This window comes from Thermoanaerobaculia bacterium, from assembly GCA_035593605.1.
GTDB lineage: Bacteria > Acidobacteriota > Thermoanaerobaculia > UBA2201 > DAOSWS01 > DAOSWS01.
The window spans coordinates 115343-167649 of record DAOSWS010000003.1; the positions used below are offsets into that span (position 1 = coordinate 115343).

Below are 52307 nucleotides of genomic sequence, written 5' to 3' on the forward strand. Positions count from 1 at the left end.
AGCCTGGGACACCATCCGAAAAGTACAGACGCTTCGACCCGATGAACTTGCCGTTGAGGAAAGGATCGAAAAGGTCCAGACCCACATCCTTTCCAGCCTGCAGGCAAAGGGAATTCGAACCAGTGCAATCCCCTTTCTGAAATTGCCTCTGGAAGAAATATCCAATCTCAACCTCACCCCGAAGGAAGGTTTCATTCTGACCCGGATCAACGGTCACTATGATATTCAGAACATTCTGGCTCTGGCCCCGATGCACGTGGTGGATGCCTATCTGGTCTTTGATTCTCTTATGAATCGGGATATCATAGGAATACAACATGGCGATCCTCAGAACTGAATTATTCCGCCTGGCAATTTCGTTCGCTTCCCTGACTCTCCTTGTGGGAACAACTTTCCTTTTCCCATTCACAATCCCATCACCCAACACCTTTGCCCTGGCCATCCTGCTCCTGGCTTTTCTGATGACAGTCATGGAATTCAAGGTATTCGAACTTCGCCACACTCTCCTGCATTTTATTGCCCTGCCCCTCGCCCTTCTCTTCCCAAACCCCACCTTTATCATGATCTTTGTGCTGTCCGTTCTGCTCTTGAAGGGTCTCGCACTTCGTCGAGACAAACCGCTCATTATTCTTCAGGACAGCCTGGGACAGGCATTTGTCTACGGCATTACGGCCGTTGCGGCGGCGGCATCTCTCAATCCGTCACTCCCTCTCCGTGCCCAGCCCACACAAACTCTTTTTTCCATCATGGTGTTTGCTCTTTTCAGACCCGCCCTCCAGCTCCTCACGAAGAGGGACCGGGAACCGGTTCTCAAGCTCGGGCTCGTGCGGATGTCCGAACTGCTCATTCTGATACCGATTCTACTCTTTGCTGATGTTCTTCAGGAAAACTATGGTCTCAATCAGACCCTTCTGGTCTTTATCCCTGTCGGTGTTCTTGGATTCCTGGTAAAAACAATCTCCGACATTGAAAAGAAGAAAATGGAAATCTTTCAGCATGGCCAGGAGCTAAAGGTAATCCAGGAAATATCCAACCTTTCCATGGTGGAAGCCATCGGCAGCGCTTTTTTTCAGAAGGTTTGCGACCTTCTCAAACTCATCATCCCCATTGACAGTGCGGCTGTCATTTTCTGGGAGAGTTTCGACCCCGACCATCCGATCCAGGTATACACGATTGGCGAGGTGCAGCGACGATCTGTAGAACTTCAAAATGTCGTGGAATCTCTGAAACTGTATGAGCGTGCTCCGGACATGGCGGAGATCACCAATCTTGTTGACCGATTCTGGCTTCACAAGGAACGCCGCAGCCGGGTTGTCATGCCTCTGAAGACCCAGGAACTCTATATGGGACTCCTGATCCTGGAAAGCAGGCTTAAGGTTCTTGACAGGTATCACAACCAGGAGATCATCGGCATCCTTGCCGATCATTTATCCATTTCGGTTCAGGACTACCTCCTCAGGCAGGAAATGCAGCTCATGAATCGACATCTCATGAACCAGACGGAAACGCTGGGGAAGCTCCTCGAGATCTCCCATGAAATCACAAAAGAACTGCAACTGGATAAAGTCCTGAACAAAGTCGCGAGGGCAGTGCGGGACACCCTGGGATTCAATACCGTTCTGGTCAGTCTTTACAACCCTGAAACCCGTTCCTTTGAACGACTGGCGCAGGCCGGCCTGGACGATGTGTGGGACAGGGTCCGGGCCGTCACCGTGCCAGAGGATGAAGTTATCCGCCACTGGATCGAAGACACGCGCATTTCCAAGTCTTTCTTCGTCGAACACTCCAAGTACATTTCCAGCGACTACGACATCCTGGTCAAGTCCGAAGCGGAAGAGTGGAAACCAGGAATGTGGCATCCCCTCAACATGCTCTTTATTCCCCTCAAGACCGGCCAGGAGCTTGTCGGGTATCTATCGATCGATGACCCTGTCGATGGCCGTGTTCCCACCTATGAGAAAATTCAGGCTCTGGAAATTTTCGCCAACCAGGCGGTTGCAGCCATTATTTCGGCACGCAACTTCGAAAAGATCCGCCAGCTTTCCATCCATGATCCGTTAACCAACACTTACAACCATCGGCACTTTCAGGAGGTTCTCCTGACCGAACTGAAGCGGCATCAGCGGATGAAGAAACCTCTTTGCCTCTCCATCATCGATATTGACAATTTCAAGGAAGTCAACGATTCTTTCGGCCACCTTGTAGGAGATGAAGTTCTCAAAGAGATGGTGAAAATCGTGAAAACCACCATTCGTGATCCCCTCGACATGGTGTTCCGTTACGGAGGCGAGGAATTCATGATCATCTTCACCGAGATGTCGATGGAACAGGCCGTCGTTGTGGCTGAACGAGTGCGCATCGGTGTTGAAAGACACATTTTTGAATGTATCGTGGATGGAGAGAAGCACCGTCTGAACATCACCATCAGCCTGGGGTTGTCCATGTTTCCGACCGATGCGAGGGAAAAGGACCGTCTTATCGATCGGGCAGACCAGGCACTGTACCGGGCAAAATCTCTTGGGAAAAACCGGGTTGTTACCTTTTCCTATTCCCCCGACGGGGAGGACGAGAAAGGTACGGGTTTCCAGGGATCGTGAAACGCAGCGGCCAGAGAGCCGCTTTCCCGGCGTAATCCACTCCGACTCTCGGACTTCGATCAATTTCAAAAGGTGTGCCTGCGGTTCGTCCCTCTATCCAGAGAGGTGAAGTATGGAGAGGATGGCCATTCAGTGTCCCGTCAATTGCCAGAGCCTGGCAGAGAACGGCAGGGCCTGAAGAAAGATTGACTCGGCCCATTCTTCTTTTTCGCATGGTCTCGATCCCCTTTACGGGGTGGAGAGCTCGAATCAGAACTGCCTCCGGCTCCCCTTCTCCCCGGGTCACAACATTCGCACAAAAATGCATTCCGTACACAAAATAAACATAGGCCACACCTCCAGCCCGAAACATGGGCTCCACTCTTGGGGTCCTGCCCCGAAAACTGTGACAGGCGGGATCCCGCTCTCCCAGATAAGCCTCTGTTTCAACGATCATTCCTGCAATGATTTCATCTCCCAGGGCCCTGAACAGGAAACAACCCAAAAGATCTTCCGCAACCTGTTCCGTGTCTCGACGGTAAAACTCCGGAGGAAGCGCCGATTGAACTTCCGGGTTGGTTGGCGTATCATGACGATTCATGAATACAGTTCTCCTTACGGGCGGCTGCGGTTTCATCGGTTCCCATCTGGCTGAGATGTACAGGGCCGAGGGATGGGCTGTTGTGGTGGTGGATAACCTGTCCACCGGAACAAGATCCAACCTCCCACAGGGCTGCACATTATACCAGAAAGATGTTGCCGATCCTGATCTGATCGATGTTTTCCGAAAACACCGGCCAACCATCGTAAATCATCATGCCGCCCAGGTGGACGTTCGAATCAGTGTCTCAGATCCTCTTTTGGATGCGCGGACCAACATCCTTGGACTATTGAACATCCTGCAGTGTTGTCGGGAATTCAGGCCCGAACATATCCTGTTTGCCTCTTCCGGCGGAGCGATTTACGGGGATGACGTCCCCATTCCGACACCCGAAGAGGCAGCACCTCAGCCTCTCTCGCCCTATGGGGTGGCAAAGTACGCGAGTGAGCTGTATCTGAACTGTTTTCAAAGAGAATATAAGGTCCCATTCACGGCACTTCGATACGGAAATGTATATGGTCCACGACAGAATCCTCATGGCGAAGCCGGTGTCGTAGCCATCTTTTTCCATAAGCTTCTGGCAGGTGAAACTCCCACCATTCATGGTGAAGGTCAACAGAGCCGGGACTATGTCTTTGTGAAGGACGTCGTAACCGCCAACAGGTTGGCGACTCAACAAAGGCTCGAAGGAGCTTACAACGTTGGAACGGGAGTCCCCACGACCGTCAACCAGCTTGGAACATTGATTCTTTCAGCTCTGGGTCATGAGGGGCGAGACCTCCCTCATGGACCGGCCAAGGCCGGTGAACAGATGAGAAGTCTCCTGGACTCGTCCAAAATTCGCGCATCCTTGGGGAAAACATTTTCCTGGACCCCCCTTCAGGAGGGCTTAATCCTGACTTGCAACGCCTTTCGAAAGTCGTTTTAGAATCAGAATAGTCCGGTCGTCCTGAATCTTTGCGCCTTCAAGAAAATCATCGACTTCACGAAAAACAGCCGTTGCTATCGTTTTAGCGGATCGATCCCGGTTTTTCTCCACAGTTTCGAGCAAACGGAATTCTTCAAACATTCTCCCGTCGGGAGCCGTTGCTTCGACAATTCCGTCGGTATACAGAACCAGAATATCACCTTCATCGAGATGAGCCAGCCCACGGTTGTATGTAGCTTCCGGAATCGGGCCAAGGATCAAACCGCGCTCTGAGAGGCAGGTCCAGCTACCCTGATGATGCAGGTAGGGTGTGTTATGTCCCGCGTTGACATAGATCATGAGACCGTTGGACTCAAGCTCGCCGAAAAAGAGGGAAACAAATCGTGAGGTCATTTTGCCCCGGGCGATAATTCGATTCAGTTTCTCCATGGTTTTGGTGATTTTGAACTCTCTCGCAATTCCCATACGTAGGCCGACATAGACGTCGCGAATCAGGAGAGCACTGGGGAGACCGTGCCCTGTGGCATCCCCGATGGAGAGGCCCAGTGTTGTGTCTCCGATGGAGATATAGTCAAAATAATCGCCTCCCACCGATTCCGCCGGCTGGGAGACACCAAAAATATCGAATCCGGGAAATCGGGGATGTTTCTTGGGGAGGATCGATTCCTGTATTTTCCGTGCCTCGTTTACCAGAGCATGATAGGCTTCTTCCTGGAGCTTGTGGTTGATGGCATGACGCACGATATTCAGCGTATAGTAGATGACTTCCCGATCCACCTTGCCTCTGAAGCTGAAGGAAATGAGGAACTGACCGTCCCCTACGGAGATGGAAGCGAACTGATGGACACCCAGCTGTTTTTCAATACTTGAATCTACGCCAGGTGTAGAGCGGTCCATAAGAACAATCCCGCTATCCAGAGCCTGCTCTATCGGAGGATAGGAGCTGGGAACGGAAAACCCTTCGGGTGCCTTATTTGCGCTCCCCTGGGTACTGACAATTCTAAAAACACCATTATCCCTGCGGTAGATTCTGAATCCGGAGAGATGAAGTTCTTCTTTGAAGTTGCGAAGCAGTTCGCGTGCCGCATGGATGACAAGTTCCTCCGCACTTCCTTCCACATCCATAGCCGATACGGTTTTTTCAACGTTTCTGAATAAGTGACGATATTCCATAATCATGCAGGACCTGAGGTCCCGGACCTCCAATCAGTTTAAATCGAATCATAACAACAATGCGATGCGTTCTATTCTCCCCTGAAGTATTTCCCATAAAGGATTTCCCGGTAGACTTCCAAATATCCAAGGACCGTATCTTTCAATGGAAAATTTCTGGGAGGGCGATTGTCCCATCTTCCTTCCATTGCGTCAACCATGGCGTTTTGCAGGATCTCAGGATCGGCGGGAGGAACCAGGATGGATTTCCCTCCCACAACTTCAGGCAGGGAAGCCACGTCACTGGCCAGTACCGGGATTCCCAGACTTGAGGCTTCGGCGGCAATCAGGCCGAACCCCTCACTGAGCGAAGGAACGACGACACAATCCGCGGCAAGAATCGTTTCGATCAGATGGCCCCTGGGCATCGAAGACTGAAAGAAAATAGTATCGTTTCGGTCTCCCCTTTCGGCAAGCGTCTGGCATAAGGTATATCCGGACATTGGTTTCCTTGAAAGAACAAGGATCAGAACCGCTTTACGATCGGGAGGCAGGAGGTGAAATCCTCGAATCAGGTACTCAACTCCCCTCCACACGCCGGGTCTGCCGAAATATAGAAAGGCAAAACGGTCTCCTATATTCAGTTTATTCCGGATTACCTCTCTCCGGGTATCATTCCAATCGGCCGGGGGTCTCACATCCACGGGATTGTAGACCTGTCGAATCTTATCATCCGAAACTCCCGCAAGACGAAGTGCCTGTCGGGTACTCCAGGATACGGTAACCCACCGGCTGACCCTGCGTTTCAGGAGAACCCTCTGTGCCAGTGGATAGATTTTTTTCATGAACCAGCTTACCCGTGGAGAAACCTCCGGGAGGTGCAGCCAGACTTCGTGGACGGTTCCCACCAGGGGTTTCCCTCTCAGGCGGGACACCAGCCAGGCCGGGAAGACACCGTTAAAGGTAGAGCAGTGAATCAGATCCGCCCAGGGTGCGTGACGGAAGAGAGCGGGAATGGCCAGAAGGTTGAAGGTCAGACGCATCGGTTTTGGACAACGGATACGGTAGACTTCCACTCCATCCATTGTCTCCTTCGCCCGGGTATCTTCCACACGAGATGTCACGATTCTGACCTCATGACCTTCCTGGACAAGGGCTCTCGTCAGATCGTACATCATCTGCTCCACCCCACCGATGTGGGGGGGGAAGTATTCGAGGCAGAAGAGGATACGCACGGGAAAACTATATCATGGAGTGCCGTGGTTATGAACTGGAATCGGGCTTATCTCTCTCCACTGTTACACCAGGTATGGAACCCGGGTGTGTCATCGTTGCCGGATCGAGTACTTCACGAAGAATATTTTCATCCAGTTCACCCTGTTCCAGGGCAATGTCAAAGACGCGCCGCCCCGTCGCAAGGGCCTCCTTTGCGATATCGGCCGCACGATCGTATCCGATATAGGGAACGAGGGCGGTTACGATTCCCAGGGATCCCTCCAGGAGATCTCTGCATCGTTTTTCATCCGCACGGATTCCATCCACACATCGTTCCCGAAGTACGTGCATCGATCTTTCCAGAACCTGGAATGAGAAAAAGAGATTGAACCCGATCAACGGCTCAAAGGCATTCAATTCCAGCTGGCCTGAAGCGGCCGCCATGGTGATCGTCACGTCATTTCCGATGACCTGGAAACATGCCTGATTGACCACCTCAGGAATCACGGGATTGACCTTTCCCGGCATAATGGTTGACCCGGGCTGGACCGCGGGAAGATGAATTTCTGCGATACCCGATCGGGGTCCGGAAGAGAGGAGGCGGAGATCGTTACAGGTTTTCGCCAGCTTTACGGCAATCCGTTTGAGAACACCCGAAAGCTGGACGAAGGCACCAGCATCCGATGTGGCCTCGATGAGGTGAGGGGCTGTGATCAGATGAACACCCGTAATGCGGGAAAGATTTTCTCTGACCCGTTCCGCGTAGCCCTCGACGGTATTCAATCCCGTTCCAATGGCGGTCGCCCCCATGTTGATCTCCAGAAGAAGGGTGGATGCTTCCCGTAGCCGATCCCGGTCTTCCCGGAGCGTCACGGCATAGGCTTCAAATTCCTGGCCCAGCGTCATGGGTACGGCATCCTGAAGCTGGGTTCTGCCCAGTTTAAGAATGTTCCGAAACTCATGTGCTTTTCTCTCAAGAGAACAGCAGAGCAACTCCATTGCGTCCAGCAGAGTTTCGACACGCCCCAACGCCGCCAGCTTGAGCGCTGTGGGGTAAACGTCATTGGTGGACTGGGACAGATTTACGTGGTTATTCGGATGGCATCGATCGTAACTGCCTGGCTTGAATCCCAGGATCTGTAACGTCCGGTTGGCAATCACTTCGTTGGCGTTCATATTCGTCGAAGTGCCTGCACCTCCCTGAATCGCATCCACAACAAAGGAGTCGAGGAATTGACCCTGGCGAATCTCCCGGCACGCCTGAAACATGGCCTCACCGAGGTCCCGATCCAGAAGCCCAAGTGCGACATTCGCTTCTGCAGCAGCTTCCTTGATGGAAGCAAGAGCACGGATTAGAAGGGGGAAATTCGAGAGAGGGATTCCCGTAATCGGGAAATTTTCCACGGCTCGAAGGGTCTGAAGACCGTAGAGCGCATCTGCGGGAACGGGGCGTTCCCCGAGGCTGTCACGTTCCATTCGTACTTCCATAGCATCACACTCCTGTTGTCGTTACCTGCCCGGGAAGATGGGAGGTGACCTATTGTATCTCACACATCCATCTGCGTGGCTTCCCCCGCTGTAAAGAACCATCTTCTGGTACGCTAGTACGACATGGATCAGAAAAGGCATTCACCTCATAAGCATAAAACCATCACCGGTATCCTCCTGGACTGGTTTCGAACGAGCGCCCGGGATCTTCCATGGCGCCGGGAACCACGAAATCCTTATCGTGTATGGATTTCCGAGATCATGCTTCAACAGACCCGGGTGGCCACAGTCATTCCCTATTATCAGCGATGGATGGAACAATTCCCCGACGTTCAGAGCCTGGCTGAAGCTTCTCTCGATCAGGTACTCAAGGCATGGGAAGGACTCGGTTACTACCGGCGAGCCCGGATGATTCATGAAGCGGCACGAGAGATCCGGTTGAAATTTGGAGGAATTCTCCCGCTTACCGCGGAGGAGTTAAAAACCCTTCCGGGGATTGGTTCCTATGCTGCGGCCGCCATCGCTTCAATCGTTGCAGATGAACGGGTTATCGCTGTAGACGGCAATGTAAAGAGGGTAGCCGCCCGACTCTTCGGAATCGAGGAAAAAATTACCTCCAGAATGGTGGAGAAACTTCTCATTCCCCACCTTCCCCCTAAAGGTTCCGGGGCCTTTAATGAAGCCCTGATGGAACTTGGAGCTATGATCTGCACGCCTCGCTCTCCCGCCTGCAAAAGTTGCCCAATAAGCCGGGAATGTATTGCCCGGACGAAGAACCTTGTCCATTCGATCCCTCTTCCCGCCCGGGCAAAACGCCCTCCCCTTGTAAGGGCTATTGGCCTGGTACAAATCCGTAAGAAAGAGATCCTGCTGATTCAGCGCCCGGAGGAAGAGATGTTGGGAGGCCTCTGGGGTTTTCCTCTTCTCTATGACAGAGATAACCTGCCGGAAGGTTCGCGGACCCTTCCGGAAATCCGCCATTCCTATACTCACTTCACACTGGCTGTAACACCTTGCGTTATCATTGAGGCGGAAACGGATGGTCTTTCGGATCGCCGTTCCACAGAGCGATTCGTCAGCCTGAATGAATCCGAGACCATGGCCCTGTCCAGACTGGACAGGAAGATACTGGAGCTGGTGAAAACGGAAGGAATCATCGGCGTGGATAAGCCGGTTCAGCGATAGATCATCGAGGTGTATCCTACCCAGTGCCTCAGATTGGCCGGGGCGGAAACCGTGAGGCCGGCCTCCGGAAGGTCGAGCTGGCCGGCCTCCACGCTGGTTGTATAGGATTCCAGACTTCCGACGGGAACAGACATCTCCATCGATTCGGTGAGACGAATTGAATAGAGCAGACCAAAGGGAATGGAAAACCGGCCGCACCAGGTAATCCTGTATTCAAGCCTTTCATCTTCCGTGACGAGGCTGTACAGAAGATTCTTCAGCCTGGAAGCATTAAGAGGACCAAGAAGATCGTTCTTAATCAGATCCAGATCTCTCTTTTTCGCCTCTTTCAGACCATGGATGCCCACACCAAAGGGTGCGAAGTTCTTCCCTCCCCACTGTCTATCCCCGTAGTGGACCGAATCATTGGAGATCACAATCTGGAAATCCCTTCCCCATGACCATTCCCGGGCTTTCAGAATGTTCTCCGTAGCCACGGCAAGCTTCTTTGCGAGAATCTCCATGCGATCCCAGGGCATGGGAGAAACCAGAATCGGCACGATGGAGAGTTCAGGATTCTGAGCCTGAAGAAAGGGAATGAGGGCTTCCAGGGAGTGCTCTTCCGAGTGGTGATCGCTGGAAACCACAAAGTCCACCTCCTCCAGAGAGGATTCCAGGGCGTCTCGAAAGTCCAGGTCAACAGGAATGGTGCCAAGAGGTCCCTTCCATCCGTCAAATGCATCAAAAATCAAACGATCCCGGATCCCCCATCGAGAAGCTCCGTGCGCCACGCCAATCATCAGAACCGTCCGCGCCCGTATACCTCTTGTCGATCGGAAGATAGACTCCCCGGAGTAAAGGTGATCATCGTGTGCGCTTATTACGACACGAGCCGGGTCTTCCCCCTGACTCACGACAGGAGGATGCTCCCGTTCACAGGCTTCGATCACTGCGTGGATCTTTTCAGGGGTGAACGCATACCCTGAAGGGTCCTGAATCTCGCGAAACTGCCCTGAAGATGCGAGAACCATGGAGATTATCAGTCCTGTCAGAACCATCGTTCCTCCTCGGAAGACAAAGAAAAGGTTGTTGCTACCATTGTAGCGAAGCCTGAAGAAGGGGACAACATCATCCTGTGAATTGCGGGTCAACCCTTTGATATACTATCCCCATGTCAAAGGATTATTACAAAATCCTGGGAGTATCGCGAAAGGCGTCGAGAAATGAAATCAAGAAGGCGTATCGCCGTCTTGCTCGCAAGTATCATCCCGATGTAAACCCCGGTGACAAAAAATCGGAGGAGATGTTCAAACAGATCTCGGAAGCCTATTCCGTCCTTTCCGATTCAGAAAAACGGAAGCGCTATGATGAGGCCGGTACAGAGGGATTTTCCCATGGAGCCCACCCGGGAGGCGGCGAAGGGCATGTCTGGAGGACGGTTTCACCCGAAGGCGGGGCTGACCCGGCTGACTTTGACTTCTTTTCGAGGTTTACAGGATTTGGTGACATGTTTTCCTCCATCTTTTCATCCGAAAGACAGAGTGGCGAAAGGGTCTCGACCAGGACTCAGCGAGGCGGCGACACCACGGAAGAAATCGAGATCGATTTCGGAACTGCAGTCCATGGCGGCGGTACGTTCGTTACTCTTCGCGTTCAGGAAGAATGCACCCTCTGTGGGGGCCTCGGAAATACCGGTGGAAGGTTGTGCCAGCAATGCCACGGGGCAGGAATTCTCGTTAAGAGCGAACGCATTCGGGTAAAGATTCCTGAGGGGATCTATGACGGTGCCATGATCCGAATCAAGGAGAAGGGACTGCCGGGTCGGGCCGGCGGATTGAGGGGAGATCTCTTTGTAAAGGTGAAAATCCGCTCCCATTCCTACTTTGAGAGACGAGGGGATGACATATATGCGAATCTGCCTGTAACGATGGCGGAAGCCTATGGAGGCGCCGAGGTAACCGCGGCTACGATTCACGGGAGGATCAAGCTCAAAGTGCCGTCCAGAACGCAGAATGGGAGCCTGATCCGTGTCCGCGGAAAAGGGGTGCGAAATATCAAGACCAACGCGTACGGAGACCATTACTGCAGGATCCAGGTGATGATTCCCGACCGGGAATCCGAGGTAGCCAAGGACCTCATGCGGCGGCTGAACGAATATTACATCATGGATATCCGGGCGGGCCTTCCCGATTCGGTCTGAGAATAATTCAGCAATCAGCGCAGCATTAACAGAACCTGGATCAAACCGGTTCCGTTTGCCAGCGATTCCATCGCCTTTCCCAGGATCGTGCCAGCCATGGGGTTATCCGACCTCATCGCATGTCCCGATGTAGGAGAGGTCACAAGAAGATCCCCTTTTTGAATGGCTCCATAGGAGGCATCTACCCTGACCTTCGCCACTCCTCCCACCAGCAGCGGGACCCTGCCCTCTGAATAAAAAGGGTCCAGCCCATTGACATCTTCGTTGGCTAAATCGCCTGCCACCCCTGCGATCAACCTGTCCTCCGGCAGGCAGGCAATCCGGTAGGCGCCGGATGAAGAATCCTGATTCATCACAAGTACATCCCCCTCATGGATCGGATCATCTACGGAAACTCGAATTACCATTTGCCCGGACTGTGAACCTGGATCATTAAGATATCTCTCTTCAGAATGTGAAGACTCATGCTCCAGTTTTCCATCACGGGCCAATTCCGACTCTTGTTTTCTTTGATGTTTCGCATTTTCTGACGGTACCTGCAGTCCTGATACCTGGCATACTCCTTTCTGAGAAGACCTCGACCCTGAGCCCTGACCCATTGGAATCCACATCAGTTGTTTTCCACAGCTTCCCCAATCAAGTGTGTAGTGAACAACCCACACTTCTCCCTTTCGCACGGGCATCGTAAATGTGGATCCTCCATACATGCTCCCAGCATACAAACGCCAACTCCCGTTGGCAGTACCCTGCACCCAGCACAGATCCCCTCCTGAGATTCCGTACGCATAAAGATATCCCTGAACCCACCCGTCGCTTTCTGCGAGGTATTCCGTATCAAAAGAGCGAACAGATGGATCACCGAGCAATTTTACCGAGCCGTGAACATCCAAATTCGCGTCCGGAGTAGCCGTACCCAAAGCGAGAGAATTCTTGATATAGGTGTCCCCTTCAAAGTACCCTGCCCAGTTTCCCGGATTAAGGGCTGCGTACCCGTGAACTCCGATGTTGGAAGTTCCGCCCCACGCCTGTCCTTTGATCCCGGTATTACTATTGGGACCGTAGCCTCCGAAGATTCCCCCGGTCATATTACTTCCCACGTTAAGTGCAACACTCTGGGTCGAAATATCAATAGAGAGCGGTCCGTGCTTTGTCTGGCTTGAAGCAGAGATATCCAGAAATTCAGAGGGATCCCTGCCTGCCAGACTTGAAGCATTTAACGCAAAGGGTGAGGAATGTAAACGCACGCGAGGCATCAACATCTCGCTTTGAACTTTCACCTGCAGCCAGATATCGGAAAAGTTCCTAATCATCTCCAAAAGGGATAGATATTCTCCGTCTCCGCTTCCGTCCAGGATGTTTCCGCTTCCCAGAGCGACGGTAAAGAAGCCCGCGGAAACTGTCACACCCCCCGTTCCTGCAACCTTATGCTCGTCGATCAGGATTTCATCTCCTCCCGTGTCGAGAGTGAAGAAGGAGAACACCATGTCATACGTGCCATCCAGGGGGTGTCCCTGGTCATCCCGCAGAACTCCCTGATAGGAAAGAGTATCGGGAGGCGTTGACGCAGCGGACAGGATCAAAGCCGAACAGAGGATAAGGAATGCGATTCTGACAATGGTCATTGTACCTCCGCACGTGAAGCAGCATAGAAATCGAATATCGTATGCCTTATATACTCCAGTTCATTTTGTCAGTCAATAGATTCTATCTGAATGTACGAATAGGATTAGATCTTTTTCAGTGCTTCGCAAAAGCAATGAATTCCTGCTGCTGCCGGGCGACCGTTCCCCCCATAACCCTGGCCACGGTACCGCCGAACAGCGAACCCATGAGTCCCGCGTTCATAGTCCCGATATAGGTATTTCCATCTGATTTTTCATAGACACTGATCGTACAGGGCATCATGACCGAGAGCGTAAGATTATCCTCTTCTTTCAGGATTTCAAAAGCATGCCCGGCATTGCAGAGATTTACGAGCCGGATCGGCTTGAGGTCCCCTCCCCCGTTCTTACGGATGGATTCATCCAGGGGCTGGATACTGGAGACAACCCAGCCTGCATTCTGAGCGTTCTGAGTAATGGCTTCCACGGTCTCATCGAATCCCATGGGGCTTTTGATTTCCCGGAGCATCATACCCGGCGCCAGCATCCGGATAGCCAGAAAAACCCCAGCAATTCCCGCAACCAGACCGATGATAAAAAGAAGAACAAGTTTCATAGGACACCCCTTTCATTTCAATAGGATGGGAAAGTTTACCTGGATCACCTGGTTTCCCCCTGACCAACATTACTCCTTACTTATATATGCTTACAGCAATACTTAAACAACCCTCATTGGGGTTTCATTCCAGTGTGACGTTTCATCTCATCCGCATGCAGGAAGCTGCAACGAATCGACAGCTCATCTCGCCCCTGAAGACATGGGATCAAGGGGATTTTCGGGTTATCCGAGTTTTTCGATGTGGATTCCTGGTAACAGAGATGAATGCTCGCAACCACCTGCGGCGATCGACGTTTCCCTTATGTGTCCTTTTGTTTATTTGTGTGCGTAGTGCTTCTATTTCCGTAAGATCAGGACTCTTCAATCTCCAGGGTCAATAGAATTTTGATCTTTCCGGCCTGGATGTCCTCCCTGGTCAGCTTCAGAGTAAGAGGCAGGGTACGGGGTTCCTGAGGCGGAGTTTGAAGATCCTGTTTTGGACTTTCCGTTACAAGATCGGCGGCAACCTCAATCTGCAGGTCTCCACCCACTGGAGGCTGAGGCGGTGAAAGCGGCTGCCCCATTGGAGTTTCCTGTTCCAGAACGTTTTCGCTTTCTTCCGGGAGAAAATGATCCTGAGGCTCGGCACCCGGTACCTGTTCTGTCTGTTGTGAATTCTTCATCTCGGACTCTTGAGATCCGAGATCCAGAACCGGTTCCTGCATGGACACATCCGATTCAGGCGCTGGAGATGGGCTGAGGGGCTCCTCCTCAAAATGGATGGGAGACGAATGGGTATCCTGGGGGACTTCCGTGGTCGGGAGCAGATCGGGAACATGGCTGATCACAGGGGCAGAGGCTTCGTTTTGAAGGTTCTCCGCTGGAGGAGGAATTTCATGGCCGGCAACTTCCGGATGGTCTTCCCCTACTTCTTCAAAGATGAATTCGTCGGAACTCTGATCTGTGAAGAGGCTTTTGCGATCATCCTGCTCCGCCTCGTCCTCCCATACAGAGTCCGGGGTTTCATCAAAATCCATCATCGTTGTCCTCCTCTGTTCCCGTTGCTTTTTCTGTCCAAATTCAATTTCATCGATCGACAGAGTATCGCCTGCCGTCAGGCCATGCTGCTGAATCACTTCATGCAGGACATTCCTTGTAATGGACTTCAGGGTTTCGAGAACATTGAATCCTGTTGTGGCAATGGCCTCATATTCTGTATGCCCGGTCTTATTCAATGCGGACTGGAGTTGTTCCAGGGGCAGCGCATTGGGCAGATCCCGTTTATTGTATTGAATGACAATAGGTACGGTATCCGGACGCACACCGTGCTCGTTTAAGTTGTCACTGAGGTTCTTCAGGGATTCGATATTGGCATCATAAGCAAAGTCCTGTGAATCTGCCACAAATACGACGCCATCTGCTCCTTTGAGCACCAGCTTTCTTGTCGAATTGTAGTACACCTGGCCGGGAACGGTATAGAGCTGAAGCCGAACCTTCATGCCTCGAATCGTTCCCAGATCGAGCGGAAGAAAGTCAAAGAAAAGGGTACGATCCTGGTTGGTTGCAAGGGAAATCATTTTACTTTTGGAGTTGGACGGAAGAGTATCGTAAATAAACTTCAGGTTGGTTGTCTTCCCACAAAGCCCCGGGCCGTAATAGACGATCTTGAGAGTGACTTCCCGCGAAGAGTAATTAAAGAGGACCATTTTCGGGCCTACCTCGACCAGCGCCCCGGAATCCAGTACCAGCCGGAATCGCACTTTTCCCATTTTCCCGGAATCCAGCGTGTTCCTGCTCTGGGGCGTTTCTTACAATGACCCGGTAACCATACATACTGCCCATTCTTCCAGGCCCAGGCACCAGGAACCCAGTCTTTTCCTTCCGCACAGGGGTGGGTCTTCTCCACTTTGATTTTCGGAGGCGGTACGGAAACATAGGTAATGGACGCACAGGAAAAAGTCATCAGGACCACCAGCCATGAAGCTGGCAGGATTGTTCCACGCAATATTCCTGTGCTCGGTCCACTCATCATCTTATTATACCGTGCTTACGCATTCCGGTAAAACACGATCTTTCCATGATCCCAATTCAGACAAGTTTAAGCAGATGACCGAGTTTCTCCTTTTTGGTTTCCAGGTACTTCCGATTATCACTGGTGGGTAATATCTCAATGGGTACCCGTTCAATGATCTCAAGACCATACCCATTGAGAGCAACATATTTCTGGGGATTGTTTGTCATCAACCGCATGCGCCGAACCCCAAGGTCCCTGAGAATCTGTGCACCAATGCCGTAATCTCTTTTATCGACCGGAAGACCAAGCCGGGTATTGGCTTCAACGGTATCGGCCCCTTCATTATCCTGGAGTTCGTATGCTTTCAGTTTATTCATCAATCCGATTCCTCGACCTTCCTGAGTCAGATAGAGGAGAACACCCCGTCCTGTGGCTGCGATCGAGAGGAGGGCGAGGTGAAGCTGGTCTCCGCAATCACAACGCAGGGAATGGAAGATATCGCCCGTAACGCACTGAGAATGAACACGAACCAGGACGGGCTCATCCATGGTCAGATCGCCCATTGTCAGGGCAAGGTGTTCTTCCCCGGAAATTTCAGAGATATAGGGGACAGCTGTAAAATCTCCGAATTTCGTGGGGAGTCGAACAGAAGCAATTCGCCGGATATTCCGCTCGGTTTTCATCCTGTGGCGGATAATATCGGCCACGGTGATCATTTTCAGCCGATGTTCCGTGGCAAAGGCTTCCAGATCGGGGAGCCTCGCCATGGTACCGTCATCCTTCATGATTTCACAGACCACGCCCGATGGATTCAACCCGGCAAGCCGTGCGAGATCCACGATAGCCTCTGTATGGCCGGCTCTGCGCAGTACTCCCCCTTCCTGAGCACGCAAAGGAAAGACATGCCCGGGACGAGTAAGGTCACCGGGGCCCCGGGACGGATCAATTGCGGTAAGCACAGTCACTGCACGGTCGTGCGCGGATATTCCGGTGGTCACGTTTTCACGGGCTTCAATGGATACCGTAAAGGCCGTCTTGTGCGTGTTTTTATCCTCGGGAACCATGTGGGTCAGGTTCAGGGCCTCACATCGTTCTCCCGTCAGGGCAAGGCAGATGAGGCCGCGCCCATGTTTGGCCATGAAATTGATAATCTCAGGCGTGACCTTCTCCGCTGCAACACAAAGGTCACCTTCATTCTCCCGATCCTCATCATCGACGATGACAATGATTCTTCCCGTCTGCAACTCTTCGATTGCAGTTTCGATCGTGGCAAAGGTCATAGGCGCGTCCTTGCTGATGGGTTACTCGACAACTGTAAAGTCGCGGGCTTTTTCCCACTCCTTTCCGGAGAGCTTGTCCTTTACAGTCATCTTGTAGGTATAGGCTCCCGGTTCCAGCTTGAGATCCATACCGATATTGTACGCCTGCCCAAAGGCGTACCGGCCCTCAGCCAGCATGGTGGGCTGCACTTCCATTTCCGCGGTTTTTCGGACTCTTTTACCATCCGTATAAAATTCGATTTTAAATGTCAGCTTGGGTATGCCCGCTTCATCGAGCTTGGGGAAAAAGACGTTGCCAAATCCCCACAAGTCCTGCGAAACCTTAAAAATGTTGTCGGATTTGGGGACGACCTTGATCCCTCCAAAGGCATAGGCATCGGTGACAAACTGGGCCTGTGAAAGGGGTTTGACATCACAGGAGAGGGTAAACCAGAGGCCTTCCGACGTATCCTGTGTGTAGTCGGGAATGGTCACCTCTTCCAGCTTTGAAAAATCAATCGATCCGTCTGTCTTCCCCAAGGAGACGCCAAGCTTGTACGCTCCGGGAAGAAGGATAATGGAACGGTCAACATAAAATCCGCCGGGTGTCGATATCAGAGCCACGTCCTCTTCCGCTTTGACGATGGGAAGGCCGGAAGCATCTTCCACGTAGTAGGCCACGTGTTGCTCAGGAGCCGCGCCGGACCATTTCGCTTCGGGGAGGAAGATGTGAACGGCAAGGAAGGGGGTATCCCGATCGGCGAAAAAGGGCGCGATTTCCAGAAATCCCTTTTCAGTATTGGCGGAAGCTTCGCCTTTCACGAGATTCATGGTGTGCGTGAGAAGCGCAGAGGGACCTAACACTACGGCTTTTGCGATCACGGGCGCTTCTTTGAGATCGGCATGAAGGATCGTGCACTCCTTGGCCAGCTCAATGGACTGCAAAACCTGGGCAACTGTGCGATCCATGGTGAAGTCCTTGGCTTTCTCTTCCTTCAGAAACTTGAACATGACCTCGTGCTGCTGGACACAGTTAGGCAGGCGATCTTTCCGGTATATCCAGATTTCTATCTGTCCGGTGACGAAGGCTTTACCATACTTTCCTCCGCCTGACCCTTCAGAGGTCACCCCGATTTCATCGGTGCTCCCCGAAGCCCCCTGGTAATCCGACACTTTTCGTGCCGTGGGGGGGCCGAAGACGATAAAAATCTTTCCGCGGTCAGTCATGGATCCCTTTTGGAATTCAGTACCGAAATCCCTGTCTGCCACGGCAACTCGAACGTCAAAGAGGTCCTTGTATTCGTTCGTGGCGGTTTCCGGAGTCGGATCCCGGCGGGCCCAGAAAAGGGCAATATATTCTTCAGCGTCAGCATCGGTTTTTATCTTCTTAAAGTCTTTAACTTCATCCTTGGTCATCAGGTGAGAAGCAGGACCTTCAGCGAAATCGGCGTACTTGCCTTTGTACTTCGCCCAGATGCTCGGAGAGACGAGGGTGAGGAAAATGAACAGTGTAATGAGTCTTTTCACAATAACCTCCTTAATCGGAAAGCTTAATTATACCAACTTTTGAAAGACAAACCTGCAGGATGGGTGGCCCAGAGCGACGCATGCCTCCTCTTTGCAATGGTACGCACCGGATCCGGCTTCGGAGACCGAGAGAAGATCCAGCCAACCTCGATAAAAAATATAGATATTGGCCAGGCAGTCATTTCGACCTGCTTCAGGAGGATCCAGGGCTTCCATAATCCACTTATCCTTTGATTCACGCACCTGATACAGACGGTAATTATAATAGGATTCCACCATCTGTGCCTGTTTCTTAAAGAAATCACCGCTGCTGCTGCTCTTGAAGTAATGGGTAAAGGTGCCTCGTACCTTTTGTCGGATATAACTGAAATGACCCGCACGGCAGAAAAAGGGCAGGTTATCCCCGTACATTTTCTGGCTGTCGAAGAGATGGGCGTCATCGGCAATCACCTGTTTGGATGCCAGAGTCATGAATGCCTGGAGAAGGGAATAATCCACAAGCGTTATAAAATGCAGCGGAGCCCGTTCCTTTTGATCGTGGGTAATCCGCTTCATCAACTCGTGGAAATGGTCCTTCTCCTCCGGGTTTGTCACCTGCTTTTCAATTAACTGGTTAAATGAATTCCGCCAGATCTCCTTGATCTTCACACCACTCAATCCCATCTGGCTGGCCAATCCCATGGCAAATTCCCTTCTACTCGTGAGCGTATAAAGGCTCATGTTGAGTCGAGGAAGATGCCTGAAAACGTATCTGGGTTGAATCACATTCTTAATCGTAAGCCGGGTAAGTCTCAGTCACAGACCGGCATCAGCCTAGTCGTAGACCGGCGTCAGCCAACCCCAGAGATCTTCAGCCTCACCATTGATCACGGCGAAAAAGGCGTCCTGAAGTTTCTTCGTGACCGGTCCGCACTTCCCTTCACCGATAACAATTCTGTCCACACTTCGTATCGGGGTCACTTCGGCTGCCGATCCCGTAAAGAAGAGCTCATCGGCAATATAAAGCATCTCTCTGGGAATCTTCATTTCATGGACTTCGTACCCCAGGTGGCGACCCAGTGTGATAATTGAATCCCTTGTAATCCCCGGAAGAACCGAGGTGGACAGGGGCGGTGTATAGATTTTTCCCTTGTGAACGGCAAAGAGGTTCTCTCCGCTGCCTTCGGAAACCATACCAAAGATATCAAGGGCGATCCCTTCCACGTATCCGTCGGCGATGGCTTCCATCTTGATCAGCTGAGAATTCATATAGTTCGCAGAGGCTTTGGCAAGATACGGGAAGGTGTTGGGCGCCATGCGGTTCCAGGAAGATACCCGGACATCCACGCCCTTTTCCAGGGCTTCCGGTCCAAGATATTTACCCCATTCCCACACCGCAATCATGACATTCACCGGGCATGGAGTCGGATCTACTCCCAGCGCGGCAAAGCCTCGATATACAAGGGGGCGGATGTAGCAGTCCTTCAGATTATTTTCACGGATGGTATCGATACAGGCCTGATTGACCTGCTCTTTTGTAAAGGGCACTACCATCCGGTAGATCTTGCATGAATTAAATAGACGGTCGGTATGGTCCTTCAGCCTGAAAATCCTCGGACCCTTGGGAGTGTTGTAACAGCGGTCTCCCTCAAAGAGACCAGAACCGTAATGAACCACGTGGGAAAGTACATGAATTTTCGCCTCATCAAAGGGCACAAATTTCCCATCCATCCAGATTTTGTTACATCCTCCGAATCGCGCCATAGGTCCTTCCTCCTCTGTCTAAATTTAATCCGCCTCGGGATTGCTGGTCAAACGGTTCACAAGATCCGGTGCGGCGGCAACCGGCCTCTTGCTCATCATATCAACAAAGACATGTTTTGTATAGGCCTCCGAGCACAGTTCTCCGTCCTTGTGAATCTCGTAACAAAAGGTCATTGTACGGCGTCCGGTTTCGCTCACCCACACCGAGATTATGATCTCGTCATCGTACTGCACAGGCCTTCGGTAGCGGACCCAGACCTCTGCCACTACGAGACCCGTACCTTCCCTTTCAATTTCACGATAATCGACACCCCGCTCCCTGCAATATTCCGTTCGGGCAATTTCCAGCCAGGTAGGATAGGTGCCATAGTAGGCGACGCCCATCTGGTCAGTTTCCGCATAACGGACCCTTGTACGTACCGCGGATTTCGAATGGATCAAGGCCTGACTCCCGAACCGATCAGGTATTTGAAATCTTCGTCGCTCCAGGACATTCCTCCGCCGAAGAAGATCGAATCCCTGTTATCCGAGAGCATGTCATCCCACCCGGCAAGCACATAGAGGTTGGGGTGGAAATAGTATCGGCTCAGGAGCCTCAGGTGGAAACTGGTATCATCTTCCCTGGAAAAATCGAAGGCTTCCATCGTCAGGGTGAGCTTATCGGTAATCGGCATATAATCGACACCCACGCCTCCCGTGCTCTGAATGATCCCTCCCCGCAGTTGAAATCTGTCAAGGGACCAGCCGAGCATCGCGGTCCAGGTATAGGTATCATCGTACTTGACCTTCCGGGTCGTTTCCGTAAGGATCGTACCATCGTCCAGTGTGGTTGTTACCGTTTCATCCTTGATGCTTCGTTTTCCGTCTGGATCATCCACGACCTCAAGCATGTAGAAGCGGTTCGATCCGGGAGAGAGCTTCAGGCCAAAGGCCGTTCTCGATTCCTCGATGTCACTCAGGTACTCTCCCCGGAAACCCAGATCCAGTTTCCATTTTTTGATTCGGCCCAGGGAATCCTGAAGGGAGTCCGCCCCTCCCTTCACCGAGTTCAGGGCAGACACTAACGTATCGTGGGTCGTGTCCTCCTTCAGGAGCTTTCCTACCGTCCCCTCTCCTCTTTCAAGCCCTTCAAGTATGTTGCTCAGGCTTCCCAGCGATGCGTTCAGCCGTGTACTGGCTTCCTTTACCTGAACCATGGTGCCGTCCACGTTGGAACGATTGTCTGCAATCAGGGTATTCAGCTGACCGACAAGCTCCTGAACCCCTTCTAAAATAGCGGGAATCTGGCGGCGTATATCGGCCGTCGTAGCTTCGATGTTCCCCGTTGATGCCGAAACAGCGGATCGGTTTTCGGCGATAAGTGTCTTGATTTCGTGTGTAAAATCTTCGACATTCTGCACAATGCGGTCAAGGCGGTCCGCACCGGCAGCCCCTCCAAAGGTCGAACTCAAGGAAGCGGAAAGCTGTTTCACGTCTTCGCCGATCGAAGTGATCAATTCCAGAATGCGGTCATAGCTCACCGGACTGTGCCCCTTGAGAACCTCTTCATCGGGGAGAAGGCCATGACTTGAATCTCCCGGAAAGAGCTCCACGTACTTATCGCCAAGCAGACCCATATTTCTAACAGCGGCACTCGCTCCCTGGCTGAGAGCCAGCTGACCGTCAATCAGCAGGACAACTTCGGCATGATCTCCCAGGAGCCGGATGGAATCCACCTTCCCGACCCTTACACCGGCGATGCGAACTGCAGACTTTTCATCCAGTCCGGCGACATCTGGAAAAACGACCGTGATTCGCTTGAACCCCTTGCGGCTTATGGGCATGTCCTCGATCTTAATGATGAAGACACCGGCGATAACGAGCACGACAAACATAAAGACACCGACCTTGATCGCGTTATTCATATGCGCTCCTCCGTTAGCGGCCCCTCGAGGCTTGCGGTCACAAACTGTTGTACAACAGGATCCTGACTCTTCATGAATTCTTCCGGTGAAGTCGAGAGGATAATTTTCCCGTCATATAACATGGACACTGTATCTCCAATCACCCGGGCCGCTTCCAGGTCATGAGTAATGGTAATGGACGTAATATTGCTCTTGAGCGTCAGTCGCCGGATCGTATGGGAAATAACGGCGGTCATGACGGGGTCGAGACCGGTTGTCGGTTCGTCAAAGAGCAAGATCTCCGGCTCAAGGCTGATGGCGCGCGCAAACCCGACACGCCTTCGCATACCTCCGGAAAGTTCCGCCGGATACCGGTCATCAATTCCGTGCAAATTGACGATATTCAGACATTCGTCGACGCGTTCCGCAATCTCCGCTTGAGGCATATGGGTGTGTCGACGCAAAGGAAAGGCCACGTTTTCAAAGACCGTCATCGAATCAAAGAGGGCTCCCTCCTGGAAGCTCATTCCGAACTTTCGGCGTACCCGATTCAATTCATTATCGGAAAGGCCTGTGATCGATTCTCCATCGACGATCACGTCCCCGTCATCCGGCGCCATCAGGCCGATCACATGTTTGATGAGAACACTCTTCCCTACTCCGCTTCCACCCATGATGACCATGGAAGTTCCCTCGGGTATATCCAGGTTCACTCCGGCAAGAACCCTCTTTTCACCGAAGGATTTCCACAGATCAAGTATTCGGATTTTCGGTTCCATAGTCAAAAGAGCAGCTTGGTAAGGAAGAAATCCGACAGCAGAATGACGAGACTGGCCATGACAACCGACTGGGTCGTGGCGCGTCCTACGCCCTCGGCTCCTCCGGTGGTGTAATACCCCTTCATACACCCGGTGACGGCGAGAATGATACCGAATACTGCAGCCTTGATGACCCCGGAAAAGAGGTCATCCAGATCCAGAAACTGAAAGGTGGAATCCATATAGATCACGGGATTGGCTCCCATCAGATTAACGGAAACGAGATAGCCTCCCATGATTCCAACACCATCCCCCATCACGACAAGAAACGGGAGCATGACGGCCGTAGCAATAACACGGGGCACAACAAGATAGTGAATCGGGTCCGTAGCAAGGGCCTGGAGGGCGTCCAGCTGTTCGGTCACCCTCATCGTACCGATCTCCGCCGCCATGGCAGATCCGACTCTGCCGGCCACCATAAGTGCAGCCAGAACGGGAGACAATTCTCTCAGCATTGCGAGAGATACTACCGAGCCCACATAATTTTCAGCATGGAATCGTTGAAAGCCTTCAAAGGTCTGAAGGGCCAGCACCATTCCGGTGAAAAGTGCAGTAAGGAAGACGACGGGTATGGAATCCACACCGACCCGGGTCATCTGCCGGAACCATTCCCATATATCGTAGGGAGGCCTTAGACCCCAGGTTACGGTTTTGTAAAGCACGATAAAAAATCGGCCGATATTCTCGTACGTCGCATCGACAAACGCCAGAAACCGTTTCAGGGACCGTCTCAAAATACGTCTCCCGCAGGCTCTTCCTTCCAGTTCATGAACTTTGTATAGTCCTGTAAAAAAACAAGATGGGCAGTTCCGGTGGGGCCATTTCTCTGTTTTGCAATGATTACTTCCGCGAGACCCTTTTTATCCTCGGGAGTGTCTTCCTTTTTGTAATACTCTTCCCGATAGAGAAAGATGACGAGGTCGGCATCCTGCTCCAGGGCTCCCGATTCCCTGAGGTCAGCCAATTGCGGACGAGAATCCTTCCCCCGACGTTCCGGCTGACGGGAGAGCTGGGAGAGGGCTACGACAGGGATACGAAGTTCCTTGGAAAGTGCCTTGAGATTCCTGGAGATGTCAGCCAGTTCGAGGTTCCTGTTTTCAAACTTGGCATGGGAGCGCATTAACTGCAGGTAATCGATCATAATGGCATCCAGACCGTGCTCCTTCTGAAGACGGCGGGCCTTGGAACGGACTTCGATAATATCCACACCGGCTGTATCATCTATGAATATTCGGGCACGGGAGAGTTTATCCGTCGCGGCCGCTAGATGCCGGTAATCTTCCTTGGACAAAAACCCCGCTCTCATCTTCTGCAGATCGACTTCGGCCTCGGCACACATAAGGCGGTATCCCAGCTGCTCCTTTGACATCTCGAGGGAGAAGAACCCGACACTATACCCGTAGGTAATGGCCATATTCTGAGCAACATTCAGGCAGAACGACGTCTTTCCCATTCCGGGACGCCCTGCCACGATAACCAGGTCCCCGGGCTGAAATCCGCTCGTATAGTCATCCAGCTTGATGAAGCCTGTGGGCAATCCTGTGACATGCCCCTTTCCCCGTTCCATGTCCTCAAGCATTTTCAGGTTATCGGCCACAACGTCCCGGAGGCTGACAAACCCCCGATTCAAAGAACCTTCCGCAATATCGAAGACGCTCTTTTCCGCCGAATCCAGGATAGACCGAGCATTCTGACGACCCGTCAGACACATGCGGATAATTTCACCGGAAGAGTGGATCAGACTTCGGAGCGTGGCTTTTTCTTTGACAATATCTGCATAGGTGAGGATGTTTCCCACATCGGGAACCATATCCACCAGTCCGGAGATATAGGCGACACCCCCCGCTTTTTCCAGAACACCCTTTCGACTCAGCTCATCCTTGAGCGTAACAAGATCGATCGGCTTATTTTCCTGGGAAAGTTCGAGCATGATCCCGAAGATATGCTGATGTTCCTGGAGATAGAAATCCTCGGGCCGTAAAAAGGAAGCGACCTGATTGAGCGTCTGCTCATCCAGCAAAACCACAGCCAGAAGCGATTTTTCTGCTTCAACGTGGCGGGGTACTTCAGAGACGCTCATCGGGGAAGAGGAATCCATGGAGGGACATTATCCCAGAAAATGCAGTAGACATCTACTGCGGCTTGAAACCCCCACCATCTAAGGATCTACCCGTTCGCTCCCCACCGTATGGACGATACTGACTCGTCATTCCCTCAGAGTGGGCCCTGTCCGGTACGGTTACCAGCCCCTAGTTACAACCCCTTTTGCATTATCGGGTTTACACACATCCCGGACTGCCCGGATTGAGAATGAAGTGCTTTCCCGCAGAATTGTGAGTGGAATCGGCTCAGGGCCTGTAAGCGCGATATTTTCGAACAAATCCTGATGGATTATAAGATAGTTTTGTCTTTCGAAGCCCTTCAATTCCCAGATCCTGTTCCCGGTTGATCAGCTCGTACTTATCGGGAAGGATGGAGGCGAAACTCTGATTGACGAACTGATAGAGTCCCTTGTATTCCGCAATGGCCTTCTCGAAATGAACGGCAAACATCGTACCCCTTGCCATCTCCTCACCCAGGAGGTAAGCTGCCGGGCTTCCATCCACATAGTAGATCAAACCGCAGAGCTGCAGAATCTCCATCCGCTCCAGCGCTTCCTGTGCCGCCTTGAAGTCTCCGGGTTCGTCTCTCTGGGAACGCCAGTCTCGTAAAATTTCCATAGCATCCGCCGTGTAATCTTCCAGAAGAGGCCGGGCCTCATAGGTGTAACGATGGACGAAGCCCCGGATCAGGTTTTTCTTTTTGTGAAACTTGCGGCCGGGCAGTTCGGCCAGATCATTCCTGGAGTACAGATAATCATAGTTATCCCGGTCATCGATAATCGAAAATCCCAGTTCTTTCAGATCTTCTGCCTGGGACTCGTTCACACACTTAATCATCCGATACCGGGAGAGAAGCTCATGGATCTTCTTTTCTGAGGGCAGGGCCAGAGGAAGCATACAGAAGGGGCCTGAAGAATCGATCCCCGTGAAGAGCAGGACTCCATCTTCACTCATGGACCATTGATATCCGTATTTTTCTCGAAAGAGATAGATATTTGCAAAGGAGAATTCAGAAATTCCCTCCGGGAGACTTCGCAATACCGGGTGGAGGAATTCCCTGTCCTCAAAGGTGATCGGAGACAACGCTTCTCGGTACACAGCCATGGGGCGACATTATACATGATCCTGCAACTTCCCATTTCGATCAGGATTCGAAGTGGATCTTGCCGATATACATCCTTCCAGACTTCCGTTTCCACAGGATGTCCATTACAATCTCCATGTGAAAGGATCCTCGTACCGCCTTAAGCTCTGGGAGCGCTTCGGTCTCAAGATTGTGGACTGGATCTCCATAGGAATCTACAAGTCCTGCCGAATTCAGATTGAAGGATTTCACCACCCCCAATCGGTTCACCGTGAATCCAGGCCTGTGGTCTATGGGATCTGGCACGGACATCAATTTCCCCTTCTTCCCTTCATGAGGTGCCAGGGGATTGGTGCGATCATATCTCAATCCCGTGATGGTGAGCTCATCGCCCATCTGGTTTCGGGCTGGGGGTACAAAACCTATCGCGGATCCTCCAGCCGCGGGGCGGTTGCGGGACTGGTCGGATTGATCCAGCATGTTCGACATGGCGGAGACGGTGCGGTCACGGTGGATGGTCCCAGGGGGCCAATTCATGAGCCGAAACCGGGAATCTTCACCGTGTGCAGGAAGACGGGGGCCGCCCTGATCCCCATGGCGGCACGGGGAAGTGGACTGATCCGTCTGAAATCCTGGGACCGCTTCGCTGTCCTGAAGCCCTTTTCCTCCTACACGATTGTCTTTGGTCCCCCTCTGAACCTGGAAATGGATGACGGAATCAACGCCGAAAATTTAAAAAATGCTCTTCTCTCCCTGGCTCCAGAGGGATGATCACACTCCCCCACCCCACAATTCTTGCTCCACTGGCGGGATATACGCACATTGATTTCCGTCTTCTGGTCCGCCGGATCGGTGGTGCGGGACTGGTCGTGGGTGAATTCATCTCCAGTGAAGCCCTCAGCCGGGGGATTGACCGGTCTCTAGCCAGACTCATCGTCCATCCGAAGGAGCACCCCGTTTCCCTGCAGATCTTTGGATTTGATCCGGTTCGCATGGCTGAATCGGCACGGATGGCCGTTGCGGCCGGGGCGGATATCATCGATATCAATGCCGGGTGTCCCTCCAGAAGGATCCTGAGATCCAGGGCCGGAGCAGCCCTCCTGCAGGACCTGTCAAGGCTGGAGGAAATTCTCCATGCGGTTATCGAGGCGGTCAATGTTCCCGTCACGGTCAAAACCCGCTCAGGATTTTCAGAGGAGCGTGAAACCTATCTCGAGGTGGCCAGAATTTCAGAGAAAGCAGGGGTTCAGGCCATCGCACTCCATCCCAGAACCGCCCTGCAGGGGTACCGGGGCCGAGCCAACTGGGAGCATATTCGCATTCTGAAAGAATCGACCTCCTTACCGGTATGGGGAAACGGGGACATCTCCGGAGCGGGTGACGCCCTGCGCATGGTGGAAGAAACTGGATGTGATGCCGTCATGGTGGGAAGAGGTGCCCTTAGAAACCCCTGGGTATTCGAGGAAATCTCTGCAGCATTAGAGGGTCGACCCGGTCACGCTCCGTCACCCGGGGAGAGACTGGCCCTGATGGCGCAATGGCTGGAAGAGGCGAAGTGCCCTCGATACCGGGCGATTCCCCTCCTTATTCAGGCTTCCTATGGATTCGACGGAGCCCGAATAGTTCGAACGCACCTGGCCAGTCGATTGCGGCAAAGTGAACCCGATCCGTATGTCAATCTGCTGAAGTGGGCACGTTCACAATAACAATCGATCTCCAGGTGCTCACAATGTGAGCACAACCTCCTGGCATTTTGAAAAATGTTACATATTGATACATGGCAATTTTTCTTTTCAATCCATCCACCCTGGGGGAATACAATATACACCCAAATTATAAGGACTTTTTCCATTCGCCTGTAAATATTTCCCCATCTGGCATAATGTTTGCATATGTTTTTTTGGTATTTTCTCGGGGGGCTCCAGGAACGAAACTGTGAAGGAGGTCGTATATGTACGATCGAGGGTGTGTCGTTTCTGGTTCATCACGATTCTTATTCCTGTTGAATGATTGCGAAGTATTATCTCTGCATTCCCGGGCCGCACGATCCGGGCTTTCTATCGTGTGCCTGTGCGTTTCCTTTCTCTTCCTCCTTCTCCTTTCACCCCATCCTCTCATGGCCCAGTGCTCCCCTGTGGCTGACACAGACTTGCAAGCCACAAAGAATGCAGGAGAAGTGGTTTTGACCTTCACCACGAATTTCTGGGACGTGCAATCACACTCGGTATTTCGCGAGACCTCGGCTCCCGACATTACGCTTACCCAACCCTGGCGGACGATCGACATGCCCGATCATGCAACGTCAGAACTTATCCCCGATGACCCGATCGTCTTTTACAGAGTCCTTCCCAATTTCGGCAATTTCTTTACTGTAGACTGGATCGGCGTCGGACCCGACCTGACTGATGACGGTTTCAAGCCGGCTCCGCTTCTCCCCTACGCAGACGGAATTGAAGACCTCGGCCTGAGCGCCGACCCTGCGGAATTCTGGGTCGAAGTAAACAGCCTGATGAACTGCATCCCCGACCATGTTGAGCTCTTCCTGGACCGGAATGATGACGGGGATTATGAAGATGCCGGAGAGGTGATTCCTCTCACGGAGGATGATCCTTCCGATGTGACCACCTTCAATGGAAAGCGGTACCGGGTTTTCCTTCCCGATGGATCGATCAGTCAGCCGGCCTACGAAGCGCCTGGAACACCTCCGGGGCCGACGTCCCCCCTCTATGCGAGGGATGAGTTCGGAAATATCCGCTGGGCAAAGGTGGACGGAACGGGCACAATGCTCTATCGATTCCGTGCGGGAGATTCGACGGCGGAGGCGGGAGGCCCGGCAACGGCAGATACACCCTTCACATTACTTAATACGGCATCGGAACTGATCCAGAATCTTGGCATCCCCCTGGTTCAACAGGGTGACTGCAGCTACGATACCGACTGGCAGACCGCACTTGCCTACTTCGAGGAGGCGGAAGCTCTTCTGAAACCACCCAGTCCATACAACCTGGCCCCCGTACCGGCCCGGCATCCTGACTACCTGAGCGCCATGATGGCCTCCGTCATTTCGGAAACCGCCTATACAATGCGAAACTACGACACTCTTTTCCAGAGTGACCCGGGCAAGCTCTACCGGGATGTCATGTCGGACTGGATCGACTTCGCGAATGAGCAGAGCGCACGTCTCGATGCCATAGCCCTTAACGCCCCCAGCGCACCGGATCCGGCTGCCTGGAAGCTGAACTTCCCGAAATTCTGCATCTACACCGAAGACGGCGCGGCTCCTCTGGCTGCCGCCCGTTCGATTGTTTTATCACGATATTCCTCCGCCCTTTCTGATCTGGATACGGCCATAACCACAAGTCTCTTCCCGATCTCAAAAAAGCTTTCCACCCCGGCCGCATCCGGACCGTTACGAGATTCTGAACCTGTCTATATCTTTGGAGACAACGTGGACTCCATGGCGGAGTGGGATCGATCCGATGCTTATCTCCTCAAAACTCTTGCCCTCTCCATCCATGCCGCAGCCGCGGGCTATCGCATCTACGAAGACCCCTCCGGCACTGCCGTGACTGTGGCTGACCTCGACTGGATCGAAACCGCCCTTCAACCGGAGGATGATGCACGGGATCATGCGGAGTGCGATCCGGAACCGTGCCCGCCCCTCAACGGAGTGGACGATGACGGGGACGGGCTGGTGGATGACCTCGGCTTTGCGGCCCGTGTCGTTGAGATGTTTCCGGGCCTGGGAATCTATACACCGGATGGTGCGCTTACTCTCGAGACGGTGGCGAATGATTCAAGTTCGATCATCCACTCTCTCAGGGAAGGCATGCGGCTTGTCCTGAAAGAATCCGACAACCAGACGGGAACGGGCAACGTGAACGACTACGCCGATGCCACTCTGATTTATGCTCATAACTACGGACGTCCTCCCACCTTTGAGGACACCTGGAGCTATACAGACGGTTCCGGTGTCTCCGACGGCCTTCCCGATCTGCAGTACGGCGTGGACGACATTCTCCCGATTGCCTGGTGCCCGGAAGACGGGATTCAGCATGCCCCTCCGATGGACATTCAGGGGGGTCTGGGTGAGGACATCGAGTGGTGGACCGATCAGATCATCGATTTTTACAACGAATACTCTGGTGAACTTCCCCTCGATCCTGACTGCTATCCCCAGGCATGGGCCTATACCGTGCTTGTCTGCGACTGGGGCTGGCAGTGGCAGAGATCGGTCCTCCCTGCAGGGGATCCGGATCACATCTGCTTTAATTTCCGCGACGATGTCGAAGATCTGCTCGCGGAATATGATGTCGACCCGGCCGATCTTGGTCCCGATTTCCAGGCAGTCCTGGAGTATCTGGAATGCATCGATGTGAGGCAATTTGTCGATGACCCGGAAGACATCAGGGACTACCTGCCCTACACGTGCACGGACGCAGGAATCCTTCCCGCCGGTGAAACAGCTGATGCATGCGATTCCGCTGGCACTTATGCCTTCAATGGATTTTTCGGGGACTGGGATGAACCCATGGATCCCATCGTTCCGGATAAATTCTGGACGATCGAACCTTTTTCCGTCCTCACCCAGGATGACCACGGACTGAACAATGAACCGTCATGCGATATGGGAGATATTGGTTTCGACACGGACTGTATCGTCGCAAGCTGGGATGACAAGAACGGAAACGGACAGTTCGATCTCTTCGAACCGCTCCTGATGGCGGACAGCGAAACACCGCTGCACTGGATCGACCTGAACAATGACGGCCAGTGGAACGGATGGACCGATGAGTCCCATCTCAAGGTGGACCCCGCCTACTACCAGGGCCTGGGACTTCCGGAACCCGCCGACCCCGGAACCGGCCTCTACAACGGACTTTACATCTATTTCAAAGACCCCACCTTCGGCGGCAGGTTCCCCGACATGACGAATGAAGACCTCAACAACTTTATCGGCACGGCGGCAGGATGGTCCGCAGGTCCGCTGGAGTTCCCCTTCGACAACCACCGTCCATCGATGGGCGGTCCGGCAATCGTGGCCTGCACCGCTCCGGGAGCCAACTACTGCTTTCAGGCCAATGCCACGGATGCCGATGGCGATCCGATCCGCTATAAGCTGGTCGTTCCCTCCCTCTGGACGGATTCCGCCTGGCCCTACCAGGGCCATGAAGTCCTCGTGGACGGCCGGGTTACGGGCAGGTATGAGCTCCAGGTCCCGATTGGAGATACGTGGGGTCTCATCCTGCTGGCCTACGACAACGTGAACAACCTCAATGACATCACCGGCGTCTACCTGGAAGTGACCCGGTAAGGGTTCGAGCGACAGAGGAGGTTGATGATGAAAGTTAAACGACTTCACATTTTATATCTTGCTGGATTATTAATTTTCCTTCCCTTCATTCTGACAGCCTCGGTGCTGGAGACCAAGACCCTGGATCGGACCGAGGAAGCAGTGGTTCTAAAGGGGAATCAGCTGCCTGACTATTACGGCCTGATGGTTAACAACAGCGATCCGACCCTCTCCCCCAACCAGATCTTCGTGTGGGCATACGACGAGGGATCGGGCTGGAGGCAGGTTGTCTTCCAGATCGATGAAATCAATAATGCCAGACCGACTACACCACCTCCAACCTGCGAAGGCGGATATAACGTGGGGCAGGGCCCGAACTACATGGAGGGGGATGACGGCCTCTGGGATTCTAACGATGATCTTGTCTTCATGAGCGGGGAAACGGGGGATCGAGTATCTCTGGATGAGTGGGCACCGGATGCCGTGATTACGGCCCCGCGTTACGAGATCACGATCACAGATTCCTCCATTAATCCCGTGAAAAAAGGATGGGTCTACATTTTCCGTTATGACAGTGTTCCCGTATGGACTCAGGAAGATTATGTTTCGTGGAACGAAACCTCCAATACGGTCTCTGCAGATTTCTACGGAGTGGACTATCCCGATTCCCACACCAGCGCCCTCTACTTCACCAACCTCAATGTCACTCCCGCCGCAGGGGGTACCGGAACCAACCTGGTTCAAAAATCCCTCTGGTACTGGTGGGGAGGTTTCGGCCAGGAGTGCAGTTCAAACGAGACAGAGATCCGCACCGAAATTACCGTGACGGGCGGCGACTGTGGAACGATGGTCTTTCCCTGGTACGCCAAGGATGGACGGGTCCGCATACTGCGATACTTTATCTGGATGCCATACCGGCCCTGGTCATTTTCATGCTATGTGCTTTCTAACGGAGTCGGGATGTGGCCCTGTGTTCATCACTTCTATTACCGATCGTACTGGAAGGAAGATCACAACGACAAATGGCACGGTGGCAGCAGCCATACAGATTATTGGTACTCAACGATTAACCATGCAAGTTCGACAACGATGACTTTTTACGACAGCAATGGCGAGACTGCGACGATCGATGGAGTCGCAGAGACACTGGCTGCAACACCACTCTGGACCTGGTACCAGGTTTCATCTCCCTATGGAAGCTATATCAAAGTATTGCGGGATACGGCAAAGGTCGTGAGCCCGGACAACAGGAAAAACCTCTATACAGATAGCGGGACCGGGGCAAGGGGTAATGCCGGCTACCACATTGAAGATCCCACTGAATCAACTGAAAACGCATGGGATCATTTCTATTATTTCTTTCTCCCCGCCAATGCTTCCAACCAGGGGGAGCTTTACAATACAATTGTGGATTTGCCTCTTGTGTCATCTTCCACGGATCAATCCTTCGCGGTCCCTCCCGAAAACTTCGATGGGATTCAAAGTGCTACGGATGTCAACGGAGCCTGCGAAGACGAAGGGGTGGAAATCACCTGGGACAACGTAGTGGACTGGAACGACAGCTGCAGCGCCGACTGCACCAACCGAAAGTTCGTCATTACCCGTTCGGGAACCCTGGTTCACGAGGAGTTCAACCTTACCCTCTCCTCCTGGACAGACACGTTGGGAGCCAATCGAACAACCTACGATTACGGCGTCGAAGCCTGCAATCAGAACAACAACTGCACCGATCTTGGAACAACCCTCGAGGGGGTGGACTACGTTTCCACGGCTCCTGTCCTGGGAACCTCCACCACGACGGCGGAAGATCACGATGAGTGCACCGGGGACGGCGTGGACATCACCTGGAACGACCCCTCCGACTGGCGCGATAACGGGGAAGGCTCCCGGCAGTTCGACCTCTACTGGGAGTCAGACGGCTACACCACTCCCATACAGACCGACGTGACTTCCCCACTCCTTTACGATGCGGTTGATGGAGAGAGTCATCAGTACCGGATCCGGGCCGTCAACGGCTGCGAACTCTTTGTCAACTACACCGCGAGTGCCGAAACGACGGATAACGTAGGCGACAATCCGACCCTGCCGGCAGACCCGCAGGTTGCTGTTGTCGATCTCGACGACTGTTCCCCGACGGGCCTTCAGATCTCCTGGAACCCTGTGAATCCCTGGGGAGATAATGGAGCTGGCACAAGCAAATACGACCTCTACTGGTCCAGGGACGGATATACCACTCCTATCGTGGCCAATGCCACCTCCCCGGTCACCTACGTTCCGCCCGACTCCACGCCCAGCACCTATCGGGTGATCGCGACCAACGGCTGTTCCCTGACCGCAACCTACACCGATGGGATTGGCGCCGACACTGAAACGGCTCCCAACTTTGCCGGGGTCCAGAGTGTCATCGATTCCGACGGTTGTGCCCAATCCACGCTGACGATTTCATGGCTGGACGTCGAGGGAGACGGTCCCGAGGGGTGGAATGACGGCGGTTCCGGTGCAGGACCGAGGGTGTATCACATCTACCGGGATATGGAGGAAATTCCCGGGTCCCCTGTTCCGGACGGGATCACTTCAATCACGGACCAGCCGCCTGCTCCCGGTACGCCATATACCTACACCGTCCATGCTGTCAACATGGATGGATGTTACCGGGCAGGCTTAAGCCTCCCGGGAAGCGACCTCGTCGCAGGGCCGCCCGTTGCCGCATTGGCAGAGACACAGGCTTCCGACGAGTGTGGTCGGGATGAAGATCCAGCCCAGGGTGTCCTCATTTCCTGGGATCCCGTGACAGACTGGGGAGACAACGGCACCAACACACCAAACCGCAGGTATTACCTTTACTTCAGTGGGAATAACTTTGCCGCTCCCATCGCGATTGCACTGGAGGGTACGACATCCCTGACCTTCAACCCTGTGGATAATGTCCCCTACACCTACGGAATCACAGCCCGGAACGGCTGCAGCCAGATCCTTACCTATGATCCCAGTACTCCCGTTTTTGACAAGACTTCCTGCTCCCCATCCTGCACGGTGATCCTGGATGACGATTTTGACACGGTAAACAGCTTCACGGAAGATTGCCAGACCCGAAACTTATGGAACCAGACGGCAGGAGTGGGAAATGGAGGCTCAGCAGCATGGCAGGCCGACCTTCAGGGAAATCAGGAAAGAAACGAGGTCGCCTGCCTTCGAATGAGCAGCAATTTACAGATCATGTGGACCACGGACGTAAAACTTCGATTCTGGTCCTCCGTGAACCTTCCGGCCAGTGATGCGGGTGTTGTGGAGATCTGGACAGACGATTCGAACCTCTGGCGAAAAATTACGACGATCCCGTATCCTGCCCCCAGTGCCACAGTCTCGGATTACCTGGACGATGGGACCGGATCGTGCGCGACGGACGTCGTCATCCAGAACCAGCCGGCCTTTCAGGGAAGCGTCCCGGGCTTTGTTTACGAAGCCCGGCTGGACGGCTACCTCTCCTCTTCCACGACTCAGATTAACATCGGGTTCCGCGTGGCTTCCGATGGCGACAGCAATGCCTCCACCTGGACGATCGACGACGTGATGATCGGGTACGGCATTGCCGACAGTGTCTGGTGGTGGTCCCTCTCCGGTGATCTCTCTTCCGGGGTGGTGAAATCGGGCACAGAGGAAGCAAACTTCAGCTGGGAGGATGCCGGGATATTTCAGAACGACGAATTCCGCATCTACCGTAGCGACAACCCGGCAGACATAAGGAATGATCCATCCTCCGTCCTCAAATGGACGGAACCGGATACCGATGCCGATGTCTACACATGGACTTCCGACGACGGTAAGCCCACCGAAGGCCAATGCTGGTATTATAAGGTCTATGGCTACAAAGTCCCGTGTGGCGAGAGCAACCCGGGGGAAAACTGATACTGCGGGTATGACCTACAAGTATCCGCAAAAGAAACATGGGGTCTCACCCAAGAGAAAGGACTTTTACCAGCGAAGGCAAAAGGAGCGCCGTAAAAATCGCTGGAAAGCTCTGGCCATTTTCCTGGGCTTGATCGTCATTCTCTGCTTCATCCTCTTTTATCGATAGAATTCACTTCTGTTTGATGACTGCAAGTTGCGTTTCCATCCTGAACCCCTTACACTAAGGGTTCACCATGGATTCCACAGGCGAATACAACAGCAAACGATCCCCCTTTTCTCCTTATGACCGGAATATTCCATAATCTGAGAAATTTTTTCTTCCCCGTAGAAAAGGGACAGAAACTGGGTACCTTTTTGGGTGTCTTCACACCCTCCATTCTGACCATTCTGGGGGTTATCCTCTATCTTCGTATTGGATGGGTGGTCGGTTCGACGGGCCTCATGCCCGCTCTGCTTATTGTCGTCATTGCCAATTCAATCACCCTCGCAACGGCGCTCTCCGTTTCCGCCATTGCAACCAATATGTTTGTGGGTGCGGGCGGGGCTTACTACATCATTTCCAGGAGCCTGGGTCTTCAGATCGGAGGTGCCATCGGATTCCCCCTCTTTCTGGCCCAGACTTTTTCGGTGACCCTGTATGCCTTCGGTTTCGCAGAAAGCCTTCGGATCCTCTGGCCGGAAATCCCCCTGCAGCCCGTCGCTGCCCTGACCGTCCTGCTTGTCTCCTTTATCTCCGGACGTGGTGCGGGACTGGCCCTTAAGCTCCAGATTCCGATCATGATCCTTGTTGTCCTCTCTCTCCTCTCTCTGGCAGGCGGACTGACGGGTCCCGTTGAACTTAAAACCGGTTTTTTTCAGGGAGTGCCTGGATCCCCATCCTTCTGGTACGTCTTTGCCGTGTTCTTCCCGGCCGTTACCGGCATTATGGCGGGGGTCAGCCTCTCGGGCGACCTGAAAAACCCGACCCGGAGCATTCCCCGCGGAGCCCTGGCGGCTGTTCTTACGGGATTCATCGTCTACCTGATTGTGCCGATCATCCTGGCTGTTTCTGCGGATTCCACATCCCTCGTAAAAGACCCTCTGATCTGGATGAAAGTTTCGGCGGTCCCGTTCCTGATCCTTCCCGGACTCTGGGGAGCTATCCTTTCTTCGGCCATCGGCAGCATTCTGGGAGCTCCTCGAACGCTTGAAGCTCTCGCGGATGACGGTGTACTTCCCCACATTATTGGAAAAAATTCTCGATTCGGGGGCATCGGAATGGCCCATATCGTATCGAGTGTGGCAGCCTTGATCGGAGTCGCCATGGGAGACCTGAATGCGGTGGCTCCAGTCTTGACCATGTTTTTCCTCACAACCTACGGGATGGTGAATCTGGTCGCAGGCCTGGAACAGCTCAGCGGCGCACCCTCGTACCGGCCAACGGTACGGATCCCGTGGATTATATCCCTGGCCGGCGCAGCCGGGTGCTTCTGGGTGATGTTTTTGATTTCCAGTACCGCATGCCTGATTGCGATTCTTTCAGAAGTCGGAATCTATTTTATTCTTCGAAAAAGAGCCCTTACCGCATCCTGGGGAGATCTTCGCCATGGAGCCATGATCTCCCTCGCACGATCGACTCTCCTTCAGCTTCGACGTCTTCCTTCGGCGCCACGCAACTGGAGACCCCACATTCTCGTCTTCGCAGGCGATATCAATCGGAGAATCGACCTTGTACGTTTTGCCGCATGGCTCAACCAGGGTCGCGGTATTCTCACCGTGAGCCGCTTGATCGTGGGCGAGCTGGAAGAGCTGGCCTCTTCCATTCCGGATGAAATGGAACGGACACAACAAAGGCTGGAAGAGGCAGGATTAACAGCCTTTCCCGAAGTGGAAGTCGTCTCCTCTTTTGAGGAGGGTGTCATATCCACGATTCAGGCTCATGGAATCGCGGGGATTTCATCCAATACGATCATGTTCGGCTGGAGTGAAAAGCGGGAACGGCTGATCAGCCATCTGCGCATTCTCAGAAAAGCCAGTCTGCTGGGTAAATCAACGGTAATTTGCAGGATTCGTCCCAAGGAGTGGTCCCCCAGGGCCCGCAGGATCGACGTCTGGTGGGGTGGCCTGCAGAATAACGGGGATATGCTCCTCCTTTTCGCCTACCTTCTTACCGTGAACGCGGAATGGCGAAGTGCCAGAATACATGTCCGAAGCCTGGCATCTACAGCCATGATGAAAGAACAGACAGAGCGCACTCTCAAACGAATGCTGAAAGCGAGCCGAATTGAAGCGACCGTGGAGGTCACGCAAATCAGGGAAGGCGACTCAGTACAAGCAATGATCCACCGTCACTCCAGGGATGCCGATGTCGTCTTCATGGGACTTAGAGAACCCGGACACGACGAAGTTGCCAACTATGCAGATCGGTTAATTAATCTGGTGGGAGATCTGCCCACTGTTTTGCTTGTGCGGAACGCCAGCCCCTTTGCGGGTCACCTCCTTGGTGAACCAAACACACAGGAAAGTTGAAGATCTCGGAATGGAGTTACCCGTATTCATTCCATAAAGGACGGAAGCTATGCAATCTATTGAATGGATCTTCTCGCGAAGAAGCATTCGCCATTTTAAACCAGAAGTTATTGACGACAAGATTCTGACCTTACTCGTGAAGTGTGCCATGTACGCACCCTCCGCAGGGAATCAAAGACCCTGGTGCTATCTTGTCATTACCGATCGTGCCCTTCTCGACCAGATACCATTGGTTCACCCCTATGCCGCCATGTTGAAGGAGGCTTCCGCGGCAATTCTAGTTTGTGGCGATCCGGAAAGACAAAAGCATAGCGGGTACTGGGTCCAGGACTGTTCAGCGGCAACACAAAATATTTTATTGGGCGCACATTCGCTCGGTCTTGGTTCTGTCTGGCTCGGTGTCCACCCCAGAACAGAACGGGAGGAAGCCCTGCGTAAGCTTTTTTCGATTCCCGAACCCATCATTCCCTTTTCCCTGGTTGCCCTGGGATACCCGGCCACCTCGCCTGAAAACCCTGATCGATATGAAGGGGACAGGATTCGACATAACCAATGGAAATCACTATGGCAACTTGCTCCGGATTAGTATAAAACCAGGGGCAGACGCCGCTTTACAAGCGGCAGATATTATAAAAAACAGCAAGGTCCCGGTTTCCCGGGACCAGCCCCCAATTTCCTTTCATTCCGACAAATATCTTGTGAAGAGTATCACAGGCCTTACACCCTGTCAACCCGGGGTTCTGTTTCTTTTATTTCTTAAATATACAAGGCTTCTTATTATTCATATGTACATGCGGACATTTACATTCCGCCTTCTTGCATTTGTTTTCACGATAAGTTTTCGCCTGCACAATGTCCGTATCCCTATTGCAGGATGGCCAGTAGACGCGATATACTGAGGGACTGAAACAAGGAGGGGGACTCATGACCGATCAAAAAAAGAGCGAGAGCGACAAGCGGGCAATCTTCGACCACATTGATTCGATTTTCAGGGCCTTTGCCGACAAAGACAAGGAAGCCCTGATCCAGACACACATGGAGAACTGGCAGGGATTTACCGTACGCTCCAGGACGGTTGTCCGGGACCGGGTCCAGTACCTCGAAGAAATCGGAAATTTCCTGGAGCATCAGCACTGGCTTTCGTATGAAATTCTTGAAGAACAGACTACATTTCATGGTGACACGGCCATCGTCACCTACATTGCCGCCATTACAGGGGAAGATTCTCACCATGCCCCCTTTGAAAGCAAACTCCGGATTATGGATATATACGTTAAAACATCGGGTAAATGGAACCTGGCCGCATCCAGCGTCAGTCTTCACCCCGATGCCATTGACCGCCATCTGACGGCCGCCATCCGGGCCCGTCAAAATAATTAATGTAATATGTGACTTTTTACACATGTTCAAACTTGACATCCAGTATTTATGGTATAAAATCCATTGATTTATATTTAGAAATTATTCACAATAAAGATCAGGACCACGTCATGAGTAAACCTAAAACTCCATCGAAGCTCCAGTCGTACCGCGAACAACGCGCAATCGTGGAAGCCGGGGGAGGCAAAAAGAAGATCGACTCCCAGCATACACGCGGGAAAATGACGGCACGAGAGCGATTACAATCCCTCTATGATCCGGATTGTTTCGTGGAGAATAAGACTTTCATCCGTCATCGATGCCACCAGTTCGGCATGGATAAGGTTGAAATTCCTGCGGATGGCGTGGTCACCGGCGGCGGCCTTGTCAATGGTCGCCTGGTATATGCCTTCAGTCAGGATTTCACATGCAGCGGCGGAGCCGTGGGCGAAATGCACGCTCAGAAGATTGTCACCATCATGATGGATGCTCTTAAATGCGGCGCTCCCGTCGTTGGGTTCAATGACAGCGGTGGAGCAAGAATCCAGGAGGGAGTTGACTCTCTGAGCGGGTATGGAAAGATCTTCTATGCCAACACACTGCTCAGCGGCGTCGTTCCACAGATATCCATCATTGCAGGGCCCTGTGCCGGCGGTGCAGCATATAGTCCCGCCCTGACCGATTTTATTATCATGGTCAAAGGAATCAGTCAGATGTTTATTGCCGGGCCCAGCGTCATCAAGGCGGCTACCGGAGAGACCGTTTCACCGGAGGAGCTGGGTGGAGCCATGACTCACGCCACAACAAGCGGAAACATCCATTTTGTCGCAGAGAACGATCTGGATGCAATCCAGATCGCAAAACGCCTTCTTTCCTTCCTGCCTTCCAATAACCTCCAGGACCCACCCTCGATCCCGATCGAGGACCTTGTGGTTGAACCGGATGATGCCATGAATGACCTCGTACCGGATGATCCCAGGGCCCCGTACGATATGCATACCGTCATCTCTCACCTGGTGGATCGGGGGGACTTCCTGGAAATCCAGCGCGAGTTTGCTCCGAATTTAATTATTGGACTGGCCCGGATGGGAGGGCTCACGGTCGGCCTGATCGCCAATCAACCCATGCATCTTGCGGGAGTCCTGGACATCAACGCCAGCGACAAGGGAGCCCGTTTCATTCGATTTTGCAATGCCTTTAACATTCCCATCATTAACCTTGTCGACGTTCCGGGTTTTCTTCCCGGTGTGGATCAGGAATACGGCGGAATTATTCGCCACGGGGCCAAACTTCTTTTCAGCTACTCCCATGCAACCATACCCAAACTCACCATTATCCTGAGAAAGGCCTATGGTGGTGCCTATCTGGCCATGTGCAGCAAAGATCTGGGTGCCGATAGAGTCTACGCATGGCCGACAGCGGAAATAGCCGTTATGGGAGCGGAAGGAGCGGCAGCCGTGGTATTCCGCCATGAAATCGAAGCTTCGAGCGATCCGGACACCTGCCTGAAGGATAAGATCGAGGAGTATAGAAGAGAGTTTGCAAACCCCTATGCCGCTGCCGGAAGGGGCTGTCTGGACAACATTATTGAACCTGCGGAGACCCGTCGGCTGATTATCATGGCCCTGACCGCTTTAAAGGCCAAGAGGGAAAGTCGACCTCCCAAAAAACATGGCAATATCCCACTGTAAGAAATGACTCACCCAATCTTCTATGCCCTTACTCTTCTTGTTATAGGAATGGGAGTCGTGGCGGCCTCCCTTTCTTTGATTCTTGTTACCGTCTGGCTGATCGGAAAGATGGACTCTCTTTTTGCAGCAACCAAAGTGAAAAAAAAGGCGGACGAAGCCGTAAAAGAGATCCCGGAGCATATACATGCCGTGCTGGTGGCTGCCGTTGCCACAGCCCTCGACAGGCCCCACATCATCCACCACATTCGAATGAGACCGGCCGGCGTTCAGGAATCGTGGTCTCAGATGGGCCGACTCGACATTATGCGGAGCCATAATCCCGCTTCTACAAAACCGTGAGTGTGAAGGACAGGAGGAAATCGTGAAACGTCTCAGGATTACCCTTGATAATAAAGTCTATGAGGTTACCGTTGAGATCCTGGAGGATGATGAGACTCACTATCCTGGATCCCCGGCCGCTGCACAGGGCTGGGTCCCTCCCACCCCTGCTCCATCTGCGCCCCCCCCTGCTCCGGCACCCCACCGTCGCCCCGTTCCTCCCTCATCTTCAGGGGATGTCCTGGCTCCCATCGTAGGGACTGTGAGAAAGATTCTCGTGGAAACGGGGAGTGAGGTACGGGAAAATCAGCCACTCATGGTGCTGGATGCCATGAAAATGGACACGTACATCAACGCTCCCCACGCCGGGACCATCGATCAAATCCTCTGCAAGATTGGAGACAGCGTTCAGGCCGGCCAGAAGGTCATGAGCTTTCAATAGTCCATGATTGACCACCTCATCCGGTACCTGGAAGCGACGGGGTTTTCAAACCTCACTCTTGATCATGTCATCATGATCGGTGTCGCATGTCTATTGATCTACCTCGCGATTGCGAAGAAATTTGAACCTCTCCTCCTGATTCCCATCGGGTTTGGAGCCCTGCTGATCAACCTCCCCGCCAACGGCCTCATGGCCCCTCCCCACGGAGAAGAAATTGGAGGCCTTTTCTGGTACATCTACCACGGCATTAAACTTGAAATATTCCCTCCTCTCATCTTCCTTGGAATCGGAGCCATGACCGATTTTGGCCCACTGATTGCGAACCCCCGCATGCTTCTTCTGGGAGCAGCAGCACAATTTGGCATCTTCGCAACTCTGCTGGGCGCAGTTGCCATGGGCTTTACCCCTACTGAAGCGGCTTCCATCGGCATCATCGGAGGTGCGGACGGACCCACATCTATCTTTGTATCTGCGAAACTGGCACCCCATCTCCTTGGGCCGATTGCTGTTGCGGCATATTCTTATATGGCCCTGGTTCCCCTGATTCAGCCCCCGATCATGAAATTATTAACGACAAAGCGGGAACGAAGGATCGTCATGGTGAATCTTCGAAATGTCAGCAGGATCGAAAAAATCCTCTTCCCAATTGCTGTAACTATCCTCTGCATTCTTCTTGTCCCCGCTTCTTCTGCCCTCATTGGTCTTTTGATGTTTGGAAATCTGCTCAGGGAATCCGGAATCGTAGAACGTCTTTCCAGGACCGCTCAGAACGAGATGATCAATATCATCACCATACTCCTTGGATTGAGCGTGGGAATGACCATGACTACCGATTTTCTGAGCTGGGGTACGATCAAGATTCTCATTCTCGGCGTGCTCGCCTTTTCCTTCGCAACAGCAGCGGGTATCCTCATTGCAAAGTTCATGAACCTGTTGACGAAAAACCCCATCAATCCCCTGATTGGAGCTGCGGGGGTATCGGCCGTTCCCATGGCTGCAAGGGTCGCTCACACTGTCGGGCAGAAGGAAAATCCACAAAATTACCTTCTCATGCACGCCATGGGTCCAAACGTGGCAGGTGTTATCGGAACCGCCGTGGCCGCCGGTGTCCTGATCGCCATTCTCAGCTGAAGATTCTGGATTTCGTTCGCTGCATCCCTTGGCATGATTCGTCAATTTCCCCCGCAGGGTAAATTCATTCAATCACCTATATTCAGGAGTTCAGGATGAAAAAACGAATAACCATATACAGGAACATTCGAGATTACTCGGGTATCGTTCTTGGCTCGGCTCTTATGGGAATGGGGATCGGTGTCTTTCTGGTGGATGCCAGAGTGGTCCCCGGAGGCGTCTCGGGTCTGTCCATGGCTGTCCATTATCTTTCACAGGGGCAGATTCCGGTCGGAGTTCTGATGTGGCTCTTTAATCTTCCACTCTTTCTGTGGGGAATCCGTGAACTGGGAAAGCGTTTTGGCGTTCGAACCTTTGTCGGATTTTCACTCTCCGCCGCGTGGGTCGACATCTTTCGAGGTGACTTTCCACTTTTTCATACTCCGGCGCTTCAGAAGACCCAGGCCGTTCAGGATCTCTTGAAGCACGACTTCTTTTTCATGATTCTCCTTGGTTCTGTTCTGCTGGGACTTGGACTGGGATTGATCTTTCGTTTCAAGGGAACCACGGGAGGATCCGATATCATCGCCGCAATATTCCAGAAGCGGTGGGGAATGAAACCTGGTCAGGTCATCATGTTTGTTGATTTCTTTGTGATCAGCTTCGCGGGCGTCATCCTGGCGACCCAAGATATTGCCGTAGAGCGTCCGGTAATGGTACTCACCCTCTTTGCCTTTTTTCTTCTCTTCGTCTCGTCCTATCTGATCGACGTCATTCTGGACGGGTTTAATTATGCTCGTGCCGCAGTCATTATTTCCGACAAATCCCAGGAAATCGCAGAAGCCATCATGGATGAACTTTCCAGGGGCGCCACGGCTCTGAAAGGTCGCGGCATTTACCGGAATATCGACCGAGAGGTCCTCTTTACCATCGTTACCCGGAAAGAGATCGGTTTGTTAAAGGAAATCGTCGAAGATATCGATCCATACGCCTTTGTAATTATCAACGATGTGCACGAGGTACTGGGAGAGGGTTTTCGAAGAAGGGTCGGATAGCGTCTTCTATCTGCCGACTTTTGCATAAACTTTTTACCGATCGCCGGTCTCTGGTTCTTCTTCCGAATTGACGGTTATGCTGTCCACCATAATTCCCAGGGGCCGATAATCGAGCCCGCCATCCAGCAGCGCCGGCTGGAAAGAATGCGTCTTTACCTCGACCAGCACGGGGCCGTTTCCCTTTGGAAGATGACAGGGCGGACTCTCCTGCCAGCTTCCAGTTACAAAGAAATCTCCAATCAGGACACCTTCACACCAGACACGAACCGGTAACGGGTTTTCCGGATTGCCTCCCGGACTCCAAAGAAATGTAAGAGAAGATCCACGCTTTAGAAGAAACGAGCTCTGACTCTCTGTCCATCGAAAAGTACGATCCCCATCTTTTTCCGGAAGGTGGCATCCGGCAACACGGAGGAAATCATCGGATCCCACATCCAGGCTCAAAGATGGTTGAACCTGGTTTTCGCTAATAACGGCGTATTCCAGTTTCACCGGAGTTGACAGGCCTTTCTTAAGGGGCGGTGTCCTCGCGGGAGGAATCCGATCGATAGAACCCTCAATCACCATTCCCGTCCCAAGTGGAGAAGAAAGAAGAAAACCCAAGGATTTCCGAATCGCCATAACTTTCTGGGCTTTCATCATCGCTTCCCCGTGGTGAAGATCAAGGCAAAAGATCGGGTAGTCCCTTAACTGTAAGGGAGAGACATATGGCCAGGACTGCTCGGTAGCAAGAGTCACAGAGCTTGCCGGAAGGAGATTGGAGAGTTGGTTCAGCATATTCAGATAGCCCTGACCCTGTCGGGTCAGGAGGGCCTCATGTTGAACATACCAGGGAGGCGTGAGAGCAAGAAAAAAGCACACAGACAGAAAGACGGGGCCAATCCGTCGAAATCTCGAAAGAAAAAAAGTAAAGAAGAATACACTCAGTGGAATCGTCAGGGGTAAGAATCTCCTGGCGGCAAATGGATAGAGAGGATTGTCGCCACTTCCCCACATAACATACAGAGTTACCAGTACATAGAGAAACGGAGCAAAAAGCTGCCAAGCTTTTCGAAACCTCCCTAACGTCCAGAGCAGTCCCAGGAATACAAGGATGAACCATGTCCGCCCCGCAAGTCTGGCCAGCTCCACAATATTATTACTCCCTCCCACCTCGATCGGCATCGGCCGTATCAGGGCCAGATAGATCGCACCTATCGAGAGAAGGATGATGACTATCCATGGAACGACCTCTTTCAACCGGTTCCAGATCAGCCGTAAAATCAGCAAAAGGAAAGCAATCCCAAGCAAAATAGAAAAGCTGCCCAGTGATAAAACCTGGGCAAGGTGGTTCTGAACATGAGCTCGCGCCAGAAAGGTATCAAGAAAAACAAAGGGTAATGGAAGGAAGACAACCGGCCAGGCTCGCTTTCGATGATCGCCCGAAACAAAGAGCAGAAAAAGAACCATTGAGGCCAGGCAGGACCATGCAAAAAATTTAACTCCCAGTGCGAGACCGAGTAGCACACCCGGAAGGATTGTTCCACAAAGGGTGGGTTTGCGTAGAAAGAAGATCATCCAGAGGATCCAGCCGCTCAACAGACCCGCCAGAAATACTTCGGCGCTCGGATATGCCAGAAAGAGAACGAACACCGGGTTTATTAACAGAGCCACCAGGGTGAGAAACGGGAAAACTCCCCTCATAAAGAGACGTGCAAGATTGTATATGGACAGGATCAGCAGGAAGGAACCAAGCAGATTGGCAGCGAGTGTTCCGTATAGTCCAAAAACCGTACTAAAGATAGCTCCCCATAAAGGGTAGACAGGAAAAAACTGAGGCATGACCCTGTTTCCCTGCACAACCCAGCCCGGGGCAATTTCCTCCCATGGATAGGCGTAGTGTGTTTTACGGATGAGGAGGTCGGAAGGAATATCACCTGGAATCATGCCTGTAAGCGAGAGATCCCAGGAGCCCGTTTGGGCCAGATGAAGAGCGGAGAAGGAGTAGACTCCTGCGTCTCCGGACGCATCGAAGGGTTCTCCCAGCGTGACAATAAAAATAACCAGGGCAAGAAGAAACAAGTTGCCCGGGATTCCGGCTCCCCGAAAGCTGACCGGGGAAACTTTCCGTACGGTGATCAAGATCAGGAAACCGGCCAAAAGTTCTATCGAAGCGATGAGAGCGACGGAAAAGCATCCCGCAATAAGAAGCAGAATTCCCAGAAGGGAAGTAACTCCCACGCTGGCAAAGAGAATAAAGGGAATTTGAAGCCGTCGCGGATATTGTTGAGGCAGAAGGGCCCAACCCGGGAAGAGGAGAAGGATCGGCAGAAGTAGAACCATCTGAAAGATGGTAGCATAGAGGCGTGAAGGTTGCCTATATCATCCCCTGCGCCCTCGGGCATACGCAGGTGGGATTTACTCTGGATCATGTGATGTCGCAATCACAAACGCCTGCTGAGGTCGTCGTTGTTGCCAACGGCTGGGATGGTCGACGTCTCCCCTCTCAATCCGGTGTTCGTGTCTTATCGATTCCCAGAAATGTTGGATACGATGCCGCCTGTAATCTTGGGATTTTATCCACTTCTTCCCCCTACGTTGCACTGATAAATGATGATGCTCTCCTTCCCGAAAGATGGGGGGAGCAATTAACGGGAATCATGGATAGAGAACGGACTCTCGCTGCCCTGACAGGCGTCAGTGATCCAGGAAACGGACAGCCTGTCTGCGCAGGCTCCCGCTGGAACAAGCGATTTCAGGCTGTTGAAACCGATGACCCCGGCGAAGTTGAGTTCCTTAATTTCACCGCTGTGCTTTTGCGCCGGGAGGCTCTGCTGCGGGCCGGTTTCTTTCCTGAAAGATACTTTGCCTATTATGAGGATGTCGATGCGACCCTGCGATTCACAACTCATGGATATCGCGTCCGCTCCATACCTGAAATTCGAGTGGCACATGCACCTTCCACTTCTGCCCCCATCCTTGGCAGCCGAAGGTGGGCCCTCCTGCTTCGAAACCGCTATTGGACTTTGTGCCGGCACTACGGATTTGGATTTCTGTTACGGCATTTCCCGCACCTTTTCCATGGAGATCTGATTCTATGGAAGAAACTTATCCTTCGGCCGGATCTTTTGATTTCCGCGTACGCCTCCATTCCAGCCTTCCCCCGGTGGTCTCATGGCTGAAGTTTCCCTGATCGTCGTTAACTACTACACAGCAGATCACCTGCGTGCCCTGGTCGAATCTGCCCGGGCTCATTCACCCTTTGCCCGTTATGAGTGGATCGTTGTGGACAATTCTCCCGGGGGAGAATCTCTCCCTTCAATTCCGGAACCATGCAGAGTAATCAGCCCGGGAAGGAACCTGGGGTTTGCAGCGGCGTGCAACCTGGCGGCAAAGGCCAGCCAGGCAGATTTCCTCTTCTTCTGTAATCCGGATATCACCTTTCTTGAATCTCTGGAACCTCTGATCTCCCTTCATGGAGGGAAATACCGCGGTGGAGTCCCGCTGATAAACCCACGACAGAGATTTCAGCTGCGGCGATTCCCCACACCTCTAAATTTCTTTGTTGACTTTTGCGGACCGGTCACGGTCTGGCCGGGTAATCCCTGGTCATCGCGCTATTACTATGACCACCACCCACCGGACAGACCCTTCCCCGTCCTGCAACCCGCAGCATGCGCTCTCCTGGTTGAACGTTCCGCCTATGAGGACCTGAGTGGAATGGATGAGGCATTTTTTCCTGCCTGGTTTGAAGATGTGGATTTTTCCTATCGATATTGGAAAAAGGGATATCGATTTCTCTGTGACCCCCGGGTAAGCATCGCCCATACCCTCGGAGTAAGTGCCGATCGAATCGGGCGTCAAGAATTCCTGAAAATTTACGCCAGGAACTACACCCGATTTGCCAGAAAGCACTTTAACGCCTCTACAAAACTGTTTTCCATGCTATTTCTGCGAATGGGAATGGCTCTCAGGGGAATCGGATCATGGTGACCGTGATTGTCGTGTCCCATAACTCACGGGAAGATTTGAAGATCTGCCTGGATTCCATTGCGAAGCAAAAGGTTGTGCCGGAACGCGTTATTGTCGTGGACAGCGCCTCGGATGACGATTCTGTCGATGTGGCCCTGGGTTCAGGGGTCGAAGCCATGGGATTGTGTGAAAATCTCGGATTTGGAGGAGCTTTCAATCGAGCACTTCCCGCGGTTCGTACTCCCTGGATTCTCCTGATGAACCCGGACATCCGTCTCGACGCCCACTTTCTGAAGGAAGTTTATCGTGCAATTCAGCGGAATGAATCAAAGCCCATCGCATCCATTCAGGGAAAGTTACTTCGTGCTGAGGGCCCGGAACTCACACCGACCCCATTTCTCGACTCGACGGGAATCCATTTCACCCCGTCCCTGCGTCACCTGGACCGCGGCAGCGGAGAAGAGGATCAGGGACAGTTTGAAGAGGAAAACTTTATTTTCGGCCCGACGGGAGCCTGTGCCATTTATCGAACATCCGCACTGATGGAAATCGGAGGCTTCGACGAAGATTTTTTCATGTACAGAGAGGATGCAGATCTGGCCTGGCGTCTTCAGTGGGCCGGTTACTCCTGCCTCTATCTTCCTTCCGCAAGGGCATGGCATCGACGTCGGGTACTTCCGGAACGGAGACGAAATCTCCCTGCCTGGATCAATTACCATTCCGTAAAAAACCGATTTCTGCTGAGGCTGAACAACCAGACTCTCTCTCATTTTATCCTCACCCTTCCCCTCAGTCTTCCGAGGGACCTGGGCATTATTTTGTATTGTCTCCTCCGGGAACGGAGCAGTCTGAAGGCCTATCCGTACGTCGTGAAAAACTTGTCCAGGCTTTACAGAAAACGTCGTGCTTTTCTTTCAAGACGAAAGATACCGACCCGATCGATTCTTCCCTGGTTCTGGGGACGAAAATGCGTATCGCCTTCATAGGATTTCGAGGTATCCCCGGAACCTATGGGGGGTTTGAGACACTTGTGGAACATATTGCTCCCGAGCTTGCCGGGAGAGGGCATGATGTGACAGTATATTGCCGGAAGGCGTTCAATACAGAAGGACTTACATCGTACCGCGGGACTCGTCTCATTACTCTCCCGGCCCCTCGATCAAAATACCTGGAGACCATCGTTCATACCGCCGCATGTCTCCCCCACATTCTTGCTTCCCGCTACGATGCCGTTATCGTCCTGAACGCGATCAACGCATTTATAACGCTGCCGATTCGGCTCAGCCCGACGAAAATCGCCCTGAATGTGGACGGTATCGAACGGCGAAGAAAAAAATGGAATCTTCTGGGCAAACTGGCCTACATGCTCTCAGAATATCTGGCCACGATCATCCCCCATGTGACCATCACGGACGCCGAAACCATTCAGACCTATTACCTGTCACGATTTGGAAAATCATCAACGTTACTGACTTACGGAGGTGATCTGTGCAGACCAGATGGGACCGGGATGCTCGAGGAAATAGATGTTTCACCGGGTCAATACTTTCTCTATGTGGCACGTTTTGAACCCGAGAACCATCCGGAAGCCATTCTCCGCGCACGATTGCTTTCCGGGGGGCAATGGCCTCTCGTCATGCTCGGATCCAACCCCTACAGACCGGGTTACGTAGAAAAACTGAAAGACATGGCACCCCAGAATACGCGCTTCCCCGGAGCCCGGTATGGCGAATCTTACAGGCAACTCCTTTTCCATGCAGGAGCTGTTGTGCTCGGATTTGAAGTGGGGGGAACGCATCCCGCCCTCGTGGAAGCCATGGGCGCATCCAGACCCATTATGATCAATGACACTCCGGAAAACCGCGAAGTGGGAGGAGAATCGGTAATCTATTTTGATGTCCGGGCCCCGGAAAATCTGGCTGCATCCATGGATGAGCTTGAAAAGAATCCACACATGCGTGATGAACTGGGCAGGCTCGCCAGGGAGCGGATGGAATCCCGATACACGTGGGCTCATGTGGTTGATGGCTATGAGACCATGCTCCGTGCGATGGTAAAATAGGGCAGATCCATGTTGAAACGACAGTGGCGTCTCATAACGGCCTTCGTCTTTCTCGTTGACCTCGGCCTCACGATTCTTGCATTCGCGCTGGCTTACCACCTGCGCAACAGGATCCTGCCCCTGACCTTCCCTGAACATTTCATCACAGGGCTTCATCCATGGGTTCGCTATAAGGAGTTGATCCCTGCCGTTATAGTAATCTGGAGCTTTTTTCTCTGGTATTTCGAACTCTACAAATCTCACAGAACTTCAACTCTCATCCGGGAGATGCTGGACATCGGGAAGGTCATCTTTTTTTCCACTCTGGTGCTTTCGGGTTATATCCTTTTCCTGAAAATTGACTTTATTTCACGTCCATGGCTGGGAATCTTCATGACCATGGATGCTCTCTTTCTTCTTGTTGAGCGGTTATTCCTCAGAATGGCTGCTCGCTGGGTAAGAAAACGAGGATTCAATTATCGAAATTTACTTATCGTGGGAGACGGCCCCAATGCAGTGAAGCTGGCAGAACTTATTCAAAGCCATCCTCACTGGGGTTACCGGTTTCTGGGCTATCTTTCTGATGGTACCGATCCATCAGCCGAACCCTCTCTGGGAAAACTTGAAGATCTTTCTGACCTCCTCACCCGTGAAGTTGTAGACGATGTCATATTCGTTGTAAACCGAAGAAAACTGGAAGACCTCCGTGATGCTCTGCTTACCTGCCAGGATGTCGGAGTGAATACAAGAATAGCCCTTCATACAATCCCTGTTCTGGGAGGAACGATCCACCTGGAAGAAATTGATCATACCCCCCTGCTTTCATTGAGCCGCACTCCATCCAATCTTTTTGCTCTTCTCATCAAGCGTCTGATTGACCTTGTTTTATCCCTGACATTTTCGATCCTATCCCTTCCGCTGGCTGCTCTCTTTGCTCTTTTCATAAAATGGGAAACTCCCGGACCCGTCATATACCGGCAGATCCGCGTAGGATTGAACGGCCGGCGTTTCAAACTCTATAAATTCCGTACCATGCAGGCCGATGCTGATCAACGTCTGGAAGAAGTCCGCCACCTGAACGAGATGGACGGACCTGTCTTCAAATCAAAATCCGACCCCCGAATTACAAAGGTAGGTCGTTTTTTGAGAAAGTTCTCTTTCGATGAGCTCCCCCAGCTATGGAACATCCTCAAGGGTGACATGAGTATCGTCGGTCCCCGCCCACCCATTCCGGAAGAGGTGGAGCAGTATGAAAAATGGCAGAGAAGGAGACTCTCTATGAAGCCGGGGCTCACCTGCCTCTGGCAGGTATCCGGAAGAAACAAGCTTGATTTCCAGAAGTGGATGGAGCTTGATCTGGCCTATATCGACAACTGGTCCCTCTGGCTGGATGCCGTAATCATGCTCAAAACGATCCCGGCCGTCCTTCTGGGTCGAGGTGCAAGGTAACCTGATTTCCTTACTGGCGTGCGAGCACAGAGATCATCCCACCCACTTCACTTTATCAAGGGCAATATAAAATATAGATCAAGAATCAGGCAGATCAATCCCGGGGCTTCTCTGCGACCAGCTTCACCTGTTCCAGGGGTCGGAATGGAGCTTTCCGGGGGACTCTGGCCAGTAAGACCCTGCGACAAGAAGCCGGTATGGAATCGACAATCCTTTCAACCATGGCAACCCACCTGAGTCTGAACGAAGAGGAAGCTTTCCCAAGTTCTGCGATGGCTCGAATTTTCGTGAATCCTGTCCTCCGTAGAGCAACCGCAAAGGTGCCATGGGTATATTCCTGGAGATGCAACCCTGACGCACGTTCACTGAAACCACGGGAGGAATCATGTGGACCATAAATCCTGTTGGGCGTCACCATGATGTATTGTCCGCCGGGTATCAGCAATTCAAAGACATCAGATAGATGACCCGGAAGATCGTCAGGGTGAAGATGCTCCACAAAATGGCAACTGAAGATAAGATCTACAGAAGCTGTCGCTACTTCCTTATGAAGTTGCTCCGATTGTACAAAACGAAAATTATGAGGCACCATATCCTCAGACAGGACAGGAGGAACCGCGTCTACAGCCCATACTTTGGTAAGCCGATCAGCCAGCGCCAGGCTGAGATAACATGATCCTGCGCCAATTTCTAAGAAACGGGTCGTATTGTTGAGGAACGGCTGTAACAGCTGTATCTGTAATCCCACCTGTTCGCGCTGTGCTTCCACGTAACCGGGTAATTCCACTTTCTGAAAGAGTTCTTTATATACTTCACCATAGAGTGTTTTACGTTGTTCGCCTGTCGCCTTCCACAACCGGCCCGCAAGTTCACGTTCGATTTCATAATTATTACGTAAACGTGCCGGATCCGCACTTCCTGGGGTATGATTCATGATTGATTCCTGACCTGAACTTTCAAGAACAACAAAATTTTAGTAATGATCATCATTTTATCAATTCTCGCATCGCCGGGCAAAAAACATTAAGAATTCTCCTCAGGCGCACTCATAGCCCTTGCCTGAAGATTTCCTCCCCGTCACGCCGTGTTTATCCCTTACGGATAGCTAAACCCTCCCGGGAGCGTGCCGTACTGGCCGTTGGGGTTCGTGACGATGACGTCCACCGTTCCAGATCCCGCCGGCACCACGCACTTCAGCTTTGTCGTGTTGATGAAGACTACGCCCGTC

General features: G+C 52.5%; 42 protein-coding genes and 1 pseudogene (1 of these 43 cut by a window edge). 23 read left to right on the forward strand and 20 right to left on the reverse strand.

The window, feature by feature from the left end:
• Both PLD04_02490 and PLD04_02495 read left to right on the forward strand, forming a co-directional pair.
• A protein-coding gene (locus PLD04_02490) for a DUF4388 domain-containing protein (protein HXK67188.1) crosses the window boundary here: on the forward strand, positions 1-337 show its final stretch. Its footprint begins 818 nt before the window's first position; only the last 337 of its 1155 coding nucleotides appear in the window; its start codon lies off the left edge, out of view; it ends in the stop codon at positions 335-337.
• The gene (locus PLD04_02495; protein ID HXK67189.1) at positions 318-2597 is read left to right on the forward strand and encodes a sensor domain-containing diguanylate cyclase; all 2280 of its coding nucleotides are present in this window, start codon (positions 318-320) and stop codon (positions 2595-2597) included. The genes PLD04_02490 and PLD04_02495 overlap by 20 nt, the downstream gene beginning before the upstream one ends.
• Here the strand turns inward: PLD04_02495 and PLD04_02500 are convergent.
• The gene (locus PLD04_02500; protein HXK67190.1) at positions 2536-3177 is read right to left on the reverse strand and encodes a DNA-3-methyladenine glycosylase; all 642 of its coding nucleotides are present in this window, start codon (positions 3175-3177) and stop codon (positions 2536-2538) included. The genes PLD04_02495 and PLD04_02500 overlap by 62 nt on opposite strands.
• On the opposite strand from PLD04_02500, the gene PLD04_02505 reads away from it, so the two are divergent.
• The gene (locus tag PLD04_02505) at positions 3176-4105 is read left to right on the forward strand and encodes an NAD-dependent epimerase/dehydratase family protein (GenBank protein HXK67191.1); all 930 of its coding nucleotides are present in this window, start codon (positions 3176-3178) and stop codon (positions 4103-4105) included. The two genes, PLD04_02500 and PLD04_02505, sit on opposite strands and share 2 nt — an antisense overlap.
• Here PLD04_02505 and PLD04_02510 read toward each other — a convergent pair.
• From PLD04_02510 to PLD04_02520, 3 genes are all read right to left on the reverse strand, one after another.
• Positions 4067-5278: a PP2C family protein-serine/threonine phosphatase gene (locus PLD04_02510; protein ID HXK67192.1), complete on the reverse strand. Its 1212-nt coding sequence runs from the start codon at positions 5276-5278 to the stop codon at positions 4067-4069. The genes PLD04_02505 and PLD04_02510 overlap by 39 nt on opposite strands.
• 71 nt (positions 5279-5349) lie before the next feature.
• The gene (locus PLD04_02515; protein ID HXK67193.1) at positions 5350-6492 is read right to left on the reverse strand and encodes a glycosyltransferase family 4 protein; all 1143 of its coding nucleotides are present in this window, start codon (positions 6490-6492) and stop codon (positions 5350-5352) included.
• Positions 6493-6520: 28 nt separating this feature from the next.
• Positions 6521-7960, reverse strand: coding sequence for an aspartate ammonia-lyase (locus PLD04_02520; GenBank protein HXK67194.1), 1440 nt, complete (start codon positions 7958-7960; stop codon positions 6521-6523).
• A gap of 123 nt (positions 7961-8083) precedes the next feature.
• On the opposite strand from PLD04_02520, the gene mutY reads away from it, so the two are divergent.
• Positions 8084-9145: an A/G-specific adenine glycosylase gene (mutY, locus tag PLD04_02525; protein HXK67195.1), complete on the forward strand. Its 1062-nt coding sequence runs from the start codon at positions 8084-8086 to the stop codon at positions 9143-9145.
• On the opposite strand, the gene amrB is transcribed toward mutY, so the two are convergent.
• Positions 9136-10182 carry an AmmeMemoRadiSam system protein B gene (gene amrB, locus PLD04_02530; GenBank protein HXK67196.1) on the reverse strand — a complete coding sequence of 349 codons (1047 nt, stop codon included), beginning with the start codon at positions 10180-10182 and terminating at the stop codon, positions 9136-9138. The genes mutY and amrB overlap by 10 nt on opposite strands.
• A gap of 113 nt (positions 10183-10295) precedes the next feature.
• Here amrB and PLD04_02535 point away from each other — a divergent pair, with 113 nt between their 5' ends.
• A complete protein-coding gene (locus tag PLD04_02535) occupies positions 10296-11324 on the forward strand; it encodes a J domain-containing protein (protein ID HXK67197.1) in 1029 nt (342 codons plus the stop codon).
• Positions 11325-11338: 14 nt separating this feature from the next.
• Here the strand turns inward: PLD04_02535 and PLD04_02540 are convergent, their stop codons facing one another.
• The 13 genes and pseudogenes from PLD04_02540 to PLD04_02600 all read right to left on the reverse strand — a co-directional run bounded on the left by PLD04_02540 (position 11339) and on the right by PLD04_02600 (position 25973).
• Positions 11339-12946, reverse strand: a complete 1608-nt coding sequence (locus PLD04_02540) for a hypothetical protein (protein ID HXK67198.1) — start codon at positions 12944-12946, stop codon at positions 11339-11341.
• Between the two features lie 115 nt (positions 12947-13061).
• Positions 13062-13541: a DUF302 domain-containing protein gene (locus PLD04_02545; GenBank protein HXK67199.1), complete on the reverse strand. Its 480-nt coding sequence runs from the start codon at positions 13539-13541 to the stop codon at positions 13062-13064.
• Positions 13542-14641: 1100 nt separating this feature from the next.
• Positions 14642-15229: pseudogene (locus tag PLD04_02550) on the reverse strand (GTPase domain-containing protein).
• 382 nt (positions 15230-15611) lie between these two features.
• On the reverse strand, positions 15612-16817 hold the full coding sequence (locus PLD04_02555) for a bifunctional 3,4-dihydroxy-2-butanone-4-phosphate synthase/GTP cyclohydrolase II (GenBank protein HXK67200.1): 1206 nt from the start codon (positions 16815-16817) through the stop codon (positions 15612-15614).
• A gap of 21 nt (positions 16818-16838) precedes the next feature.
• On the reverse strand, positions 16839-18323 hold the full coding sequence (locus PLD04_02560; GenBank protein ID HXK67201.1) for a GWxTD domain-containing protein: 1485 nt from the start codon (positions 18321-18323) through the stop codon (positions 16839-16841).
• Positions 18324-18350: 27 nt separating this feature from the next.
• Positions 18351-19088, reverse strand: coding sequence for a hypothetical protein (locus tag PLD04_02565; protein HXK67202.1), 738 nt, complete (start codon positions 19086-19088; stop codon positions 18351-18353).
• Between the two features lie 48 nt (positions 19089-19136).
• Entirely contained in the window at positions 19137-20066 is a 930-nt protein-coding gene (locus PLD04_02570) for a branched-chain amino acid transaminase (protein ID HXK67203.1), read from the reverse strand.
• A 24-nt stretch (positions 20067-20090) separates the two neighbouring features.
• A complete protein-coding gene (locus tag PLD04_02575) occupies positions 20091-20507 on the reverse strand; it encodes a thioesterase family protein (GenBank protein ID HXK67204.1) in 417 nt (138 codons plus the stop codon).
• Positions 20504-21970, reverse strand: a complete 1467-nt coding sequence (locus tag PLD04_02580) for an MlaD family protein (protein ID HXK67205.1) — start codon at positions 21968-21970, stop codon at positions 20504-20506. Before PLD04_02580 ends, PLD04_02575 begins: the two co-directional genes overlap by 4 nt.
• Entirely contained in the window at positions 21967-22728 is a 762-nt protein-coding gene (locus PLD04_02585) for an ABC transporter ATP-binding protein (GenBank protein ID HXK67206.1), read from the reverse strand. The genes PLD04_02580 and PLD04_02585 overlap by 4 nt, the downstream gene beginning before the upstream one ends.
• A 2-nt stretch (positions 22729-22730) precedes the next feature.
• Complete coding sequence (locus tag PLD04_02590) at positions 22731-23501, reverse strand: ABC transporter permease (GenBank protein ID HXK67207.1); 771 nt, start codon at positions 23499-23501, stop codon at positions 22731-22733.
• Positions 23498-24865, reverse strand: a complete 1368-nt coding sequence (gene dnaB, locus PLD04_02595) for a replicative DNA helicase (GenBank protein ID HXK67208.1) — start codon at positions 24863-24865, stop codon at positions 23498-23500. The genes PLD04_02590 and dnaB overlap by 4 nt, the downstream gene beginning before the upstream one ends.
• Positions 24866-25115: 250 nt before the next feature.
• Positions 25116-25973 carry a DUF2156 domain-containing protein gene (locus PLD04_02600; GenBank protein HXK67209.1) on the reverse strand — a complete coding sequence of 286 codons (858 nt, stop codon included), beginning with the start codon at positions 25971-25973 and terminating at the stop codon, positions 25116-25118.
• A gap of 118 nt (positions 25974-26091) precedes the next feature.
• On the opposite strand from PLD04_02600, the gene PLD04_02605 reads away from it, so the two are divergent.
• The 13 genes from PLD04_02605 (at position 26092) to PLD04_02665 (ending at position 43638) form a co-directional block, all read left to right on the forward strand.
• Complete coding sequence (locus PLD04_02605) at positions 26092-26724, forward strand: lysophospholipid acyltransferase family protein (protein ID HXK67210.1); 633 nt, start codon at positions 26092-26094, stop codon at positions 26722-26724.
• The gene (locus PLD04_02610; protein ID HXK67211.1) at positions 26721-27659 is read left to right on the forward strand and encodes a tRNA-dihydrouridine synthase family protein; all 939 of its coding nucleotides are present in this window, start codon (positions 26721-26723) and stop codon (positions 27657-27659) included. The genes PLD04_02605 and PLD04_02610 overlap by 4 nt, the downstream gene beginning before the upstream one ends.
• A 245-nt stretch (positions 27660-27904) precedes the next feature.
• A complete protein-coding gene (locus PLD04_02615) occupies positions 27905-31267 on the forward strand; it encodes a hypothetical protein (protein HXK67212.1) in 3363 nt (1120 codons plus the stop codon).
• Between the two features lie 27 nt (positions 31268-31294).
• On the forward strand, positions 31295-35152 hold the full coding sequence (locus PLD04_02620) for a hypothetical protein (protein ID HXK67213.1): 3858 nt from the start codon (positions 31295-31297) through the stop codon (positions 35150-35152).
• Between the two features lie 10 nt (positions 35153-35162).
• Positions 35163-35321 carry a hypothetical protein gene (locus PLD04_02625; GenBank protein ID HXK67214.1) on the forward strand — a complete coding sequence of 53 codons (159 nt, stop codon included), beginning with the start codon at positions 35163-35165 and terminating at the stop codon, positions 35319-35321.
• A 116-nt stretch (positions 35322-35437) separates the two neighbouring features.
• The gene (locus PLD04_02630) at positions 35438-37663 is read left to right on the forward strand and encodes a Na-K-Cl cotransporter (protein ID HXK67215.1); all 2226 of its coding nucleotides are present in this window, start codon (positions 35438-35440) and stop codon (positions 37661-37663) included.
• A gap of 49 nt (positions 37664-37712) precedes the next feature.
• Entirely contained in the window at positions 37713-38249 is a 537-nt protein-coding gene (locus PLD04_02635; protein HXK67216.1) for a nitroreductase family protein, read from the forward strand.
• A gap of 338 nt (positions 38250-38587) precedes the next feature.
• Positions 38588-39043, forward strand: a complete 456-nt coding sequence (locus PLD04_02640; GenBank protein HXK67217.1) for a nuclear transport factor 2 family protein — start codon at positions 38588-38590, stop codon at positions 39041-39043.
• 110 nt (positions 39044-39153) lie between these two features.
• Positions 39154-40713, forward strand: a complete 1560-nt coding sequence (locus PLD04_02645; GenBank protein ID HXK67218.1) for a carboxyl transferase domain-containing protein — start codon at positions 39154-39156, stop codon at positions 40711-40713.
• A gap of 3 nt (positions 40714-40716) precedes the next feature.
• Positions 40717-41052, forward strand: coding sequence for an OadG family protein (locus PLD04_02650; protein ID HXK67219.1), 336 nt, complete (start codon positions 40717-40719; stop codon positions 41050-41052).
• A 22-nt stretch (positions 41053-41074) separates the two neighbouring features.
• Positions 41075-41473: an acetyl-CoA carboxylase biotin carboxyl carrier protein subunit gene (locus PLD04_02655; protein ID HXK67220.1), complete on the forward strand. Its 399-nt coding sequence runs from the start codon at positions 41075-41077 to the stop codon at positions 41471-41473.
• Between the two features lie 3 nt (positions 41474-41476).
• Positions 41477-42604 (forward strand): sodium ion-translocating decarboxylase subunit beta, encoded by a 1128-nt coding sequence (locus PLD04_02660; GenBank protein HXK67221.1) that lies wholly within the window; start codon positions 41477-41479, stop codon positions 42602-42604.
• 95 nt (positions 42605-42699) lie between these two features.
• Positions 42700-43638, forward strand: a complete 939-nt coding sequence (locus PLD04_02665) for a YitT family protein (protein HXK67222.1) — start codon at positions 42700-42702, stop codon at positions 43636-43638.
• A 33-nt stretch (positions 43639-43671) separates the two neighbouring features.
• Here PLD04_02665 and PLD04_02670 read toward each other — a convergent pair whose 3' ends face one another.
• A complete protein-coding gene (locus PLD04_02670; protein ID HXK67223.1) occupies positions 43672-45960 on the reverse strand; it encodes a hypothetical protein in 2289 nt (762 codons plus the stop codon).
• Positions 45961-45983: 23 nt separating this feature from the next.
• Here PLD04_02670 and PLD04_02675 point away from each other — a divergent pair, with 23 nt between their 5' ends.
• Genes PLD04_02675 through PLD04_02695 form a run of 5 tightly spaced genes read left to right on the forward strand, consistent with a single transcriptional unit; the run spans position 45984 to position 51079 of the window.
• Complete coding sequence (locus PLD04_02675; GenBank protein ID HXK67224.1) at positions 45984-46799, forward strand: glycosyltransferase; 816 nt, start codon at positions 45984-45986, stop codon at positions 46797-46799.
• Positions 46792-47610: a glycosyltransferase gene (locus PLD04_02680; GenBank protein HXK67225.1), complete on the forward strand. Its 819-nt coding sequence runs from the start codon at positions 46792-46794 to the stop codon at positions 47608-47610. Before PLD04_02675 ends, PLD04_02680 begins: the two co-directional genes overlap by 8 nt.
• Positions 47604-48575 carry a glycosyltransferase family 2 protein gene (locus tag PLD04_02685; protein ID HXK67226.1) on the forward strand — a complete coding sequence of 324 codons (972 nt, stop codon included), beginning with the start codon at positions 47604-47606 and terminating at the stop codon, positions 48573-48575. The genes PLD04_02680 and PLD04_02685 overlap by 7 nt, the downstream gene beginning before the upstream one ends.
• On the forward strand, positions 48557-49651 hold the full coding sequence (locus PLD04_02690) for a DUF1972 domain-containing protein (protein ID HXK67227.1): 1095 nt from the start codon (positions 48557-48559) through the stop codon (positions 49649-49651). Before PLD04_02685 ends, PLD04_02690 begins: the two co-directional genes overlap by 19 nt.
• Before the next feature lie 9 nt (positions 49652-49660).
• A complete protein-coding gene (locus PLD04_02695) occupies positions 49661-51079 on the forward strand; it encodes a sugar transferase (protein HXK67228.1) in 1419 nt (472 codons plus the stop codon).
• 94 nt (positions 51080-51173) lie between these two features.
• Here the strand turns inward: PLD04_02695 and PLD04_02700 are convergent, their stop codons facing one another.
• A complete protein-coding gene (locus PLD04_02700) occupies positions 51174-52013 on the reverse strand; it encodes a class I SAM-dependent methyltransferase (GenBank protein HXK67229.1) in 840 nt (279 codons plus the stop codon).
• Between the last annotated feature and the right edge of the window lie 294 nt (positions 52014-52307).

What these genes read in the sequence shown, in the direction of transcription:
- PLD04_02495 (HXK67189.1), top strand. Translation starts at nt 318, where the DNA reads ATGGCGATCCTCAGAACTGAATTATTCCGCCTGGCAATTTCGTTCGCT.
- PLD04_02505 (HXK67191.1), top strand. Translation starts at nt 3,176, where the DNA reads ATGAATACAGTTCTCCTTACGGGCGGCTGCGGTTTCATCGGTTCCCAT.
- PLD04_02500 (HXK67190.1), bottom strand. Translation starts at nt 3,177, where the DNA reads ATGAATCGTCATGATACGCCAACCAACCCGGAAGTTCAATCGGCGCTT.
- PLD04_02510 (HXK67192.1), bottom strand. Translation starts at nt 5,278, where the DNA reads ATGGAATATCGTCACTTATTCAGAAACGTTGAAAAAACCGTATCGGCT.
- PLD04_02520 (HXK67194.1), bottom strand. Translation starts at nt 7,960, where the DNA reads ATGGAAGTACGAATGGAACGTGACAGCCTCGGGGAACGCCCCGTTCCC.
- mutY (HXK67195.1), top strand. Translation starts at nt 8,084, where the DNA reads ATGGATCAGAAAAGGCATTCACCTCATAAGCATAAAACCATCACCGGT.
- amrB (HXK67196.1), bottom strand. Translation starts at nt 10,182, where the DNA reads ATGGTTCTGACAGGACTGATAATCTCCATGGTTCTCGCATCTTCAGGG.
- PLD04_02535 (HXK67197.1), top strand. Translation starts at nt 10,296, where the DNA reads ATGTCAAAGGATTATTACAAAATCCTGGGAGTATCGCGAAAGGCGTCG.
- PLD04_02540 (HXK67198.1), bottom strand. Translation starts at nt 12,946, where the DNA reads ATGACCATTGTCAGAATCGCATTCCTTATCCTCTGTTCGGCTTTGATC.
- PLD04_02545 (HXK67199.1), bottom strand. Translation starts at nt 13,541, where the DNA reads ATGAAACTTGTTCTTCTTTTTATCATCGGTCTGGTTGCGGGAATTGCT.
- PLD04_02555 (HXK67200.1), bottom strand. Translation starts at nt 16,817, where the DNA reads ATGACCTTTGCCACGATCGAAACTGCAATCGAAGAGTTGCAGACGGGA.
- PLD04_02570 (HXK67203.1), bottom strand. Translation starts at nt 20,066, where the DNA reads ATGGCGCGATTCGGAGGATGTAACAAAATCTGGATGGATGGGAAATTT.
- PLD04_02580 (HXK67205.1), bottom strand. Translation starts at nt 21,970, where the DNA reads ATGAATAACGCGATCAAGGTCGGTGTCTTTATGTTTGTCGTGCTCGTT.
- PLD04_02585 (HXK67206.1), bottom strand. Translation starts at nt 22,728, where the DNA reads ATGGAACCGAAAATCCGAATACTTGATCTGTGGAAATCCTTCGGTGAA.
- dnaB (HXK67208.1), bottom strand. Translation starts at nt 24,865, where the DNA reads ATGGATTCCTCTTCCCCGATGAGCGTCTCTGAAGTACCCCGCCACGTT.
- PLD04_02600 (HXK67209.1), bottom strand. Translation starts at nt 25,973, where the DNA reads ATGGCTGTGTACCGAGAAGCGTTGTCTCCGATCACCTTTGAGGACAGG.
- PLD04_02610 (HXK67211.1), top strand. Translation starts at nt 26,721, where the DNA reads ATGATCACACTCCCCCACCCCACAATTCTTGCTCCACTGGCGGGATAT.
- PLD04_02615 (HXK67212.1), top strand. Translation starts at nt 27,905, where the DNA reads ATGTACGATCGAGGGTGTGTCGTTTCTGGTTCATCACGATTCTTATTC.
- PLD04_02620 (HXK67213.1), top strand. Translation starts at nt 31,295, where the DNA reads ATGAAAGTTAAACGACTTCACATTTTATATCTTGCTGGATTATTAATT.
- PLD04_02625 (HXK67214.1), top strand. Translation starts at nt 35,163, where the DNA reads ATGACCTACAAGTATCCGCAAAAGAAACATGGGGTCTCACCCAAGAGA.
- PLD04_02630 (HXK67215.1), top strand. Translation starts at nt 35,438, where the DNA reads ATGACCGGAATATTCCATAATCTGAGAAATTTTTTCTTCCCCGTAGAA.
- PLD04_02635 (HXK67216.1), top strand. Translation starts at nt 37,713, where the DNA reads ATGCAATCTATTGAATGGATCTTCTCGCGAAGAAGCATTCGCCATTTT.
- PLD04_02640 (HXK67217.1), top strand. Translation starts at nt 38,588, where the DNA reads ATGACCGATCAAAAAAAGAGCGAGAGCGACAAGCGGGCAATCTTCGAC.
- PLD04_02645 (HXK67218.1), top strand. Translation starts at nt 39,154, where the DNA reads ATGAGTAAACCTAAAACTCCATCGAAGCTCCAGTCGTACCGCGAACAA.
- PLD04_02650 (HXK67219.1), top strand. Translation starts at nt 40,717, where the DNA reads ATGACTCACCCAATCTTCTATGCCCTTACTCTTCTTGTTATAGGAATG.
- PLD04_02660 (HXK67221.1), top strand. Translation starts at nt 41,477, where the DNA reads ATGATTGACCACCTCATCCGGTACCTGGAAGCGACGGGGTTTTCAAAC.
- PLD04_02665 (HXK67222.1), top strand. Translation starts at nt 42,700, where the DNA reads ATGAAAAAACGAATAACCATATACAGGAACATTCGAGATTACTCGGGT.
- PLD04_02670 (HXK67223.1), bottom strand. Translation starts at nt 45,960, where the DNA reads ATGGTTCTACTTCTGCCGATCCTTCTCCTCTTCCCGGGTTGGGCCCTT.
- PLD04_02680 (HXK67225.1), top strand. Translation starts at nt 46,792, where the DNA reads ATGGCTGAAGTTTCCCTGATCGTCGTTAACTACTACACAGCAGATCAC.
- PLD04_02685 (HXK67226.1), top strand. Translation starts at nt 47,604, where the DNA reads ATGGTGACCGTGATTGTCGTGTCCCATAACTCACGGGAAGATTTGAAG.
- PLD04_02690 (HXK67227.1), top strand. Translation starts at nt 48,557, where the DNA reads ATGCGTATCGCCTTCATAGGATTTCGAGGTATCCCCGGAACCTATGGG.
- PLD04_02695 (HXK67228.1), top strand. Translation starts at nt 49,661, where the DNA reads ATGTTGAAACGACAGTGGCGTCTCATAACGGCCTTCGTCTTTCTCGTT.
- PLD04_02700 (HXK67229.1), bottom strand. Translation starts at nt 52,013, where the DNA reads ATGAATCATACCCCAGGAAGTGCGGATCCGGCACGTTTACGTAATAAT.